The sequence below is a fragment of the Nonomuraea sp. B208 genome (assembly GCF_057536035.1).
The window spans coordinates 1-55,455 of record NZ_BAAJOU010000002.1 but is presented as its reverse complement, the minus strand read 5'-3'; the positions used below and the strand labels follow the sequence as shown (position 1 = coordinate 55,455).

The window sequence follows — 55,455 nt, the reverse complement described above, 5'->3', positions numbered from 1 at the left end:
CGCTGATGACGATGTCGTCGGCCTCGGTGACCTCGGCGAGGGCGCGGTTGTTCTCGTCGTGCATCTCGCTGACGATCGAGTAGTGCTCGCCGAGCGCGCTCTGCATGTCCCGGAGCTGCAGCAGGGTCATGAGCGTGCGCGTGTCCGCGTGATGCGGGTCGAACCGGTCGTCGGACAGGACGATGACGTGCTGGAACAGGCCGACGCCGAGCGACTCCAGCGCGAAGCGGTCGGTGGTGTCGCAGTCCTTGACGTTGACGGTGAGGTTGCGCAGCCCGGTCAGCCCGGCGCCGGCCCTCGGGTCGCCGGCGGCGATCTCCAGGACCGAGCCGGGCGCCACGTAGGCGTCGAGGAGGCGGACGATCCGCTCGGCGCGGCCGTTCCAGTTGAGCAGCAGCGTGCGCTCGGGCGCGGGGGCCGGCCTCCCGGCGGGAGCGGCAATGGCGGACTCGTCCACGGACGGGCCGGCGGCGGCGAGACGTACGTGGGAGTCGTCGGCCGCGATGACGATGACCTGGTCGTCCGCGCCGATCACGGTGTCGCCGGGCGGGTTGAGCACGACGCCGGACGGGCGGCGCAGGCCGATCACGCAGGCGGTCTGGTAGGCGTGCAGCGCCTCCCCGTAGGTGACGCCGACGAGCTTCTTCGGGGTGCGCAGGTAGATCTCGCCGCCGTCGAAGTTCAGCAGGTCCATGCAGACCACGGACAGGCCGGACTGGCGGGAGGACTGCACGATGAGCCGGGCGGCGGTGTCGTCGGAGTCGACGAGGTGCACGTCGGGGCCGCCGGCCAGCCGGGCGGCGGCGAGGTTGCGGCCGGAGGTGAGCGCGGCGACCACCGGCGGGTGCGCGCCCTCGCGCTTGGCCAGCGCGAGCAGGATCTTGATGACGTGCGCGTCCGGGTCCTCGCCCTCGGGCGAGAGCACGACGACGCTCCGCGCGGCGGCGAGGTTCATGAGCGCGAGGTCGTGCGGCTCGGTGGGCTTGCCGGTGCGGCAGACCAGCCGGGTACGCCCGAGGTCGCCGAGGTGCTCGCGAAGGTCCTCCTCCATGTCCAGCTTGTCGCGGTCGGCGAGGATCGCGACGGCCGACCGCTTCTGGCTGGCGTGCGCCTTGACCAGCTCGCCCACGATCGTGAACACCTGGTCCGACCAGCCGAGCACCACCGTGTGGCCGGACTCCACGATCCGCGAGCGCCCCCTGCGCAGGCGGTCCACCTTCTGCTTCAGCCCGTTGGACAGCAGGCCGACGAGCATGCTGACGATGAACAGGCCGCCGAGCGAGCCGGCGAACATCACCGCCAGGTACGCGGCCGAGCCCTTGTCGCTCGCCACCTTGCTCGGGGTGAGCGCGTGCATGAGCGTGATCCATAAGACCTCGCCCACACGGCCCGTGCCGTCCGGTTCGCCCGGCGCCAGCCACAGTGCGAACCCGGTCACCGTCACGATGAGCGCCACCGACACGACGGCCAGCCACCCGATCAGCGAGGCGGTGCCTTTGGACATCGTGTTGTCGAACCAGTACCGCAGGCGCTCACGGACCGTGACCCTGGACATTTCCCCGTTACCTCCGTGTAAGGAGCTGTTTGACACGGGGCAACAAGGTACCTGGCGATCTTTCCCGACGCAGGAGGACCGGTAACGTATCCGCCATGGTGCACCCCCTCGCCCCGGACGACCCGGAATCGCTGGGCGGATACCGCCTGGCCGGGCGGCTCGGCGAGGGCGGGCAGGGCGTGGTCTACCTCGCGCATCCGGCCGGGGGCGGCGACCCGGTCGCGGTCAAGCTGCTGAGCGCGGGCGACCGGGAGACGCGGGCCCGGCTGGCCCGCGAGCTCGACGCGCTGGAGGGCATCGCCTCCTTCTGCACGGCGCGGGTCCTCGACGCCTCCGTTGACGGGCCTCGGCCGTACGTGGTGAGCGAGTACGTGGACGGCCCCTCGCTGGCCGAGCGGGTGCGCGAACGCGGGCCGCTGCGCGGCGGCGAGCTCGAACGGCTGATCGTCGGCACCGCCACCGCCCTGGCCGCCATCCACGCGGCGGGGATCGTGCACCGCGACTTCAAGCCCGGCAACGTCCTGCTGGGGCCGGACGGGCCGCGCGTGGTGGACTTCGGCATCGCGCGGGCGGAGGGCTCGGCGACGCTCACGTCCGGGATCATCGGGACGCCCGCCTACCTCGCGCCCGAACAGATCAACGGCACGCCCGCGTCGGCGGCCTCGGACGTGTTCGCGTGGGCGGCGTCGATGGTGTACGCGGGGACGGGGGTGAGCCCGTTCGGGGCCGACACCGTGCCGGCGGTGCTGCACCGGGTGCTGCACGCCGAGCCCGATCTGTCGGCGTTACCGGAGCGGTTGCGGGAGCTGCTGGCCGCCTGCCTGTCGAAGGACCCGGGACGGCGTCCCACAGCACAACAGCTGATGGTCGCCCTCGTCGCCCCCGGTCCCTCCCACTCCCCGGCCCCTGCCGTCGCTCAGCCCCCGGCTTCTTCCGACGCGCCCGTGGGGGCGTCTCCGCGTCCGCAGGCCGACACGGTGCCGGGCCGTTCCCGGCCCCGGGGGCTGGTCATGGGCGCGGTGGGCGTGGCGGCGGTCCTGGCGGCGTCCGCCGTCGTCGCCGTCGTCCTGCTGAACCGGCCTCCCGACCGCCTCACCGACACCGGCCGTTCCCCGTCGGCCGCCCCGCCCGCCACCACTTCCCCCGCCACCCCGGGCTCCGGCAGCGGCACCAGCGCCCCCTCCCGCCCCGCCGCCGGCCTGAAGATCCCGGCCGCCTTCGCGGGCGACTGGTCCGGCCACACCACCAGCACCAACCCGCTGGACGGCGACGGCGCCGACAACGAGGTACGCATGAAGAAGGGCGAGTCCATCGCCGAATGGCGCGAGGACAACAACGGCGGCAAGTGCAAGGGCATGATCACCCTCACTCAGGTCGAGGACACCCGGCTCACCTTCTCCCTCGGCGCGAACGAGGGCGGCTGCATCGCCGGCACCATCTGGCTCGACCTGCGCTCCGACGGCACGCTCGGCTACACCTGGCGCGACGAGCCGGGCCTCGGCCTCGTCACGCAGACCGGTTCGCTCAGCAAGAACTAACCAGATCGGCAGGCAAAAACCTTCGACATTTGAGCCCGGCTGACTAGATCATGGACGCTATGTCTGTGATTAAGGAGGTGCCGTTCCCCAGCCCGGAGTCTTCGGAGCTTCCGATGAACATCTGGATCGACGACGCCGACTCCGCCATCGACGTGATCGACGCCCTGGCGCTGTCGCCGTTCGCGACGGGCGCCCAGCCGTGGTCCCGGCTGGCGAACCTGGAGCGCGTGCGTTCCGATGCGCCGCTCGCCCCCAAGGGCGGCCGGGTGCTGCGTACGGCGCGGGTCGAGGACGGCACGGAGTCGCGGCTCATCTGCGGCGACGGCTGGACGCTGCGCGTGGTGCGCCACCGCAACCGCACGGCCACGGTCAGCGTCACGGCGATCGACGAGGAGCTGGCCAAGTCGGTGCTGCGCGAGAGCATCGAGGGCGCCGAGGAGGCCGTGCCCGAGGCCGACCATGTCGACATGGGCTTCTGGTGGCGGGGCACGCACGGGGGCACGCGTTCGGAGAAGCCGATCACCGCCCAGCCCTGGCCGGAGATCAGCCAGAACTACTCCGGCAAGGTGCGTCCCGCCCTTGACCGGCTGATGTCGATCACCCCGGCCGACGTCAACGGCCGGCTCATCCTGCTGCACGGCCAGCCCGGCACCGGCAAGACCACGCTGCTGCGCACGCTCGCCAAGCAGTGGCGCGAGTGGTGCCAGGTCGACTGCGTGCTCGACCCGGAGCGCCTGTTCAACGAGCCCGGCTACCTCATGGAGGTGGCGGTCGGCTACGACACCGACGAGGACGCGCAGCGCTGGCGGCTGCTCGTCCTGGAGGACTGCGACGAGCTGATCAGCTCGGGCGCGAAGGCGCAGGCGGGTCAGGGCCTGTCGCGGCTGCTCAACCTGACCGACGGCCTGCTCGGCCAGGGCCGGGACGTGCTGGTGGCCATCACCACCAACGAGGACCTCGCCCGGCTCCACCCGGCCGTCGTCCGTCCGGGCCGGTGCCTGACCCAGCTGGAGGTCGGGCCGCTGAGCAGGGACGAGGCCGTCGCCTGGCTCGGCAGGTCCGACGGCGTGGGCCCGTCGGGGGCGACCCTGGCGGAGCTGTACGCGCTGCGCGCCGGCCGCGAGTTCACCCCCGCCCAGGGCGACGAGTCCACCGGCCTCTACCTCTGAGCTCCGGCACACCGCTCACGTCAGATGGGTGTGGAGCCGCCGCGCCTCGCGTACGAAGTTGTTCGACGCCCGGCGCGCGGCGGCCTCCGCCACGCGCGGCACCGCCCCGCGCGCCCCGGCCCACCGCGCCGCGCGCAGGGCGAACGTGAGCACCTGCGCGTGCCGCGCGGCCGGCCGCTCCTCCGGCCCCGGCAGGAACGTCTCCAGCAACCCGGTCACGACCTCCCACACCTGCCGGTACGCGCCCAGCGCCGCCGCGGCCTCCAGCGTCTCCAGCGCCGGGCCCGGCTTGCACCAGCCCCGGCGCAGCAGCCGGCCGAGCTGGCGCCCGAGCCCGGCCCCGTCCAGCGCGCCCCGCGCCGCCAGCTCCACCACCGGCCCGGCCCGCCGCTCCGGGGCGCCGTCCCGTACCCGGTCCGCGACGACGTGGGCCAGCACGAGCGCGACGCCCTCCCCCGGCGGCCCGCCGGCCGCCGCGAGCGCCAGCGCCTCACCCGGCCCGACGCGCTCGCGAGCGCGCAGGTGGGGCAGGTAGTGCTGCGCGACCACCTCCCGGTCCGACGGCATGACGTACGGCCACCACGACAGGCAGCCGCCGTGCTCCTCGCCCGGATACGGCCCGGGGGCTGTGAACAGCAGGTCGATCAGCGGCAGCCCGGTGGCGGCGGCTTGGACGCGCGGCACGAGAGCCCCCGACCCCTCGTCCGGCCAGTCGATCGTGGTCAACGGCTCGGGGCGGGCGCTGTCCATCCAGTGGGCCGCCGTACGTCCTGCCGCTGAGGTGAGCACGCGGGCCCTGGCCACCACCTGGGGCGGTACGGCACGGGGCAACCGGAGCAGCGCCTGCTGCAGGTCGGCGGGCATGGCCTGAACGCCCGCGCGCTCGTACGACTCCAGCCGGGCGACCAGCTCGGCGGGATCGAGGTGGCCGGTCGGCTCGGTGGGCTCGGCCAGCAGGAACGGCGGCAACGCCCCCTCACGCAGCCCGTCCCGCACCTCGGCCCAGCGGCGCAGCAGGAACAGGTGGGGCGCGGGCAAACGGGACCTCCCGGCGAGTGAGCTCACGCCCCCGTCCAGGGATTCCCCGGAAAGCCCCTGCGAGGGGCCTTCCGGCCGGTCCACGAGCTGGTCCACGGGCGGGGCCGCAGGCCAATCAGCAGGCCCGCCCGTAAGGCGTTCCACGGACGCGCCCGCAAGCCGATCCACGGGCGGGGCCGCAGGCCGGTCGGTTGGCCCCTCCGCTGTGAGGGCGGCGATCGCCTCCGAGTACGCCTCGATTTCGTGCCGAGGGCCGCCGGTTCCGGCCCTCCGGGTGGTGCGTCCGGCCAGGGCCGTTGCGAGGCCGCCGGGGTCTTCGCCGTGGAGCCGTACGACGGCCGCCAGCCACCGTTCCATGGCCTGCCAGTCGTCCCGATGAGGGAGATCCGCGAGGTCGGCGGCGGTTCGGGGCGCGGGCGGCAGTGGCGCGAGGGGCCGGGGGGCGGGTAGCGGGACGGGGACGAAAGCGTCGTGCTCGCGCCGCACCCCCGCGTGCGCGTCGCCGCCGAACGCCGCCGCCAGGGTCTCCGCGAGGTCCCGGGGCAGCACCCTGGCTCCGGCCCGTACGGCTGCGACGCCCTCGGGCCCGAACTGCCCGGCGTGCGTGACCGCGAGCCGCACCGCCCGCCCTTGCACGTCGGCCGACGGGCAGCGGAAGGCGTCCGCCAGCGCGGGCGCGAACGCGTCCAGCCCGGCGTGCCGGTCGCGCGCGTACTCGTCGAGCCAGGCGAGCCCGGCCGTCACCAGCCGGCGTTCCGTGCGGGGCAGCAGCGCCCGCACCGCCTCCCCCACGTCCTCCGGCCCCAGCTCGGCGAGCCGCCGCAGGTGGCGCAGCGCCAGGTCGGCGACCGAGCCCGGCGCGGCGGGAAGCAGGCGCAGGTAGGCGGGGGCGCGCTCGCGCACCTCGTCGTACGTGGGCTCCAATCGCTCGTGCAGGCGGGCGAAGAAGCGCAGGCCGACCACGGGGCCGCCGCGCAGGAACCGGCGTACGCAGCCGTCGAGCAGCAGCTCACGGTCGATGGCCCCCTCGCCGGCCAGTGTCGTGAGCGCGTCGAGCCAGGCGCCGGAACGGTCACCGCTTTCGTCGCGCAGCGCCCTGCCGACGCCCTCCGCCTCGAACAGCCGGGGCAGCAGGTGGCCGAGCAGCGGGTCGCGGCTCAGCCCGTCGGCGGTGGGCGGCCGCGCGGCCCACTCGACCACGAGGGGGTCGTGCTCAGGTGGGGTGACGCCGGTGTGGCGCAGCATGGCCAGCGCGAGGGCGCCCGCGTCACCGGAGCGGCGGTGGCTGCCACGGGTGCGGCCGGGGAGCCTGAGCGCGGCGCGGGTGGCGAAGTCGGCCTGCCAGGCGGGCGGGCGGGCCGACAGGACGCGTACCAGGATGGGGGTGGCGTCGGGGGCCTCGTGGCGGCGGTCCTGGAAGTCGCGGCGGTTGAGCCAGGCGACGGTGGCGGCGGCGCCGGAGATGGTGCCCGCGCCGGCGACGCGCATGGGGTCGATCCATGCTTCGTCGCCGGGTGCGGCGCTGCCCCGTACGACGGGGAGATGCGCCGGCAGTGCGGCGGCCACCGCCTTGCGTCCTGCCGCGTCCAGGCTCAGGACGTGGTCGGCGACAAGCTTCGGATCCCCACTGTCGATCGCCACCACCGCCCCCGCCCACGCCCCTTTCCGGGCAAGGTCCCCAGGAAAAGAGGGGGCCGGGGTGACGGGACTCGGGGCAGGAGCCTCATCAGGCCCCTCCGCCCGGGCAAGGTCCCCGGAGAGAGAAGGGCCCGGAGTGGGATGCCCGGGGGCGGGGCTCGGAGCAGGATCCCCATCCGCCCGAGCGACGTTCCCAGGAGGAGGAGCGGGAGCCTGGGAGCTCCCTCAGGCCCATCCGCCTCCCCACCCACCCGGACGAGGTCCCCAGGGGAAGAGGGGGCCGGGGGCCGGGTGGGTGGGGAGTGGGTGGGGGTCATGGGGTGGCCTCGGACGGGGTCGGCTCGGGCAGGGTGGTGGGCAGGGTGGCGGGGCGGGCGGCGATGCGGGCGGCGAGGACGTGCTTGCAGGGGCCGCGCGACCCCCGGTGGTCCCACCACCAGGTGCAGGTGCACTCGCCCGACTCGATGCGCACCCGGCGCACGCCGCCGTCGGTGGTGACCTCGGCCGCGTCGGCGCCCATGAGGCGCACCGCGCCGGAGGCGACCAGCCGGCGGGCGGCGGTGAGGCGGGGGTTGAGCTGGGCGACCTGGTCGCGGTCGTACGGCAGCTCGCGGTGGAAGTGGGCGGCCTCGTGCAGGTCGTAACCGACGCGCCCGGCGACGCCGAGCTGGGTGAGCGCGGCGCGGACGCGTTCGACCGGCAGGCCGGAGCGGTCGGCGAGCAGGCCGAGCTCGACCGTCGGCTCGAAGTTGAGCAGCATGCCGACCAGGTCGGCGTCGCCGGCGGCCTCGTCGGTGGCGAGGTCGGACAGGACGGCGCCCTCGCCGGAGAAGCCGCGCCACGGCTCGGGCGAGACGGCGAGCGTGTAGCGCATGCCGGGCAGCTCCAGCTCCCAGGCGCCGGCGGTGGAGGAGCCGTCGGCGGGGCCGTACACGCGGAGTTTCTTGGCGAAGCGCAGCAGCGGCAGGAGGGTGGCGACGCGGCCGGTGCCGGACAGGCAGACGCCGCCGCGCGCGGGCCCGGAGGACAGGCGCAGGTCGCGCCCGGACGGGACGGCCCAGACGGTCGAGCGGGCGCCGCGCGGCAGGGAGCGCAGGAAGCGGACCGCCTGCGGCCCCGCCAGCTCGGCGCGCAGGTCGAACCCGGCGGCGATCACCTGCACCTCGGCGAAGCCGCGCAGCCACCGCTCGGGCAGCGGCACCTTCTTCTCGACCACGGCGCCGTCGAGGGTGGTGACGGTCAGCTCGTCGGGTCCGACGCCGAGGTGGAGCGGGTCGCGCCCGCCGACCCTGGCGAGGGATTCGCGCAGCGGGCCGTTGACGTCGACGTTGGTGGTGCCCCGGTCGAGGACGTCGCCGTCGAGCTCCAGCACGTCGAGGCGGGCGTAGACGCCGCCGCAGGCGGAGAACGACTCGAACCTGAGCCGGTCGCCGTCGCAGGTCACCACCGGGTCGCGGGTCCAGCCGGGGCGGGGCTGGTGGTAGCGGGTGAGCGCGACGTCGGCGACGGCCAGCAGCCCGGCGGCGGCCGGGGCGGCGTGGGTGAGCAGGCCGCTGAAGAAGCGGGGGTGCGCCTGCGGGCCGGACAGCGCGGTGCCGCCGGAGGTCGAGAGGCCGAGCCTGCCGTCGGTGAGGGTGGAGTGGCCCGCGTAGGAGTAGGCCTGTACGGCTTGAGTCATGGCCCGCACATTAGAGATCAACACCGACACAATTCCGCCGCCGGGAAGCCGCCGGGGAACGCCCCCGCCCAGGCCGGTACGTAAACCATCCGATGTGCGGCATCCGGGGACGAAACCACAATGTGCCTGGTGCTCACCGTCGATCTCGCCCGCGTCTCCTTCGCCCGCTTCGCCGTGCCCCCGGCAACGGGCGAGCCCGCGGGCGACGTGTGGACCGGCGAGGAACGCGAGATCGGCTTCCCCGCCACCCAGCTCGTCCCCTCCTGGACCGCGCGCACCCCGCCGGGCGCCTGGATCGAGATCGCGCTCCGGGCCAGGGTCCCGTCGGGAGCGCTCACCAAGTGGTACGTGATGGGCCGCTGGTCCGAGCAGGGCGCCCCCCGCACGTCGGTGCCCGGCCAGGGCGACGAGGACGGCGACGTGGCGGTGGACACGTTCGTGGCGCGCCGGCCGGTGACCGCCTACCAGGTGCGGATCGTCCGGCACGGGCCCGCGCGGGTGACCGGGCTGGGCGTGATGGCCTCGGCCGTGCCGCGCCGGCCGGTCACGCCGAGCGCGCCGCTCGCCGCCGAGCCGGTGGAGCTGGCGGTCCCCCGGCACTGGCAGCACGCGCACGCCGGCCACCATCCGCGCTTCGACGGCGGCGGCGCGAACTGGTGCGGCCCGGCGTCGGTGGCCATGGTGCTCGGCTATTGGGGACGCGGCCCCGGCCCGGAGGAGCTGGCGTGGGTGGGGGCGGACGATCCTGCCCCGGCCGTGGACCACGCGGCCTTGGGCGCCTACGACGAGAGCTACCAGGGCACCGGCAACTGGCCGTTCAACGTGGCCTACGCGGGCCGTTACGGGCTGGCCGGGTTCGTGACGCGGCTGCGCTCGGCGGCGGAGCTGGAGCTGTTCGTCAGGGCCGGCATCCCGGTGATCACGTCGCAGTCGTTCAAGGCGCACGAGCTGCCCGGCTCCGGCTACTCCACGAACGGCCACATCCACGTCGTCACCGGCTTCACCGCGGCCGGCGACGTGATCGTGAACGACCCGGCCGTGCCCGACGGCGAGGTGCGGCGGGTGTATCCGCGGGCCGCGTTCGAGAACGTGTGGCTGCGGGGCTCGGGCAGCGGCGGCATCGCGTACGTGCTGCACCCGCCCGAGCAGTCCCTTCCCTACAGTAGTGATGGCAATTGGTGAGTTCATGAGTATTCGACCGATCGACGTGGCCCGTACCGACGGCGGCCCCCAGTGGGTGGAGGCGGTGGCCACGCCCGCCGGCGTCGAGGTGTGGTGGGACGAGCCGCGTCCCCACGAGGGCGGCCGCCGGTGCGTGGTGCGCAGGCTGCCGGACGGCACGCGTACGGACGCGCTGCCGCCCGGCTGGAACGCCCGCAACCGGGTGGTCGAGTACGGCGGCCGCTCCTGGCGCCCGCTGCCCGGCGGCGGCCTGGTCTTCACGAACTGGGCCGACCAGCGCCTCTACCGCCGCGACGGCGGGGCCGAGCCGGTCCCGCTCACCCCGGAGGGCCCCGCCAGGTACGCCGACCTGTACCTGCCGCCGGGCCGCGACGAGGTGTGGGCGGTGCGCGAGGTGGACGACGTCCGCGACCTGGTGGCGGTGCCGCTGGCGGGCGGCGAGGTCCGGGTGGTCGCGAAGGCCCAGCACTTCCTCATGAACCCCCGCCTGTCGCCGGACGGCCGGCACGTCTGCTGGATCGGCTGGGACCACCCGAACATGCCGTGGGACGGCACCGAGCTGTGCGTGGCCCCGCTCGGCGCGGACGGCACGGCGGGCCAGCACCGCGTGGTGGCGGGCGGCCCGAGCGAGTCTGTCGCCCAGGCGGAGTGGCGCGACGGGGCGAGCCTGTACGCGGTGACCGACCCCACCGGCTGGTGGAACATCCACCTCGTGCCCCTCGACGGCTCCCCCTCGGTCAACCTCACGCCGATGGAGTCGGAGTTCGGCGCGGCCACGTGGAAGCCGGGCATGTCGTTCTTCGCCGTCGCGGCGGACGGGCGGCTGGCGGCCCTGTACGGCACGGCCGACCACCGCAGGCTCGGCGTGCTCGACCCGGGGAGCGGCGAGCTGCGCGAGATCGGCGGGGAGGCGACGTACTGGGCCTCGACCGTGTCGGTGGCGGACCGGCGGGTGGCGGGGGTGTCGGCGACGCCGTACACGCCGTTGGAGGTCGTGCTGCTCGACCTGGACGGCGGCGCGCCCGAGGTCGTCTCGGCGCCCAAGCCGCTGCCGGACCGGGCGCTGCTGCCCGCCCCGGAGGCGGTGACGGTCGAGGGCGTGCACGCGCACCTCTACCCGCCGTCCGGGGCGCCCGCGGGGCCGGCCCCGTACGTGATCTTCGTGCACGGCGGCCCCACCGGACACATGCCGATCGTGCTCGACCTGGAGATCGCCTACTTCACCAGCCGCGGCATCGGCGTCGCCGTCGTCAACTACGGCGGCTCGACCGGCTACGGCCGCGCCTACCGGGAGCGGCTGCGCCACCAGTGGGGCGTGGTGGACGTGCAGGACTGCGCGGTGGTGGCGCGCGGCCTGGTCGAGCTGGGCCGCGCCGACGCCGCCAGGCTGGCGATCCGCGGCGGCAGCGCGGGCGGCTGGACGACGGTCGCCGCGCTGGTGCACAGCGACGTGTTCGCGGGCGGCGTCGCCCACTACGCGATCACCGACCCGGAGAGCTGGGCGGCCGAGACGCACGACTTCGAGTCCCGCTACCTGGACGGCCTGGTGGGCCCGCTGCCGGAGACCCGGCAGCGCTACACCGAGCGCTCCCCGCTGCTCAACGCCGCCCGCGCCTCGGGCCCGTGCCTGATGCTGCACGGCCTGGAGGACGCCATCGTGGACGTGAGCCAGGCCGAGCGCTTCACCGCCGAGCTGGACCGGCACGGCAAGGAGTGGGCCCTGCTGACCTTCCCCGGCGAGCAGCACGGCTGGCGCAGAGAGGAGACCATCGTCGCGACGCTGGAGGCCGAGCTGGCCTTCTACGGGCTGATCTTCGGCATGGAGACGCCCGAGGTGCCGCCGCTGACCCTGAAGGGACGAGCGTGAAGAGCGTCGCCGAGATCTGCTCGGATCTGATCAGGTTCGACACCACCAATCCGGGATCGGGGGAACGCCCCGCGGCCGAGTACACCGCCACCCTGCTGGCCGACGCCGGTCTGGAGCCGGTCGTGTTCGAGGCGGCGCCGAAGCGGACCACGGTCGTCGCGAGGATCGCCGGCGACTCGCCGGACGCGCTGCTCGTCCACGGCCACCTGGACGTGGTGCCGGCCGACCCGGCCGAGTGGCGGATGCACCCGTTCTCGGGCGAGATCGTGGACGGCTGCGTGTACGGGCGCGGCGCGGTCGACATGAAGGGCTCGTGCGCGATGACCCTCGCGGCCGTGCTCGGCATGGCGGCGCGCGGCGCGCGGCCCCGGCGGGACCTGGTGCTCGGGTTCCTCGCCGACGAGGAGGCGACCGGCGACCACGGCTCGCGGCACGCGGTCACCGAGCACCGCGAGCTGTTCGACGGGGTGAGCGAGGCGATCAGCGAGTCCGGCGGGTTCAGCGTGGCCTCCGGCGGGCACCGGGTGTACCCGATCGCGGTGGGCGAGCGCGGCACCGCCTGGATGAAGCTGACCGCGCACGGCGTGGCCGGCCACGGCTCGCGCCCGCCGGTGGACAACCCGGTCGCCACGCTGGTGCACGCCCTGTCCCGCGTCGCCTCGCACCGCTGGCCGGTACGGCTGACGCCGTCGGTGGCGGCGCTGCTGAAGGAGCTCGGGGAGGTCACCGGCCGGCCCGTGGACCTGGACCGGCTGGACGAGGAGGCCGCCCGGCTCGGCCCGCTCGGCAGCCTGTTCAAGAGCCAGATCCGCAACTCGGCCAACCCGACCATGCTGGACGCCGGCTACAAGGTGAACGTCGTCCCCTCGACGGCGGAGGCGCACGTGGACGGGCGTTACCTGCCGGGGCTGCGCGAGGAGTTCCTGGAGACGATCGACGAGCTGCTCGGGGCGAAGGTCACCCGCGAGTTCGTCAACCTGGAGGACGCGCCGGACGCGCCGTACCCGTCGGCGTTCTTCGACGAGCTGGCCGGGGCGCTGACGGCGGAGGACCCGCTCGCGCGGCCGGTGCCGTACGTGATGGCGGGCGGGACGGACGCCAAGTCGTTCGCCAGGATCGGCATCAAGGGCTACGGTTTCGCGCCGCTCATGCTCCGGCCCGACCTGGACTACTTCGGTATGTTCCACGGCAAGGACGAGCGGGTGCCGGTGGAGGGGCTGGAGTTCGGCGTCCGCGTCCTCACCCGGCTTCTGACGAACGACTGATCAGGCGTCCGGGGCGGCGGCGAACCGTCGCCCCGGACGAAGAAACAGTGGAACAAAGCATTCCGTTCTGATAGAGTGGAGTCACCACGAAAGGGGACTCACACATGAGCGGCATCACCAGCGGCTGGGACGTTCTGGACGAGGCACACGAGGCGCTGCGCACGGCGGTCGCCGCCGTCCCCGCCGGCGGCTGGGACCTTCCCACGCCCTGCGCGGACTGGAACGTCACCGCCGTCCTGCAGCACGCGGCCGGCGACCAGCTCGGGTTCGCCGCCGCGCTCACCGGCGAGCCCGGCCCGGACTTCGACCCGTTCTCCCCCTCCGGCAAGCCGGAGCAGGACCCGGCGGCGTTCCTGGAGGCGGCGCTGACCCGCGCGGCCGCCGCCTGGGCGGCCGTCGACCACGACGCCGCCGAGGTGCCCACCCCGGTCCCGCCGCACCGGATGACGGCCTGGTCCGGCATGGCCGCGTGCGCGCTCGACGCCGCCGTGCACGCCTGGGACATCGCGGTGGCGGCCGGCGCGCCCTCGCCGCTCACGCCCGGTCTGGCCCGGCCGCTCATGCGGGTGGCCCGCGAGATCGTCGAGCCGCTGCGCGCGTGGGGCGCGTACGCCGCCGCCCTGGCCCCTGAGCAGGGCGACGACGACGTGGCCGCGCTGCTGCGCTACCTCGGCCGCGACCCCGAATGGCGGCCGGCCGCCTAGGAGAACTTCGTCCTCGGCCGCTCCTGGAGCTCGCCGTCCACGTAGATGTCGAGCTTCTCGTTGTAGAACGCGATCAGCCCGGCGATCCGCTCGCTCTCCGGCAGCGGCGTCCGGTAGGACCAGGCCAGGTCCCGCTGCCCGTTGACGGACCAGTATTCGGCCGTCCCCTTGTAGGGGCAGTGGGTCACCGTGTCGGTGTGCTCCAGCAGGTCGAGCCGGACGTCCGTCTTCGGCAGGTAGTAGCGGGCGGGCAGCCCGGTCTCGAAGAGGACGCGGGCGCCACGCGAGTCGGCCACGGTCACGCCGTCCACCTCCACCCGCACGTGGCGGGAGGTGGGCAGGATGTCCACCCGTGTGTACGGGTCGCGCGGGTGGACGTAGACCTCCTCGTCCTCCTCGAACCAGGCGTCCATCGCGTCCCACTCGAACCTGACGTGCCCGCGGATCTCCTCCAGCGGCGAGTCCGGGTAGGTCAGCGCCGCGTCGGGCGCCTCGGCGGCGCCGCTCGTCACGGTGTGCACGACGCCCTCGCCGCGCGACGGCGAGCGCTTCGTGGCGCCGGTCGCCTTCAGCGCCGACTCGTCGACGTCGGCGAGCGGGAAGTAGTAGGTCGGATAGTACGGGACCTCCCACACGAGGAGGGCGGCGGTGGTGTCGGCCACCGCCCGCCCGCCCAGGTAGGCCCTGACACGCTTGGCCGTGCGCTCGACGCGCACCCGGCCGCGAGCTGCGGTATCCATGAACGCGGCAACCCCGCCGCGAGCCCGCCTATTCCGGCGGTCAGAGGGCGGTCACAGCCCGAAGGCGGTCAGGGTGGCCCAGGTCGTCAGCGCGCCGACCGCCGTGCCCGCCGCGACCTGCGGCCACGTGTGGTGCGTCAGCCGCACCCGCGCCCAGCAGATCAGCGCCACCACCGCCGCCCCGGCGAGCAGCGTCGGCGCGGACGGCAGCACGTACGCCAGCACGACGACCGTCCCCGCCGACACGGCGGCATGGAAGGAGATCTTCCACCGAAGCGTGATCGGCACGGTCACGGCCAGCGCGACCAGCATCGCGGTCACGGTGGCCACGAGCAGCAGCGGCGCGCCCAGCAGGACGAGCAGCAGCAGCGCCACGAGCACCGCCGCCGCGGCCGCCATGAGCGGCCCGGCCCGCCGCGCCCGATCGACGATGTGGTGGGAGTCGAGCCGCCCCGACCGCACCCCGGCCGCGATCACCGCCGCCGGGACGCCGCCGCACAGCGCCGAGGCCACCAGGCCCCACGCGGCCCCGCTCCAGCCCTGCGCGATGAGGCCGACGAGCGGCGGCATGAGGATCACCAGCACCTGGGGCGCCAGCAGGTCCGTCACCCGTCGCGCCAGCGAGTCGGCCGTCATGCCTGGAAAGGTTACGCGATCATGGGCCGCGGCCCATGATCGCGCCCGCCCGCCGCGTGTCTGAGCCGGGCGCCCGGCTCAGAAGAGGGTCAGGGGCTCGTCCTCGGCGGGCAGCGGCATCGGCTCGGGCAGCGGCTCCAGCTCGGGCAGGCGGGCGCGTACCTCGTCGTGGAAGCGCCGGGCGAGCTCCAGGGCGTCGGCGTTGTCAGGGGTGTGCACGAACACCGTCGGCGAGCGGCCCTCGCGCAGCCACGCCGTGACCGTGTCCAGCCACGGCCGCCAGCCCTCCACCGTGCGCTCGGTGGCGTCGCGGCCGAGGTAGCGGACGATCGGATGCCCGGTCAGCGCGCGCGTCCTGCGCGGCATCCTGGGCTTCTTGGTCCACGCGTCGCGCTCGGCGTCGCTGGTCGGCGGCGCGGCGAACAGCGCCGTCGTGTCGAACGGCACCCACTCGGCCCCGGCCGCGTCCAGCACCCGCTCCAGCGACCGCTCGGCGCGGGCGTCGGCGAAGAACGCCGGGTGCCGCACCTCGACGGCGCACCGGTAGGAGCGCGGCACCCGGCGCAGGAACGCCGCCAGCGCCCCCAGGTCGCCGGGCCCGAACGAGCCGGGCACCTGCACCCAGAGCGCGTGCGTCCGCGACGCGATCGGCTCCATCGCCTCCAGGAACGCCCGCACCGGCTCGTCGGCGTCCACCAGCCGCCGCTCATGCGTGACCGGTTTGGGAAACTTCACCACGAACCGGAAGTCCGGCGGCGTCTGCCGCGCCCACGACTCCACGGTGTCGCGCGACGGGGTGGCGTAGAAGGTCGTGTTGCCCTCGACCGCGTTGCACCAGGTCGCGTACGCGCCCAGCCGCTCCCCCGCCGGCAGGTGGGGCGGCAGGAACCGCCCCGGCCACTTCGCGTGCGTCCACATCGCGCATCCCACATGAAGCCGCATGCCCTCGACCGTAGCGGAGGAGGGGCACCGCATAGGCTGGCCCTATGGGCATGGTCGGGACGGTCGGGCTGGTGTTGCATCCGGAGCGCGACTCGAAGAAGGCGATCGACACCATCCTGCGCTGGGCGGGGGCCAAGGACGCCACGGTGCTCGGCCTGCCCGAGGAGGTCGGGCGGATCGACTGCAGCGCCGTCGCGGTGGACGCCGACACGCTGGTCGAGCGGTCCGACCTGCTGGTGGGGCTCGGCGGCGACGGGACGATGCTGCGCACCATGCGGCTGCTGGCCGGGCGGCCGACGCCCATCCTGGGGGTCAACCTCGGGCGGCTCGGGTTCCTCGCGGAGATCGACGTCGACGAGCTGGCGGACACCCTGTCGGCCATCGACGGGCACCGCTACACGGTCGAGCCGCGGATGGCGATCAGAAGCCGGGTGGCGGACGCGCACGTGACCGCCTTCAACGACATCGCGCTCGTCCGCATCCCCGGCGAAGGGCTCGCGGGCGTGGCCGTCACCCCGTCGGGCAGCGACTTCGTCCGGTTCTCCGCCGACGCGGTGATCGTGGCGACCAGCACCGGGTCCACCGCCTACAGCTTCTCTGCGGGCGGGCCGATCGTCTCGCCGCGGGTGGAGGCGGTGCTGGTGGTGCCCGCGGCGGCGCACTCGTCGTTCAACCGGGCGCTGGTGCTGCCCGCGGACGAGGAGGTGACGCTGGAGGTGCTGCCCACCAGCGGGCGGCTCGCGGTCGAGGTGGACGGCAGGGTCGTCGGCCACCTGTGCCCCGGCGACTCGATCACGGTCAGCGCGTGGCCGGGGGCCGCCAAGGTGGTGCGGGTCGGCACCACCTTCTACGAGCGGGCCCGGCGCAAGCTGCGGGTGGACGGCAGCGCCGAGGCGTACTGACTTGACCCTTCGCGCCGGTCAGGCGCGGCGGCGGTGGCGGGAGCCGCGGCGTCCGGCGGGCGGCTGGGCGTGGGCGTCGCTCGCGCCGGACGACGGGTAGGCCGGGTGCGGGTCGGGGCGCAGCGCGGACGGGCCGCCGGGACGCTGCGGGGCCGGGGTGAAGAAGCCGCCCTCCGGCACCGGGGACTCACGGCGCTCGGCCTCGCCCGCCGCGACCACGTGCCCGTCGCCGCCCACCCGGCTGAAGAAGTCGTCGTCGTCGGCGTCGTCCCGGCGGCTGAAGAAGTCGTCGGGCTCGTCCTCGGCCGGCCCGGCCTGCTCGGGAGCGGAGCGGGCGCGGCGGGAGGCGGCGAACGCGGCCAGCGCCGTCGTGACGGGCACGGCCGAGATGAGGCCGAGCGTGCCCGCGATGCTGCGGACGATCTCCTGGGCGACCACCGGCGTCGTCAGCACCTCGCCCAGCGGCTGGGAGCCGATGCTGAACAGCAGCAGCAGCGGTAGCGACGCCCCCGCGTACGCCAGGATGATCGTGTTGATCACCGAGGCGATGTGCGCCCGCCCCACCCGGGAGGCGGCCCGGTAGAGGCGTACGAAGCCGTAGGAGGGGTTGGCCTGCGCCAGCTCGGTCACCGTGACCGCCTGGGTGACGGTGACGTCGTCGAGCACGCCGAGCGCGCCGATGATGATCCCGGCCAGCAGCAGGCCCCGCGTGTCGATGGGCAGGCTCATGCCGACGGTGACGGCGACGTCGTCGGTGGCGCCGTTGAGCTGGGCGAAAGCCAGCGCCGCGGATGACAGCCCGGCGGTGAGCGCCAGCGCGGCGAGCGTGCCGAGCACGGCCGTCGTGGTGGACGGCGAGAAGCCGTGCGTGAGGTAGAGCACGGTCAGCATGATCGCGGCCGCGCCGACGACGGCGACCAGGATGGGCGGCTTGCCCTCGATGATGCCGGGGATCACGAACGTCAGCAGCAGCACGAACGTCACCGCCAGCCCCGCCAGCGCGGTCACCCCGCGCCAGCGGCCGAAGGCGATCACCGCGAGCGCGAACGCCAGCCCGAACAGCAGCAGCGGCATGCCCCGGTCGTGGTCGGAGAGCTGGTAGCCGCCGTCGGGGGCGCGCAGCAGGATCACCGCGTCGCCCGCGGCGAAACGCTGCGATCCGGGCCCGCTGGGCAGGCGGAGCTCGACGTCCTTGCCGGTGTCGGGCCCCTCGCCGAGCTTGACGGTGGCCTTGCCGCAGGTGGCGGGGTCGGGCCTGGGGGCGCCTTCGCTCACGGCCGCGCAGGGCGTGAGCGTGACGGCGGTGACGGTGCCGCCGAGTCTCTGGGTGCCGGTCTCCGCCGGGGCCGCGGACTGGCCGCCCTCCGGCCAGAGCCAGATCAGTGCCGCCAGCGTGACGATCGCCAGCGGCACCAGAACCGCCAGACCGGCCATGAGCGTGCGCCGCGACAGGGGCGCGGCCGGGCCGTGAGCGTGATTGGCGCCCATCGCGTGTTGGTCCTCCTCGCCTGACGAATAGTGACAGTACTGCACGGCGGGGGTCAGGGTAGGCGTAAAGCCGTGACATGGTTGGTGGGCACTTCGGGCTGGCAGTACAAGGACTGGCGGGAGGTGCTGTACCCGGAGGGGGTGCCGCAGCGGCTCTGGCTGGAGGCGTACGCCGCCGAGTTCCCCACCGTCGAGAGCAACAACGCCTTCTACCGGCTGCCCCGGCAGGAGACGTTCGCCGCCTGGCGGGAGCGCACGCCGGACGGGTTCGTGATGGCGGTCAAGGCGAGCCGGTTCCTCACGCACATCAAGCGGCTGCGGGATCCCGAGGAGCCGGTGCGGCGGCTGATGGACGCGGCCTCGGGGCTGAAGGAGAAGCTGGGCCCGATCCTGCTGCAGCTCCCGCCGACCCTGCGGGCCGAGCCCGGCCGCCTGGACCAGTGCCTGGCCTGCTTTCCCGGCGGGGTGCGGGTGGCGGTGGAGCCGCGGCACGAGTCCTGGTGGACCGACGAGGTCAAGGGCGTCCTGGAGGCGCGCGGCGCGGCCCTGTGCTGGGCTGACCGGCTGGACCGGCCGGTCAGCCCGCTCTGGCGCACCGCCGACTGGGGGTACGTACGCCTGCACCAGGCCGCCGACGGCTGGGAGTACGGCGAGCCCGTGCTGTCGGCGTGGGCGGCCCGGATGCGCGAGGCGGGCTGGGACGAGGCGTACGTGTACTTCAACAACGACCCGGGAGGCGCCGCGGTGCGCAACGCGCGGCGGTTCACCGCCCTCGCGTAGCGCACCGCCCGCGGAGCCGGTCAGGGGAACGGCCGCGCCTCGGCGGCGAGCCGCTCGACCGGCACGTCCCCCGCCTGGCCGCCGTCCCGCAGCCGCACCGACGCGCCGCCGGCCGCCGCCTCCCGCGGGCCCACCACCAGCTGGTACGGCACCAACCGGTGCGCCCTGATCCTGGCCGCGAGGCTGCCCCGGTCGGCGGGCGCCAGCTCGGCCCGCAGCCCGGCGGCCAGGCAGCGGCGCAGCAGTCCGTCGGCGGCGGGCAGCTCGGCGTCCGACAGCGGCAGCACCACGGCCTGCACCGGCGCGAGCCAGGCGGGGAACGCTCCCGCGTGCACCTCGATCAGGTGCGCGACCAGGCGTTCGAGGCCGCCGACGACGCTGCGGTGCACCATGACGGGCCGCCTCGGTCCGTCGGGGCCCACGTAGGCGAGGTCGAAGCGGGCGGGCTGGTAGAGGTCGACCTGGACGGTGGACAGGGTGCTCTCGCGGCCGGCCGGGTCGGTGATCTGGATGTCGATCTTCGGGCCGTAGAAGGCGCCCTCGCCGGGCTCCTCGTCGTAGTCCTGGCCGCGTTCGTCCAGCACCTCGCGCAGCAGGGACTCCGAGCGGGCCCACATGGCGGGGTCGTCGACGTACTTGCCGCCCTCGCCGCGCAGCGACAGCCGGTAGCGGACCGCGCCGACGCCGAGGCGCGCGTGGGCCTGCCCGATGAGGTCGAGCGCGGCCGAGACCTCGGCGGCGGCCCGCTCGGGCGGGCAGAAGACGTGGCCGTCGTTGAGCTGGATGGCGCGCACCCGGCTGAGGCCGCCGAGCACGCCGGACGGCTCGGAGCGGTACATGCCGCCCAGCTCGGCCAGGCGCAGCGGCAGGTCGCGGTGGCTGCGCTGCCGGGAGCGGTAGACGATCGCGTGGTGCGGGCACAGGCTGGGGCGCAGCACGAACTCCTCGCCGCCGACGCTCATCGGCGGGAACATGTCCTCGGCGTAGTGGGCCCAGTGGCCGGATCGCTCGTAGAGCTCGCGTTTGCCGAGGACGGGCGAGTTGACGTGCTGGTAGCCGTTGCGGCGTTCGAGCTCGTGCACGTAGTCCTCGACGGCCTTGCGCACCGCCGCGCCGGCGGGCAGCCAGTAGGGCAGGCCGGAGCCGATGAGTGGGTCGGTGTCGAAGATGCCGAGCTCGCGGCCGAGTCTGCGATGGTCGTTCATGATCATCCTTTCGCGGGAAAGGGCGAACGACCAGCGGTCCCGGGCGTTCGCCCGGGAAGCGTGGAGTCAGCGCGCCGGGACGGGGTCCGGCGTCGTCGTGGCGATGACGTGAGCGCGCTGCATGGATTCACGGTAGCACCCCGAGCCCGCTGAAAATAATCTTCAGCAGGGCCTCGGAGATTGGCGAATGGTATAAAGGGGCGATGGCCGAGATCACCCTGGACGTCCGCCATCTCCGGGCGTTCGCGGAGGTCGGCTATCAGGTGGCGGGCGGCGGCGACGCGCACGCGGCGATGGCCGCGCTGCGCAGGGTGGTGCCGCTCGACGCGTACGAGTTCGTCGCCTTCGACCCGGCCACCGGGCGTCACCACAGCGTCGTCTCCGACGGCCACCGGCAGATCGACCGCGACGCCGCCGAGGAGTACGCCGGGCTGGAGGCCTACCGCCGCGCCCGCGCGACCCGCTCCCCCGTGCCGATGCCCGATCCCTGCACCGAGCGCTACTTCCGCCGCCACCTCGCCCCCTACGGCTGGCGGGCGGGCCTGACCGCGCCGCTGTTCCTGCCCGAGGGCCGCTACACGGGGCTGCTGCACCTGGCCACGCGCGACGCGTTCCCCGGCCGCATGGGGGCGGTGGTGTCGGCCGTCAGTCCGCTGCTCGCGCACCTCACCGACCTGAGCCGGTGCGTGATCGACCCGGTCGGCCTGCCGCCCGGTTTCCGCGCGGTGGCCTTCGACCGGCTCGGCGTCCGGCGCGAGGTCCCGGGGCGCGAGCCGTCGCCGGCGCTCTGGGACGATCCGGCCGTGGCGGCCTACGCCCGCGCGTTCATCGACTCGCGGGAGCTGAGCCGCCACGGCCTCTGGCTGGACGGCGGCGGGCGCTGGCACGAGCTGCGGCTGCTGCGGGCCGGCGTCGGGTTCCAGGGGTCGCTCCAGGGGGCGGTGGCCGGGGAGCGGCCGTGCGCGTTGCCGTACGAGCTGACCGGCCGCGAGGTGGACGTCCTCACCCGGGTGGCGGCGGGCGACTCCAACCCGCAGATCGCCGCCGCGCTGGTGCTCAGCGTGCGCACGGTGACCACGCACCTGGAGCACATCTTCGCCAAGCTCGGCTGCGACAGCCGCACCAGGCTCACCACGAAGGCGCTCGCCGAAGGGCTGTGCCGCCTCGACGTGTGAGGCCGCCCCAGACTAGGACGCCAGGCGCATCGGGCGCAGCGCGCCGCCGACCTTGGCCAGCTCGGCCAGCATGGCGTCGGCGGCGGCCACGGTCTCCTCGGCGGGGCGGAACGTGCCGTCCTCGGCCAGGAAGCGCGGCAGGAACGGGATGTGCACCGCCTCCGGCACGGGAACCATCTTGAGCAGGCTGATCACCGAGCGCAGGGCCGCGACGGCGCGGGTGCCGCCGGAGACGCCGCCGTAGCTGACGAAGCCGGCCGGCTTGTACTGCCACTCGTGGTGCAGGTAGTCCAGCGCGTTCTTCAGCACGGCGTTGAAGCTGTGGTTGTACTCGGGGGTCACGAACACGTACGCGTCGCCGCGCTCGACCGTGGCGCTCCACTCCTTGGTGTGGGCGTTGACGTACTGGCGCAGCCGGGGGTGGTGCGGCTCGTCCAGGAACGGCAGGTTGACCTCCGCCAGGTCCACCAGCTCCACCTCGAACAGCCCGGAGGCGGCGGCCCGCTCGGCGAACCAGTCGGCGACGGCGCGGCCGGCGCGGCCGGGGCGGGTGCTGGCGACGATGACCTGCAGGACGGGCTTGTTCATGACTCTCCTCGTGCTCTAGCTGCCGGAACGCAGCACTCAACATTATTGAGTAGCTCAACATTCCTTAGCAAATGTAGGATCAAGAGGTGAGCTCGGATTCCGTCTGCACGCGCTTCCACATCGCCCTGGAGCTGATCGGCGCCCGCTGGTCCGGCGCGGTGATCCACATGATCTTCAAGGGCGCGCATCGCTACGGCGACATCAAGGCGGCCATCCCCGGCATCAACGACACGATGCTCGCCCGCCGCCTGCGCGAGCTGGAGTCGGCCGGGCTCGTCGAGCGCCGCGTCCTGCCCACGTCACCCGTACGCGTCGAATACCACCTGACCCAGATGGGCGAGGAGCTGCGCCCGGTGCTGGACGAGCTGGTCACCTGGTCCCACAAGTGGATCCCGCTCCCCGGGGACCGCCCCGGCCGGGCGGCCGGATGAGCCGCTAGACCGCGACCGCCGCGACGCCGGCCAGCAGCAGCTCGAACCAGACCGTGGTCGAGCCGTTCTCGCGGGTGAAGCCCCAGCGGTGGCTGAGCGCCTCGATGAGCGGCAGGCCCCGCCCGCTGGTCGACTGCGCCCCCGTACGGCACACGCACGGCGGCCCGTCCGACCCGGCGTCCTCGACGCGCACCCGCACCGCGGACGGCGAGCTGGTCACGCTCACCGTGAACGAGCCGCCGGCGCCGGAGCGGGTGTGCAGGACCGCGTTCGTGGCCAACTCGCTGGTGAGCAGCACCACGTCGTCGTGGAGCGGATGGTCGCGGCCCAGCGCGTCGGTGACGACCCCCCGCGCCCGCGCCACCTGAGAGGGCGCCCCCGGCAACCGGACCACGAGGTCGCCCCCGTCGACGAACTCGTCGGCGAACTCGTCGACAACCCCGCCGACAGACCCGTCAACGCGGTGAAAGTCCGGCATCAGCGACCTCCCCCATGATCGTGCCCGTACCCGGGCGGCGTTATGAGACGCGCCGCGCCCACCTTCCGGAGCCTCGCCAAAAGGTAGGAATGCACTTTCCCATGGTCACCTGCACGGCCCTCCTGAGCGACCGAGTACGCTGCGATCGACGAATCGTCTAGGCCCAGGGGCGGAGCCGTCGAGGCCGGCAGGGCAGCGGAGGAGGTCGCGTGAGCAGCCTGGAGGCCCTCTGGGTGCAGCCGTACGACCGGCCGGGGGCGGCGGTCGTGACCGGGGTCTTCGACATCCTGCACGTGGGCCACGTGCGCTATCTCGGCGCCGTGGCGGCCCGCGGGCTGCCGCTCGTCGTCGGCGTCGAGGACGACCCCCGCGTACGCGCGTGGAAGGGGCCGACCCGCCCGCTCAACCCCGCCGCCGAGCGGGCCGAGGTGCTGGCCGCGCTCCGGTTCGTCGCGGGCGTCTTCATCGTGACCGGCCCGCCCGAGGCGCACGGCCCGGAGGACTACATCGACCTGCTCGCCCCCATGAGCCCCCGCGCCCTGGCGCACACCGCGGGCGACCCGCACGCCGGGGCCCGCGCCGCGGCGGCGGCGATCCTCGGCGCCGACTGCTGGGAGATGGAGGCCATCCCCGGCCGCTCGACCACCCGCATCGTCAACGCCGCGGGCAAGGGCTGAGCGCCGCGGGCAAGGTCTGACAAGCGCGTCACGGACGTCAATAGCGCAGCACGTCCCGCAGGCGGGCAGGAACGCCCGTCATGATGCCGTCCACGCCGAGGGAGAGCAGGCGGCGCTGCACCCGCGGCCGGTCCGTCGGGCCGGCGTAGACCCGCAGGCCGCGCGCCTTGATCTGGCGCACCTGCCCTGCGCTGAGCTGGGCGGCGTGCGGCAGGACGAGCGCGTCGGCGAAGTCCTCCACCTCGGACAGCTCCGCGCCGCTCCCGCCGAGCAGAAGGATGGGGACGTCGGGCACCGCGCGGTGCAGCGTACGCAACGCCCGCCGGTCGAATGACTGGAGCGCGAGGCGCCGGCCCTCCCACAGGTCCCTGGTCTCCAGCAGCTCGGCGGCCACCCGGCTGTCGATGCCGGGGCTGCGGGGCGAGTGCTTGATCTCCAGGAGCAGCCCGGCCCTGCCCTTGCCCAGCATCTCCAGGGCCTGCCGGAGCGTGGGCACGCGCTCGTTGCGGAAGCGCGGCGAGAACCACGACCCGGCGTCCAGGCGGCGGATCTCGGCGAGGGTGAAGTCGGAGACCCGCCACGGGCTGCGGTCGGGGAAGACCTCCTCGACGTTCGTGGTGCGGTCCAGCGTCTCGTCGTGAATGAGGACGAGCTGCTGGTCCTTGGTTTGCTGGACGTCGAACTCGCACCGGTCCGCGCCCGAGGCGCTGGCCCTGACGCAGGCGGCGATGGTGTTCTCGGGCGCGACGCCGGAGCCCGCGCGGTGCGCGATGTTCTCGGCCCGCGCGAAGTGCGGCCGCGACGGCTTCGGCGGTCTCGCGGGCGAGGCCACCGAGGCCCATGCCGTGCCGCCGAGGAGCGCCGTGCCGGTGAGAAGTGCGGCGGCGATGCCGAATGAGCGGTACATCTCCCTCCTTCACCCACTACAGAGAGTTATGTCTGACTTGCAGACTGTGCCCGCTAAGAGGTTGATCACTCCACTTCTGAGCAGGTCAGTGTGCGCGACCCGCACCGCGGGAGATCATCCGGGGCGGCCCGCGGCGCTAGCCTGGACCCGACGCGGCGGGCGAACGGAGGGATCCCAGGTGGTGCGGCCGAAGCGGGTGTCCTGGCTGGCGGGGGCCGCGGCGCGGCGGACAGCGGAGATCGCCGCCGTGATCGGGGTCGTCGTCATGGCCGTGGCCGTGGCCCTCGTGCCGGCGTCCTTCGTGCCGCTGATCGGCTGGGACGCCGCCGGGCTCGCCTTCCTCGCGAGCACCTGGTGGCGGATCGGCCGGCTCGACGGCCCCGCGACCGCCTCCGCGATCGGGAGCGAGGACCCCTCACGGGCGGGGGCGGACCTCGCGGTCCTGGTCGCCGCGGTGGCCAGCCTGGTGGCCGTGGCCTACCTGGTCGTCCAGGCCGACACGCCGGAGGAGCTGGTGCTGCACGTGGGGGTCGGCGTGGTCAGCGTGGTGGTCTCGTGGGCGGTGGTCCACACGATCTTCACGTTGCGCTACACGCGGATGTACTACTCCCCCGGCCCCTACGGCGGGGTGGACTTCCACGACCACGATACGGACCCCCGGCCCCGCTTCACCGACTTCGCCTACCTCGCCTTCACCGTGGGGATGACGTTCCAGGTCTCCGACACCGAGCTGAACAACGCGGGGTTCCGCGCGGCGGTGCTGCGCCAGGCGCTGCTGTCCTACCTGTTCGGGGCCGTCATCCTGGCCCTCACCATCAACCTGGTCGCGGGCGTGGGCCGGTGAGCCCGTCAGGCGAGCGCCGGCTGGAGGTCGGCGACCGCCCCGCCGGCGACCGGGTCGTCGTGGTGACCGTGCGCGGGCCGCTCGACATGGACACCTGCCCCGTCCTGCAGGACGCGCTGGCCCGGGCGCTGACCGTGCGCGACCCGCCGCTGCTGGCGATCGACCTGAGCGGCCTGACCTCGGCGGACTCGTACGGGCTGACCGTCCTGCTGGCCACCGAGCGGCACGTGCGCACGACCGGAGGCGGCCTCGTCGTCTTCGGCGTCGGCCCGCTCCCCCGCCGCATCTTCCGCGACCGCGGCCTCGACAGGTTCCTGGACATCCAGCCGACGCTGGCCGAGGCCGTACGGCGGCTGGAGGACGGCTCCTTTGAATAGGCCCCTCACCAGGGGTATGAGGGCATGAGGCACCGAGGTCCGCGCATCTCAGGAAGGCGGTGCACGATGGTCCGAACACCGGGGACGCGGATGCGTCCCGACATGGCGGAAACGCGGCAGCACTACGAGGAGGCGGCCTGCCGGGGCCTCTTCCAGGCGCTCGACGGGCTCACCTTTCTCGCCGGGCTCTTTCTGGCGATCTCGCCCTGGGTGGCGGGCTTCGCCCAGGCCGGCCGGCTCACCGTCAACAACCTGGTGACCGGTCTGGCGGTGGCGGCCCTCGCCGTGGGCTTCGCCACGGCCTACGGCCGCACCCACGGGCTGGCCTGGGTGACGCCGATCATCGGCGTCTGGACGATCATCGCGCCCTGGGTCGTCTACGGCGGCGCGGTCCCGGGTGGAGCCGTGCTGAACAACGTCGTCGTCGGCATCTGGATCGCGCTCACGGGCCTGGCGGCGGCCGGGATGGCGGCGGGCGGCCGTATGCGTGGCCGAAGTCACGCGCACGTGAACGGGACCCGGCCCACCGGGTAAGAGCCGCGCGATGGGGCTTTCCGGCCATGACTTCGGCCGGAAAGGTTCAGGTACGTCCTGATCTGGTCTACGCTCAGCGTGGCGAGGGGAGTACTTCGCAAGCGCCGATCCGGTCAGTACGGACGTACCTGAGCGTCCCCGGACGGCGGCCCGCTACCCCCGGGTGAAGGAGACCTCGAACGGTTGAGTCACGTTCGAGGAGGTTCCATGTCCCCGGGGACACTTTCGGCTGCGTCCGGCACGTCCGGCTCCATCGCGTCCTTCACGCTGTGGGCGGTCACCGTCGCCGCGCTGCTCGTCCTGTTGGTCGTCGACATCGTCCTGACCAGGCGCCCGCACGAGGTGCGCATGCGCGAGGCGATCGGCTGGTCGGTCTTCTACCTGGTGCTGCCGGTGCTGTTCGGCTTCTACCTGTGGGCCGAGTTCGACGGCGGCGTGGCGGTCGAGTTCTTCACCGGCTACGTGGTGGAGAAGTCGCTGTCGGTGGACAACCTGTTCGTGTTCATGCTGCTGCTGGCGGCCTTCGCGGTGCCCGCCGAGCTGGCGCAGCGGGTGCTGCTGTACGGCATCATCGGGGCTCTGGTGCTCCGGGCGATCTTCATCGCGCTGGGGGCGGCGGCCCTGGAGAGCGGAACGTGGGCGTTCCTGCTGTTCGGCGCGGTGCTCATCCTGACCGCCGGCAAGGTGCTCAGGGAGGCGCGCAAGGGCGAGGCGCACGCCGTGGACATCGACTCCATGCGCAGCGTCCGGCTGCTGCGCCGGCTCGTCCCGGTCTCGCCCCGCTACCACGGCTTCCGGCTCCTGGTGCGGGAGAACGGCCGGACCGCGATCACCCCGCTGGCGCTGGCGACCGTCGCGGTGTTCGCCACCGACATCGTCTTCGCCGTCGACTCCGTGCCCGCCGTCTACGGCGTCACCGACGACCCGTTCCTGGTCTTCGCCACCAACGCCTTCGCCCTGCTCGGCCTGCGGGCGCTGTACTTCGTGCTGCGCGGCGCGCTGGCCCGGCTGCGCCACCTCAACTACGGCCTGGCCATCATCCTCGCCTTCATCGGGGTCAAGCTGGTGCTGCACTGGGCGCACGGGATCTGGGCGTGGGTGCCGGAGATCCCGACGCCGGCCTCGCTCGGCGTCATCGTCACGGTCCTGTTCACCGTCACGGTCACCAGCCTGCGCGCCGAACGCGTCCCCCCTCCTCTTCAGCAGGAGGACGAGGCTTGACCGTCCCTCCCTCCCGTGATGGCCTGGAATTCGTTCCGGATCATGACGGGAGGGGAGCGGGCCGATGAGCGAGCACGACGTCCGGGCCGAGATCGACACCACGGTCCCGCACTCGGCGCGGGTGTGGAACTTCCTGCTCGGCGGCAGCGACAACTTCGACGTGGACCGTGAGGCCGGGCGCACCCTGCTGCGGCTGTTCCCCGACTTCGCGGCGGTCGCCCGCACGCAGCGCGCGTTCCTCATCCGGGCCGTCCGCCACCTGGTGCTGGAGGCCGGGATCCGGCAGTTCCTGGACGTCGGCAGCGGGCTGCCCACGGCGGACAACACGCACGAGGTCGCGCAGGCCCTCGCGCCCGGGTCGCGGGTCGTGTACGTCGACCACGACCCCATCGTGCTGGCGCACGCCCGCGCCCTGCTGGTCGGCGCTCCGGAGGGCGCCACGGACTACGTGCACGCGGACGTCCGCGACACCGGCCTCATCCTGGAGCAGGCGGCGCGGACCCTCGACCTGTCCCAGCCGGTGGCGCTCATGATGCTGAGCGTCGCCGGGCAGCTCACCGACGACGACGCGCCGGAGGACGTCGTCGCCCGGCTGCTGGAGCCGCTCGCCCCCGGCAGCCACCTGGTGCTGAGCGACGGCGTCGACACGAACCCGGCGCTGGTCGAGGCCGTCGCCGCCTACAACGGCAGCGCGGCCAACACCTATCAGCTCCGCGCCCCTGAGCGCATCGCCGGCTTCTTCGCCGGGCTGGAGCCGGTGGACCCCGGCGTGGTGCCGACACCCGCGTGGCGTCCCGACGCGGGCGCCGGCGAGCCGCCGGAGGGGACCGGCGTGGTCAGCGCGGTGTGCGGCGTGGCCCGCAAACCCGCCCCGACCTGACCCGGGGCGGCGTCCGGGCTCAGGCCGTGACCTCCCGGCCCGCGCCGGCCTCCTGGATCCCGTCGGAGGTGTCCTCCTCGGGCAGGAAGCCGCCGGACTGGTGGCTCCAGAGGCGGGCGTAGGGGCCCTGCGCCCGCAGCAGCTCGCTGTGGGAGCCCTCCTCCACGATGGTCCCCCGGTTGAGCACGACGAGCCGGTCCATCCGCACCACCGTGCTCAGCCGGTGGGCGACCACGATCGCCGTACGGTCCTGCATGAGCCGCCACAGGGCCTCCTGGACGAGGATCTCGCTCTCGGAGTCGAGGGCGCTGGTGGCCTCGTCCAGCAGCAGGATCGGGGCGTCGCGGAGGATGGCGCGGGCGAGCGCGACGCGCTGGCGCTGCCCGCCGGACAGCTTCACGCCCCGCTCGCCGACCAGGGTGTCGAAGCCCTCCGGCAGCGCCTCGACGAACTCCGTGACGTGCGCCGCCCGCGCCGCCCGCAGGATCTCGGCCTCGGTCGCGCCCGGCCGGGCGAAGGCGATGTTGTCGCGGACCGTGCGGTGGAACATCGCCGGTTCCTGCGGGACGTAGGCGATCAGGCTCCGCAGGTCGGCCTGGCGCAGCCGGGAGATGTCCTGGCCGCCGACGAGGATGCGGCCGCCGTCGACGTCCATGAGCCGCAGCAGCAGCCGGGTGAGCGTGGTCTTGCCGCCGCCCGACTGGCCGACCAGGCCGATCTTGGTGCCGCTGGGGATGTCGAGGTCCAGATCCGCGAAGAGGGGATCGCCGTCGGCGTAGCCGAAGCGCACGCGTTCGAAGCGCACGCTCGCGTCGGCCGGGCGCAGCGGCTGCGGCTCGGGCGGGTCCACCACGGTCGGCGGGTCCAGCAGCAGCTCCGTGAACTGCGCGGCCTCCGTGAGCACGCTCTCGACCCGCCGGTAGATCTGGTTGAACTCGAACATGATGCTGATCGTGTTGGTGTAGTACGTGAACGTCACCACGATCGCCTCCACGCCCAGCCCGCCGCGCAGCGCCACGGCGAGCAGCAGGCCGACGGCGCTGGTCAGCACCGACAGGGGCGCGACGACGGTGTCGACCCGCAGGTTGCCGTAGTCCCACGAGCGCAGGGACGCCCGGCCCTGCTCGGCGACCCTGGCCCGGTGCTCGGCGGCCTCGCGGTCCTCGGCGGCGAAGGCACGGACGGTGTCCATGTTCGCCAGCACGTCGGCGACGTGCCCCGACACCAGCACCTTGGCCGCCTCCCGCCGGTCGACCAGAGCCTGCCGGCGGCGGATGAGCGGGGCGACGAGGAATCCGGTGACCAGGATGAGGCCCACCAGCACCAGGACCAGCAGCGGGTGGTACTGCCACAGCACCACCGAGGCGAAGCCCAGGGGCACCACCTTGGCCATGATCGAGAAGGCGAGCGTGTCGGCGAACTCCTCGAACCTGGAGGAGAACCCGAGCACCCGCTTGGTCAGCGAGCCGGCGAAGTTGTTGTGGAAGAACGCGGCGTCCTTGGCCAGCAGCTCGTCCATGCCGACGACGCCGAGCCGCTCGATGCCGCGCGCGTCGGTACGGTTGAGGAAGTGCAGGCCCACCCGCCACAGGGCCTCGCCCGCCAAGAGCATCCCCGCGAAGCCGAGGACGTACGGCAGCAGCGACCCGACGGACCCGTCGCCGCCGCCCGCCAGGTGCCCCACCAGGCCGGCCACCGCCAGCGGCGCCAGGTAGAACAGGCAGATGTTGCCGACGGCGGGGAGCGTCAGCGCGGGCAGCGCGACCGGCCACTGCCGGCGCAGTTCGTTCCAGTAGTAGCGCAGTGCGAGCAGGACCGCCGATTTTCGTGCGGACGACCGCTCTCCGGAGCCCACGAGTGATCCGAGCACAGCCATCCGCCCTCCCGAATGCCGACGCCGCCCTGTCATGCTGCCGCAGCGCTCACGGCGGGAGCCAACGATTTTCTGTTAAGAAAAGCCGGCGCGGGTGTCGAGAAGCCGGCAGCGGCTCCGACTGCCCGGTGAAGGAGTCACCGTCAACACTCTGAGGAGACACACCATGGAAGCCATCAGGACCGGCACGCTCGCCACGCCCGGCGCGACCCTGCACCACGAGGTGCGGGGCTCCGGCCCGATCCTGCTGCTGATCTGCGGCGGCGTGTACGACGCCGCCGGCTTCGCGGCCCTCGCCACGACGCTGGCCGACCGCTACACGGTGGTCACCTACGACCGGCGCGGCAACTCGCGCAGCCCCCTGGACGGCCCGCCGGAGCCGCAGCGCGTCGAGGTGCACGCCGACGACGCCGCTCGGCTGCTGACGGCGGTCGGCGTCACGCCGGAGGAGCCGGCCCTGGTCTTCGGCAACAGCTCCGGCGCGGTGATCGGCCTGGAGCTGGCGGCCCGCCGTCCCGAGCTGGTGCGGACGCTGGTCGCCCACGAGCCGCCCCTGTTCGAGCTGCTGCCCGAGCGCGACCGCTGGCGGGTCCTGTTCCAGGACGTCGAGGAGGCCTTCCACAAGGAGGGCCCGGGCGCCGCGCACCAGATCTTCGCCGCCGGCCTGGACGGCGGCGGGGAACACCAGGAACAGCAGGACGCGGACGGCGGCGAGGCCCCCGAGGGGCAGCCGGACCCGGAGATCATGGCCATGATGGGCCGCATGGAGCAGAACGCCGCGTTCTTCATCGGCTACGAGGCTCCGTCCTTCTCCCGCCACTCCCCCGACCTCGCCGCCGTCCGCGCGGCCGGGGTGCGGGTGGTGCCGGCGCTCGGCGCGGCGACGGCGGAGGACGAGCCGTACGCGCGCGCCACGCGGCTGGTCGCCGAGCGGCTGGGCACGCGGATCGCCCCGTTCCCCGGCGACCACGGCGGCTTCGGCACGGACCCGGCCGCGTTCGGCGCGGCGCTGCGGAAGGCGCTCGCCACCGGCTGAGCCCCGCGCGGATTTCGGCCAGCGTTCGCAGGGATCAGGACACGGACGGCCGGTGCCGTTGCCGCGCGGCCGGACCCCGGCGAAGAGTGGGGTCCGGCCGGCGCGGTGCCGGCGTACGGAAGGAGGAGAGCCCATGCGGGTGCTGGCGAACATCACCGTGGCCGCACCGGCCACGGAGGACGAGGTCCCGCCGCGCGGCGCGCCGGTTCCCACGGGAGCGGAACCGGCGCTGGGCGCGCTGCTGCGGGCCTGGCGGGAGCGGGCCCTGGTGACGCAGGAGGAGCTGGCGGCGCGGGCGGGGCTGAACGTGCGCACGGTGCGCCGGCTGGAGGCGGGCGCGCTGAGCAGGCCGCGCGCCACGTCGCTGCGGCTGCTCGCCCAGGCGCTGGGCCTGGAGGGGACGGAGCTGGCCGCTCTGACGCGGGCCGCGACGGGGACGGCGATCGAGCTGACCGTCACGCTGCGGTACGTGGAGGAGCCCGGCGAGTGACGACGGTGCCGGGCGACGGCCGCCGCCTTCGCCGAAGGCGTTGATGAAGACATCTTTCACAGATATCTTCTTGAACCTCCGCCTTACCGGCTGTCACTCCAGCACCGCAAGGCGGCGGAACGCCTGACAGCGTCCCCCCCTCGTTCCCGTTCAGAAAGGTGAGCATGCCGACCACCGGCGCGCCGACCTGGCCGAAGACCTTCAGATCCACGATCGCCGCCCTGCTGCTCGCCGTCCCCGCGGCGATGCTCCCCCAGCACGCCGCCATGGCGCGGCAGCAGGACGCGGCGACGCTCGCGGTGACGCATCAGAGCCCGTTCAACTGCGGCAAGACGTTCTACGCCAACAACTGGACGCCCAAACACAACCCGTCGGGCTCCATCGACTGGCAGACCTACGGCGGCGACGCCATCAACGGCGAGACCGTCCGCGCCACCGCCGCGGGCACCGCCACCTTCCGCAACGAGGGCAGCAAGAGCTACGGCCAATGGGTCGAGATCCGCCACAGCGACGGCTCCCGCACCCGCTACGCCCACCTGTCGACCATGGTGCGGGCGGCCGGCAGCTCGATGAGCGTCGGCCAGGGCACCGTGATCGGCACCGTCGGCTCGACAGGCGGCTCCTCGGCCCCGCACCTGCACTACGAGCAGCGCACCTCCTCGGGCGCGATGAACACCAGCCCGACCGTGAACGGCGTGACCGTCTCCCTGGGCCAGAAGAAGGCCGTCAAGAGCACCAACTCCTGCGGCGGAGGCGGCGACACCGGTGCCACCGGTGGCGGCGGCAACCGCTACACCCCTGCGGCCGTCTGCGGCAGCGGCTACGCGGTCATCGACTCGGCGGCGCTCACCGGGGGCCGCACCTACCTGCTCTACAACAAGGGCAACGGCTCCAACTGCGTCGTGACGCTCAAGACGACGAAGCTCGGCTCGGCCTCGCCCGTCTCGGCGTTCCTGGAGCCGAAGGGCGCGAGCAGGGCCACCGATTCGGGCAACTTCTCCTACTACGCCGGGCCGGTCAAGCGGAGCGCCCCCGGCAAGTGCGTCAAGTGGGGCGGCTCGATCGGCTCCAGCTCCTACACCAGCTCGTTCGAGCACTGCGGCTGACGCCCTGTTCCTTCCGTCGCCCCGGCCGGCCTCGTGTCCGGCCGGGGCGGCGTCGTTTCCGTACCCCTGACCTACGGCCGGCCCGGCGTCAGGGGCCGCCCTCCCCCGCCGCGTCGTCGGCCAGCGCGGCGAGCTCGCCCAGCGTCACCGGGGCGGCGATCGGGCGGGTGGACATCGGCCGCAGGTCGTCGGCGGTGCTCTCGCGGCCGCTCAGGCACGCCGCGATGCCCGCCGTGGCGAAGCCGCACACCCGGCCCTGGCACCAGCCCATGCCGGGCCTGGCCAGCATCTTCAGCGTACGGGGGTCCGCCGCGCCCAGCTCGGCGTGCGCGGCGCGCAGCTCGCCGTACGAGACCTCCTCGCACCGGCAGACCAGCGTCGAGTCCCGCAGCCAGCCGGTCCACGCGGGCGGCACCGGGTAGGTGCGGTGCATGGCGGCGGCGAAGCGGCGTCCCCGGACGATCGCGGTCCGCAGCCGGACCATCAGCGCCGGGTCGGCCGGCCGGCCCAGCGAGCGGGCCAGGGCGAGCGCGCTCAGGCGGCCCTCCTGCCCGGCCAGGGCCGCGCCGCCGACGCCGGTCGCCTCGCCGGCCACGTACAGGCCGGGGACGCTGCTGCGCTGCAGGGCGTCCACGGACACCACGAGCGAGCCGTCCACGTCCTTGCGGGTGGCGGCGCCGAGCATGAGCGGCAGCTCGACCGACGGGGTGAAGCCCCAGCCGAGCGCGACGAGGTCGGCGCGGATCTCCTCGGCCGGTCCGTACGGGCGGCCGTCGCGGTCCACGCGGGCGACCCGGACCGCCTCCACGCGGTCCTCGCCGAGGATCTCGGTGACCGCCGTCCTGGTCCGGTACGGGATGCGGTGCCGGGCCATCAGCGCCGCGTACTGCAGCGCCTCCAGGCCCTTGCCGGGAGCCGAGGCCGCACCCGCCGGGTCGCGCAGCCAGCCGAGGGTGGCGTTGGCCTCGACGACGGCCGCCACCTCGGTGCCGGCGCGGGCGAGGCCGGTCGCGACCGGCAGCAGGAACGGGCCGGTGCCGGCGACGACGGCGCGCCGGCCGGGCGCCGTGCGGTGGCCCTTGAGCAGGGCCTGCGCGCCGCCCGCGGTCATCACGCCAGGCAGGTCCCAGCCGGGGACGGGGAGCTGGCGGTCGTAGCCGCCTGGGCAGAGGATCAGCGCGGGGGCGGTGACCGTGGCTCCGATCTCGCCCGGCGCGCCGGCCGCCGGGGTGGTGCGGAGGATGAAGGCGCCGTCGGCGGCGCGGGTGATCAGCCAGACCTGGAGGCCGGGGAGGTGGCGGATCAGGCCGGCGGCGGACAGGGCGCGCAGGCGGGCGCGCAGGGCGGTGAACGTCCGCAGGTCGTGGTGGCCTGCGCGGTCGGCGGGGCGGGCGTGGCGCTCGTCGTAGTGCCGCCAGTACTGGCCGCCGGGCTGGGCGGCGGCGTCGACGAGCGCGACCCGCAGCCCGGCCTCGGCCGCCTGCACCGCCGCGGCCAGCCCCGCCGGCCCGGCCCCGACCACGGCCACGTCATGCTGACGGCGCATGCCCACCTCCCGCCTCGCCGCCCCCGAGGACACGGTCCTCAGGGGCGGCGTCCTTGCGGGCGGGGCCGCCGAGAGCGGGGGCCTCGGGGGCGGCGTCCTTGCGAGCGGGGCCGCCGACTGCGGGAGCCTCGGGGGCGGAACCCTCAGGGGCGGGGTCCTCAGGGGCGGGGTCCTCAGGGGCGGGGTCCTCAGGGGCGGGGTCCTCAGGGGCGGGGTCCTCAGGGGCGGGGTCCTCAGGGGCGGGGGTATCGGCGGTGGCGGGGGTGTCGGCGGTGGCGGGGGTGTCGGCGGTGGCGGGGGTGTCGGCGGTGGCGGGGGTGTCGGCGGTGGCGGGGGTGTCGGCGGTGGCGGGGGTGTCGGTGAGGTGGAGGCCGTCGGCGGCCGGGGTGAGGCAGGCGCGGCGGTCGGGGATGCCGTTCACCGTGATGAGGCAGTCGAAGCAGACGCCGATGCCGCAGAACAGGCCGCGCGGCCGGCCGCCCTTGCGGGTGCTGCGCCAGTCGCGGATTCCCGCCGCGACCAGGGCCGCGCCGACGCTTTGGCCCGGCTCGGCGGGCACGACGGCCCCGCGGAAGGTCATGTGGTACGTCAAGAGAGCACCTCCTCGGGCTCCGGGAACCGTTCGGGCGCGAACGGCTTGAGTTCCAGGTCGGGCCGCTCACCGGTGAGGGCCTGCGCGATCAGCTTGCCGGTGCCCGCCGACAGCCCGATGCCCGCCCCCTCGTGGCCGCAGGCGTGCCACAGGCCGGGCGCCCGCGGGTCGGGCCCGATGACCGGCAGATGGTCCGGACAGTAGGGGCGGAACCCGAGGTAGGTCCGCATGACGCGGACGTCGCGCAACATGGGGAACAACGCGATCGCCTTGCTCGCCAGCGCGCCGATCGCCGCTGTGGACACCGTACGGTCGAAGCCGACCCGCTCGCGCGAGGCGCCGATGAGGATCGTGCCGCTGCCGGTGCCCTCGACGACGGGTGAGGTCTGGAGCGCGGCGTCGGAGCTGGCGACGTCGCCGACGTACTCGGCGGCGTACACCTTGTGCCGGATCGTACGCGCCGGCATGGGCTGCGTGACCAGCACGAACCCGCGCCGCGGCAGCACCGGCACGTGGACCCCGGCGAGCGCGGCCACGTCGCCCGCCCAGGTGCCGGCGGCGTTGAGCACCGCGCCCGCCGGGAGGTCGCCGGCCGTGGTGCGCACGCCCGTCACCCGGTCGCCGTCGCGCAGGAACCCGGTCACCTCGGCCCCGGTGCGCACCCGCGCGCCGAGCCCGCGGGCCAGGCGCAGCAGGTGGGCGACCACGAGCATCGGCTGCACCTGGGCGTCCTGCGGGTAGAACGCGCCGCCGCGCAGCTCGGGCGACAGATGCGGCTCGTACCCACGCAGCTCGTCCCCGGGCACGTCGCGCACCTCGACGCCGTGGCGGCGCTGGTGGACGGCGAGCTCGCGCAGCGCCGCGACGCTCGACTCGGACCGGGCGACGACCAGGCCGCCCTTGGACTCGAACTCCCACAGCCGGGCGTGCTCGGCCAGGTCCTCGCGCCACACGCGCTGCGCGTACAGGGCGAGGTCGAGCTCGGGCCCGGCCTCCTTGTCGGAGACGAGCAGGTTGCCCTCGCCGGCGCTGGAGGTGCCGCCGGCGATGGCGCCGCGCTCGGCGACGACCACCCGCAGCCCGGCCAGCGACGCGAAGTAGGCGGCGGCGGCGCCGACCACGCCCGCGCCGATCACCACGAGATCGGTCACGCCTGCGCCATCCACTTCTCGATGCCGGCCGCGTCCAGGGGCAGCGCCTCCGACAGCACTCGCGCGCCGCCGGGGGTGACCAGCAGGTCGTCCTCCAGGCGGACGCCGATGCCGCGCAGCTCGGGCGGCACGGTGAGGTCGTGGGCGTGGAAGTACAGTCCCGGTTCCACGGTGAGCACCATGCCGGGCGCGAGCACGGCCCCGTGGTAGGTCTCCTCGCGGGCGCGGGCGCAGTCGTGCACGTCCAGGCCGAGGTGGTGGCCGATGCCGCACACCAGGTAGCGGCGGTGGTGCTGGCCGCCGTCGGACAGGGCCTCGTCCACGGAGACCGGCAGCAGCCCCCAGTCGGCCAGGCCGTGCGCGATGACCTCCATCGCGGCGTGGTGGAAGCCGGTGAACGGGCGGCCCGGCCGGACGGCGGCCAGCCCGGCCCGGTGTGCCCGTTCGACCAGGTCGTGGACCTGCCGCTGGGCGGGGCTGAAGCGGCCGGAGGCGGGGAAGGTGCGGGTGACGTCGGCGGTGTAGTGGCTGGCCACCTCGACGCCCAGGTCGAGCAGGAGCAGCTCGTCCGGCAGGACGGGGCCGTCGCAGCGTTCCCAGTGCAGGGTGGCCCCGTGCGGGCCGCTGCCGACGATGGAGGCGTAGCCGGGGCCGTTGCCGTAGGCGCGGGCGTACCGGTCGAAGGTCCCCTGGAGCCACCGCTCGCCGGGGCCCGCGAGGGCGGCGGGGATCTCGCGGACGACGGCGGCGAAGCCCTCGACCGTCCGGTCCACGGCCTGGCGGAGCTGTTCGGCCTCCCAGTCGTCCTTGTGCATGCGCAGCTCGGCGAGCACGCGCCGGGCCTCGGCGTCCTCGCCCGGCTCCAGGTCCAGCTCGGCGAGCGGCCGGACCGGCACGCCGAGCGCCCGCGACCAGTCGTCCAGGCCGGGGGCGGCGCCGACCCACAGCTCGCCGTGGCGGGCGTCGCTCCAGAAGCGGGGGTCGCCGGGGTAGGCGGGGGGCGGCGCGTAGAGGGTGGCCTCGCCGTCGCGCAGCACGACGACGGCGTCCTCGATCGCGCAGCCGGTCGTCCAGACGAAGTCGCTGTCGGCGCGGAAGCCGTAGGTGGTGTCGTTGCTGCGGACGGGGGCCCGCCCGGCGGCGAGCACGACGGTACGGCCGGGCAGCGCCTCGGCGAGCCTCGCCCGGTGCGCGGCGGCGGCCTCGGCCGCGCCGGGGACGACGGGCGGGGTGCGGTCGGGGACGTCCCAGCCGGTGTTCATGTACGCGGTGAACGCCGGGATCTCGCTGAGCCTCGGCGGCCTGCCCTCACGCATCGGCGATCTCTCCTCCCATGTCGCGGACCAGTTCCCTGAGCCGGCCGAGGACCCGGGGGTCGCCGACGCCGTCGTGCTCGTACTCGTTGGTGACCCAGCACCGGGCGTTGCCGATCCGGGCGGCGGTGTCGAGCTGGAGGTGGGCGTCGACGTACATGTCGTCGTAGTAGACGGCGGCGGCGAGCGGGACCTCGCTCGCGGCCAGCCGGTCGTGGTCGTAGAGCGGCGGCCACTCGGGGCGGGCGGCGAGCAGCTCGACCGCGCCGCGGAAGGGCCGCAGCTCGGCGATCTCCTCGAACATCCAGGGGTAGATCATCTCGCCGGTGAACAGCAGCGGCCTGGCGTCCTCGGCGAAGCGCGGATGCCGGGCGCGCTCGGCCTCGGCGGCCCATCCGGTGGGGCCGGGGCCGTGGCCGTAGATGCTCTCCTGGAGCGCGGCGAACAGCGGGTTGTCGCTGAAGGAGGTGCGGGCCAGCACCTGGTGCAGGAACGTGGCCGACAGCTCGTCCCCGCTGAACGCCTCGTCGAGCAGGTAGTGCATGCGCTCGTAGCCGGGTTTCATGCCGAAGTCGAGGCCGAGCGACTGCAGCCGCCGCACGGTCAGCGGGTCGCCGTCGGGCAGCCGTACGTCGCCGGCGGCGAGCCGGTCGGCGACGCGGGCGGCCGTTTCGACGTGCTGGGGGTAGCGGCGGTAGAACTCCTCGTTCTTGGCCTGGACGCGGGGATAGGTGCGCCGGTAGACCTCGGCCGCGGACGGGTCCAGGCCGGGCAGGCCGCCGGTGACGTAGCAGGCGCTCAGCCCTTCCGGCGCGTTCGACAGGTACGTCAGGGTGAGGAACCCGCCGTACGACTGGCCGAGCGTGCTCCAGCGCCGGCCGCCGAAGAACGTCCGGCGTACGTGCTCGTGGTCGGCCACGATGGCGTCGGCGCGGAAGCAGGCGAGGTAATGCGCCCCTTCCTCGGCGGTGGCGAAGGCGCTCATCCGGCGGCCGTCGACCCGGGTGCTGCGGCCGGTGCCGCGCTGGTCCATGAGGATCACCCGGTGGGTGCGCAGCGCCTGGCCGAGCCAGCCGTCCGCGGCGAGCGGGCGCGGCCCCTTACCGCCGGGGCCGCCCTGCAGGTAGACCAGGCACGGCAGGTCCTCGCGGGCCCGGTCGGGGTCCACCAGCTCGCGGAAGAAGATCTCGATCTCGCCCCGCGACGGGTCGGACCAGTCGAGCGGCACGGCGGTCGCGTGCTCGCGTACGAGGACGCCCGGCATCAGGTAGGTAATGTGTGGCATTGCACTGAACATTAAAGCCAGGCGCGGCGGCTGCCAAGGGCCGCCACCCCGCGAATCAGCGGAAGTAGTGCCCCTCGTCGAGGTCGGCGAGCAGCCCCTGCCGTACGGGCCGCCAGCCGAGCAGCTCGCGGGTCAGCTCGCTGGAGGCGGGGCCGTCCGTGGCGGCGAAGTCGCCCAGCCAGCCGAAGTGCGCGCCCGCCTTCTCGGCGGGGATCGAGGCCACCGGCAGTCCCAGGTGGCGGCCGAGCACCTCGGCGATCGCGCGGAACGGCACCCCTTCCTCGGCGGCCGCGTGCAGCACCGACCCCGCGGGGGCCCGCTCCAGCGCCGCCACGAAGAGCGTCGCGACGTCGAGGCGGTGCGCGGCCGGCCACCGGTTGGACCCGTCGCCCACGTAGCCGGCCACGCCCTTGTCGCGGGCGACGCCGACCAGCGCCGCCACGAAGCCGTAGTCCCCTTCGCCGTGCACGGTCGGGGGCAGCCGCAGGACGCTCGACCGCACGCCCCGCTCCGCGAGCGCGACGGTCAGCCGCGCGGTCTCCCGCCGGCCGGCGGGGCCCGCGGGCAGGTGGTCCGTGGGCGGGTCGTTCCGCTCGGTGGCCAGCCGGCCGGGCAGCAGCCCCAGCAGGCCGGAGGCGAGGACGAACGGCCGGCCGGAGCCCGCCAGCGCCTCCCCCATGACCTCGACGGCGCGCCGGTCGGCGACGGCGGCGGCCTCGAAGCCGCCGCTGAAGGCGAGGTCGTGCTTGAAGGCGAGGTGGATCACGCCGTCGGCGGCGGCGGAGGCGTCCCGCAGGACGTCGAGGTCGTCGAGGGCGCCCCGGCGGACCTCGGCGCCGGCCGCGGCGAGGGCGTCCGCCGACGCGTCGGACCGGGCGAGCCCGATGACCTGGTGTCCCGCGCCGATGAGCTCGGGGACGAGGGCGGATCCGATCCAGCCGGACGCGCCGGTGACGAAGACACGCATGAGAAAGACCTCCGAAAGAGCCGGCGGGCAGGCTGACGCCGCCGCCGACTGATGTCAGTTGCTGTCATCACGAGCATAGCCCGCGATGTCAGTAACTGTCATCAACTATGATCGGGGGCATGGGGCGATGGGAGCCGAACGCGCGCGGCCGGCTTGAGGAGGCCGCGCTGGAGCTGTACGGCGAGCGCGGATACGAGCAGACGACGGTCGCGGAGATCGCCAGACGCGCCGGGCTCACCGAGCGCACGTTCTTCCGGCACTTCGCCGACAAGCGCGAGGTGCTGTTCGGCGGCGGGACGCTGCTGGAGGAGCGCCTGACGGCGGCCGTCGCCGCCGCGCCTGAATCGGCCGGGCCGCTGGAGGCGGTCGCGGCGGCCCTCGACGCCGTCGGGCCACTGTTCCAGGAGCGCCACGAGCGCTCCCGCAGGCGTCAGGCGATCATCCTCGCCCACGCCGAGCTGCGGGAGCGCGAGCTGATCAAGCTGGCCACGCTCGCCAGGACGCTCGCCGGCGCGCTGCGCGAGCGCGGGGTCGGCGAGCCGGCCGCGAGCCTCGCCGCCGAGGCGGGCATCGCGGTCTTCAAGATCGCCTTCGAACGCTGGGTGGGCGAACCCGGCGAGGCGGACCTGCGGCAGGTGATGCGGGAGGCGTTCACCGAGCTGAGGGCCGTGACGGCGGGCGCGCCGGGCCCGTGAACGCGAGCGCCACCCGCCCGGAGCTTCCGGACGGGTGGCGGGGGGAGAGCCGCGCTAGAAGGTGACCGGGACGCCGCCGAAGCTCACGACGAGCCGGCCGTCCGAGGCGAACGACCAGCTCAGCGTGCCGCTGTAGGACGAGCAGCGCGAGCCGTTGGAGCCGCTCCAGAACTGGTTGGAGCTGTCGGAGTTACCGACGATCTTGTCGTTGCTCCCGCTGCCGCTGCGGCAGGAGGTGTTGCCGCGGAACACCGAGGTGCCGCCGTCGAAGGAGAAGTTGCGCTCGGTGTTGTCGATGCTCACGTTGTCGGAGATCGTCATGGTGCCGAGGTTGCGGTTGTAGGTGAAGCCGTGCTTGCCGTTGCGGTAGGCGATGTTGCGACGGATGACGTGGTTGACGGAGATGTCCTCGCCGCCGAGCTTGAACCCGTTGCGGTCGCCGTTGCCGGCCTGGCCGCCGTTGCTCAGGGTGCCGTTGTTGTAGGCCAGGGAGTCCTCGATGGTCACGACGCCGATGGGGCCGGTGTCGGTCTTGGTGTAGAGGTCCCAGCCGTCGTCGATGTTGTTGCGGGACACCGCGTAGCGGAAGACGTTGCCGGAGCCGACCGTCAGCTTGGCGGCGAAGCCGTCGGCGTCCTCGCCGTCGGAGTCGGCGTTGTCGTGCGACAGGACGCTGAGCATGAGGTTGTTGGCCGGCCACTGGCTCTGCGGCGTGTCGGAGGCGATCCGCGAGAGCTGCAGGCCGGTGTCGCGGTTGTAGCGGGTCGTGGTGCGCTCGATGATGTTGTTGCTGCCGCCGACGAAGATGCCGTTGTCGCCGGCCCGCTCGACCACGATGCCGTAGACGTGCCAGTACGACCCGTTCACCGCGAGCCCCCGGTTGGCCGGGTCCTCGCTCTGGGCCGAGAAGTTCAGCACCGGGGTCTCGCCTGGATAGGCCGACAGCTTCTTGCGGGCGCTGGAGGTGCCGTTGTTGCCCGCGGCGATGGTGACGGTCTGCGCGTAGGAGTAGGTGCCGCCGCGCAGGTAGATGGTGCCGCCGGCGGCGATGCGGCCGATCGCCGAGGTGAGGGTCGTCGGGTCGGACTGCGTGCCGGTGGCGCTGTCACGGCCGCTCGGCGAGACGTACAGGGTGCCGCTCGCCGGCGGGGGCGTGGTGGTCGGGGTGGTGGTGGGGGTGGACGTGGGGGTGGACGTGGGCGTCGGGCCGCCGCCCGCGGGGCTCAGCGTCCACTGCTTGGTGGAGACGGAGTCGCAGGAGTTCTGCTGGAGCAGGGCCCCGGAGGAGGTGGCGTTGTCCTTGACGTTGAGGCACTTGCCGCCGTTGGCGTTGACGACGCGGTAGTTGGCGCCGGAGGCGGTGAGCTGCCAGGTCTGGGAGGTGGCGCCGGTGCAGCTCTCCTGCTGGACGGGCTTGCCCGCGCTGGTGGAGGCGTCGCGGACGCCGACGCACTTGCCGCTGTGCCGGGCGGTGAGCCGGTAGGCCGAACCGCTGGCGGTGAGGGTGAAGACCTGTCCGTCCGCGCCGGTGCAGGAGGTCTGGCTGAGCTGGACGCCGTCTCCCGTGGCGGCGCCCGGGACGGTGGCGCACAGGCCGCTGCCCGCGTTGACGAGGGTGTAGGCGCCGTCGGCCGGCGCGGCCGAGGCGGGGGTGCCGAGCACGGCCACCAGGCCGCCCGCGGCGAGGACGCCGGCGGCCAGCACGACGGCCGCCCTCCGTCCGGAGAAATGGTTGTTGCGCACGTCCGGCTCCGTTCGGTCGGTTCGAGGCATGGCGCTGCACAGCTCTCAAGGGGGGAGTGCCAACCGGTTGCAGTCACAGTGACGTTACATGGCGGAAACGTCAATACATCCAGGTAAAACTGCAAACGGCGCTGGGCGTTCTGGCTGGCTGCGCGAAGATTTCTGCAACAACCGATTGCAAGAATCCTGCAATCAGGGCCCTTTTCGACAGGCGGACGCGGGCATGGGAAAGCCGGACGGGCAACCGCCCGCCCGGCCCGGTCGTGCGGAGGGCCGTCAGTCCTCCCAGCGCTGGGCGTTGCCGTCGTGGAGGGCGCCGGGCGGCTCGGGGACGACGCAGAACCGCAGGCCGGCCGGATCCTCCATGATCCACCAGCGGCCGTCCAGGTGCCTGACGCGTTTGGCGCCCAGCCGCTCCAGCCGGGCCGTCTCGGCCTCGACGTCGTCGGTGTGGAAGTCGAGGTGCACCCGGGCCGGCCCCTCGTCCAGCCGCTGGAGCAGCAGCCCGAAGTCGCCGCTGCCCAGCATGGCGCCGTGGAACTCGGGGAAGGAGGGGAAGTTCTCCAGCGTGGCCCCGGTCGCGGCCTGCCAGAAGGCGAGCTCGTCGGCGTGGTGGCGCTCCTCGACGTCGATCACGATGCGGCAGAGCTTGCTGTAGTGCGGCACGTCGTCCTCTTTCTGATCAGATTGCGCGATCAACCGGACCGTACGGGAGACGCCGAAGGGAGGCAAAGCGGCTCACGCGCCGCGGCCGGCCCCCGCCGCCTCGGCGTAGACGGCCAGGGTGGCCTCGGCCGTGCGATCCCAGCTGAACCGGGCCCGTACGTGCGCCGCCCCCCGCTCCCCCAGCCGCCCGGCGGCCTCCGGGTCGCCGAGGCACGACAGGAGGGCGCCCGCCAGGTCGTCCGGCGAGTCGCGGACGCAGCGGAGCGCCCCGTCGCCGACGACGTCCGGCGAGAACCCCGGCCCGACCACGACGGGCCGGCCGAGCGCCATCGCCTCGACCGCGACCAGCCCGAACGGCTCGTACGTCGAGGGGAACACGCACACGTCGGCGGCGAGGAAGCAGCCGAACACCTCCTCCTGCGGCAGGAAGCGGTGACTCGCGGTGACCCGCCCGGCGACGCCGGTCCGCTCGATGAGCCGGGCCACCACGGCGTCGTCCCCGCTGTGCGGCGGCTGCCCGCCGACGAGCAGGACGCGCACGTCGTCGTATTTCTCGGCGACGCGCGGCACGGCCCGGACGAGCGTGCCGACGCCCTTGTGCGGCGACGGCCGCCCGACGAACACGATCAGCCGCCCCTTCCCGCCGGGCAGGTGCCGCGCCCGCACCTCGGCCCGCAGCCGCTCGCGCTCCCGCGCGGGCAGCGCGGCCAGCCGCAGCAGGCCGGGCTCCTCGAAGCCGTGCGGCACGACCCGCAGCCGCGCCGCGGGCCAGCCCTTGGCCAGCAGCTCGGCGCGTACGCCGGCGCTCGGCACCACGACCAGGCGGGCCAGCCTGGCCGTCGCGGTCTCCAGGGCGTCGAGGACGGCGGTGAACAGGGAGCGGCGGGCGCCGGGGGCGTCGTTCAGCTCGCGGGTGTGGACGTGGAACACCACGGGCAGGCGGCCGAGCAGCGCGCACAGGATGCCCGCCGGGCAGCCCATCCAGTCGTGCACGGCGACCACGGGCCCGTCCGGGCCGCGCCGCGCCCACGGCGGCTCGGCGCGCAGGACGCGGGCGGCGACGCGCAGGTTGTAGCCGAGGATCCCGGCGAACCTGGCCGCCCTGCGCAGCGGCGCGGGCAGCCGGGAGCTCCCTGCGGGGCCCCAGCCCATGACCGGCACCCGGCGGAGCAGCACCTCGTCCAGGCGTTCCGCGCGCGGCGCGCGCCCGCGCCGCCCGGCCGCGCCGTGGACGACGACGGGCGTGCCGCGTCCGCGCAGCGCCGCGATCAGCCGCTCGGCGTAGCGGCCGAGCCCGCCGACGATGTCGGGCGGCACCTCGGCGCAGACGACGTGGACGCGGCCGGGACGGTCGCTCATCGTGCGCCTCGCAGGTCGGCATGGGGGTGTCCGCTGACCGGCGTACGGGGCCGGTCGATCGAGCGGAGCGTAGCCGAGCGCGCCGGGCCGCGCCAAGCCCGTCGTTCTATAGCCGAGAGCGCGGGCTTCCGCCATGACCCTCCGGCCACTTCTCCGCCACCTGTAGTGCCCCCTCATGTACCACACGGGCGGATTCGAAGAGTGACGACACTGTTACAGGATGTGACGGAGCCGGGCGGCGACCGCCGTCCCGGTCCCCCGACACGAGGAGACACCATGAGGACGTCCCACGTCACCCGCATCGCCGCCGCCTCCGCAGCCACGCTCGCCGCGCTGGCCGTCCTGGCCGCCCCGGCCGCCGCGGCCCGCGCGGGCGACATCTGCCTCTACACCGGTCGCAACTTCAGCGGGGCGAGCTGGTGCTGGAACCCGGGCAACGGCTACGTGGACGTGCCCCCCGCCCTGCACGACAACGTCGGCTCATTTCGGGCGGGGGCGGACGGCTGCTTCATCAACTGGATCACGGTCCCCACCAGGAAGGAGACCCGCGTCGTCCGTAACGGCGACTACCGCACCGTCTACGACAACGACTTCGGCGCAAAGATCGACGCCGTGGCGCCGCAGTGCTGACCTGGCCGCAGTGCTGACCTGATCGCCTGATCGCTTTCCGTAGCGCATGGGCGGGGCCAGGCTGGGTACTGGCCCCGCCACCATGGCGGCGGGACCGGGCGAAGGGCGGGTGGCAGTGAGCCTGACGGTGGCGTTGAGGCATCGGTTCGGGCGGCGCGGCCGGCGGCTGCGGGCCGCGGCGCGGCGGCGGTTCGGGTGGGAGCGGCTGCGGCCGGGCCAGCAGGAGGCGATGGAGCACCTGCTCGCCGGCCGGGACGTGCTGCTCGTCATGCCGACGGGGGCCGGCAAGTCGGCCGTCTACCAGATCCCCGCGCAGCTCCTCGACGGGCCGACGGTCGTCGTCTCGCCGCTCATCGCGCTCCAGCGCGACCAGGTGGCGGGCCTGCTCAAGGCGGACGCGGGCGGCGCGGTGGCGGTCAACTCGACCACCTCCGTGGACAGCGGGCTGGAGCAGGTGACGGCGGGCGCGGCGGAGTTCGTGTTCCTGTCGCCGGAGCAGCTCGCCAAGGCGGAGGTGGTGGAGCGGCTGGCGCAGGCCCGGCCGTCGCTGATCGCGATCGACGAGGCGCACTGCGTCGCGGCCTGGGGCCACGACTTCCGGCCCGACTACCAGCGGCTCGGCCGGGTCATCGCCCGGCTGGGGCACCCGCCGGTGGTGGCGATGACGGCCACGGCCGCGCCGAACGTCCGCGAGGAGATCGTCCGCGCGCTCGGCCTGACCGACCCCGTGGAGATCGTCCGGGGCTTCGACCGGCCGAACATCGCGCTGGAGGTCCGCCGGTTCGTGCGCGAGGAGGACAAGAGCAAGGCGCTGGTCGAGCACGCCGCCGGGCAGGACGGCCTCGGCCTGGTCTACGTCGCCACCCGCAAGGACACCGAGCGGTACGCCGCCGCGCTGGCCGAGCGGGGGCGGCGGGCGGAGGCGTACCACGGCGGGATGAAGGCCGCGGAGCGGACCCGCGTCCAGGAGCTGTTCGCCTCCGGGGACCTGGACGTGGTGGTCGCGACGTCGGCGTTCGGGATGGGCATCGACCGGCCGGACGTCCGCTACGTGCTGCACGCCGCGCCGCCCGAGTCCCCCGACGCCTACTACCAGGAGATCGGCCGCGCGGGGCGGGACGGCGCGCCCGCCTCAGCGGTGCTGTTCTACCGGCCCGAGGATCTCGGCCTGCGCCGCTTCTTCACCGGCGGCCGGGCCGACGCGGAGACGCTGCTCCGGGTGGCGACCCTCGCCCGCGAGCACGCGGGGGCGGTGCCCGCGCGGGAGCTGGCCGGGCTGCTGGAGCTGAGCGCGTCCCAGCTCACCCGGCTGGTCAACCTGCTGGAGCGGGCGGGGGCGCTCGCCGTGACCGACGCCGGCGACCTCCGGTACGCCGATCCCGGGCTGCCGCCCGAGGAGGCCGCCGAGCGGGCGGCGGCGCTCGACGAGGCCCGGCACCACCTGGACCGGTCGCGGGTCGACATGATGCGCGGTTACGCGGAGACCCTGGGGTGCCGCCGCCGCTTCCTGCTGGCGTACTTCGGGGAGCCGTACGCGGCCGGGGCGTGCGGCTCGTGCGACACCTGCCGCGACGGCGGGGACCCGGAGCCGGCGCCCCCGGCGGACGAGGGGCCGTTCCCGGTGGGCGCGAAGGTGACGCACAAGACGTGGGGCGGGGGGACGGTGATGGGCCGCGAGCCCGACCGGATCACCGTGCTGTTCGACTCGGTCGGCTACAAGACGCTGGCGCTGAGCGCGGTCGATCACGTCCTGACGCCCGGCGGCGACGACCCCGCCTAGGGGTCGCGCCTGCTCAGCAGCTTCGGCAGGGCGGCCAGCGTCGCGCCGCCGGCCCCGCCCGCGCCGAGCAGGGCGCCCGGCCACTCGGCGCCGGTGGCCAGGACGAGGGCGCAGGTGATCGCGGCGATCACGACGGTCACGGTGAGCGTGAGCAACTGGCGCGTGGTGAACATGGTCCTCTTCTCTGCGAACGGTCAGGGGCGCTCGTCGGCCCAGAAGTCGATGAGCTCCTCGGGGGTGAGGTCCCCGGGGCGGCCGGCGGGAGGGGTCCGGCCCGTCGCCAGCACCCAGGCCGTCAGCAGCGTGACCAGCAGGCGCTCGTCCGCGAGGCAGGGAGCGTCGGCACGGTACGCGATGCTCGACGGGCGGGCCGTGAGCAGCGGCATGGGCAGGGGCAGGGGCATGGGCGTCGACATGGGCAGGGGCCTCCCGGCGGGCGGCGGTTCATCGCGCCTCACCCTGCCGGTGCGGGAAAGCGTCCGGCCACCGGTCCAAACATGCCCGGACGGGGCCGTACGAGCCCGAAAATGAGCCGGTCGGCCCGCCGATATCCGCACTCATCCGGATTTATCCGGAATCATCCGGACGGAATAACAAAGAAACGTGCGGAACCGCCTCTGAGACCTTTGAGGCGCTGATTGACCGGCGTGACTGTGGTGCCGAACGAGATGGAATTCGTCAATCATCGTGGGTTGCGAGGATTTTTCTGGAACTATTGCCGCACTCACCGACTCCGACCTCACCAGGGACGATGACTGACACCTTCCGGGCGGGACCGCATTCCGCCTTCATCGCTGCGCTCATAGAGTTGCGGGAAGCGGCCGGGCAGCCGAGCTATGCACAGATGCACCGATGGTCCCGTGTGCTGGACACGCCCAAGAAGCTCCCCGTGAGCACGCTCAACGACATACTCAACGGCAAGCGGGAGCGCCTGCCCGACTGGGAACTGGTCGCCTCCTTCGTGGCGGTCTGCCGGCGCCACGCCGAGAGCACCGGCCTGCCGCCCGGCTCTCTCGGCACTCTGGAGCAGTGGCAGGTCCGCTGGCGCGCCGCCCGCAGCGAGCCGGCCCGGCCGCGCGTCTCCGGCTCGTACGACCCCTACACGACGGCCCCCGACGAGGCGGAGCGGCGCACCACCAGGACCGTCGCGCGTCTGGTCCGGCTGGCGGGCGACGGCGACCCCGACGCGGCGTGCCGGCTGGCCATCATCGACCTGCTGACCGGCAAGGTCGCGGAGGCGCGTTACTGGGTCCACGCGGCGGCCCGGCGCGGCCATCCGGACGCCCGCGCCCTCGCCGCCCATCCGCGGCCGGTCGAGCTCGCGGCCGGGCTGTCCTTCGCCTACGGGGAGGCGTGCGAGCAGGCGGGCCCGGCCAAGCTCGACATCGCCCGGTTCTACTACCGGCTCGCCGCCGGGCAGGACCATCCGGCCGCCGCCGAGCGCCTGCGCGTGCTGCGCGCCGTCCCGTTCGGCAAGCCGCTCCCCGCTCGGGCGGACGGCGACTGAGGCTCAGTCGCTCACGGGCACGGGGATGCGCGCCTCGACCCTGAACGAGGCCCGGTCGGCGCGGTAGACGTCGCGGGCGAACTCGATGCACCGGCCCTCGGCGGTGTAGGTGCGGCGGGTCAGCAGGACGCCGTTGGAGGCGCTGCGCACCTTGAGCCGGGCGCAGGAGGCGTCGTCGATGACGATCGACTCGATGACGGCGGAGGCGTCCGTGGGGACGATTCCGTACTCGCTGCGCAGGACGTGCCAGAGCGAGCCGGTGAGCGGCTGCCCCAGCAGGCCCGGAGTGAGGGCGCTGGGGAAATAGGTGGTCTCCAGGGCGATCGGCTCGTCGTCGGCGAAGCGCAGCCGGTGCAGGGCGTGCACGGTCTCCTCGCCCGCCAGGTCGAGCGCCGCCCGCGCGGAGGGGGTGGGCGGGCGTTCCTCGGCCCAGATGAGCTGGGCGGACGGCCGCCGCCCGGCCAGGATGATCTCGTCGGAGAAGCTGCCGATGTGGAAGGGCACGCGGGGCTCGGCGACGAACGTGCCGCGCGGCGGCCTGCGGTAGACGTACCCCTCCTTCTCCAGGAGCGCGAGTGCCTGCCTGGCCGTCATCCTGCTGACGCCGTAGGTCTCGCTGAGCTCCCGCTCCGACGGCATGAGGGTGTGCGGGCCGAGCTTCTCGCCGGTGATCCGGTCACGGAGCTCCGCGGCGATCGTCACGTAACGCGGAGATGTTGCGGTCTTGTGAACTCTCGTCCCCATGGTTGACACCTTAGCCCGCCTGGACGGTACCTTGCGGTCTACACCAGATGGTATATACCAAGGAGGAGGTTGCGATGAGTGAACCAAAAACCGACAGCGACGAGCTGGCCCGCTTCGGCTATGAGCAGTCCTTCGAACGGCGGACCGGTAAGTTCGCGTCGTTCGCCGTGGCCTTCGCGTTCGTCTCGATCGCGACCGGCATCTTCACCACCTACGGGTCGGTCCTGAACTCCTCGGGACCGCTCGGCATCTGGACCTGGCCGATCGCGGTGATCGGCCAGCTCGCGGTGGCCCTCGTGATCGGCTCGCTGGCCTCCCGCATCCCGGTGACCGGCTACGCCTACCAGTGGACCTCCCGCCTGGCCAACCCCGTGCTCGGCTGGATCATCGGCTGGATCTCGTTCATGTTCCTCGCGGTCGTGGTCGTGGCCGTGGACTACACGGTGGCCTCGACGGTGCTGCCCGTCCTGCTGGACTACACGGCGAACGGCTTCGTCACCTGGGGCGTCACCGCGCTGATCCTGCTCGGGCAGGCCGCGCTCATCGGCGGCTCCACCCGGTGGGCGGAGAAGGTCAACAACGCGGCCGTCTCGGCCGAGCTCGTCGGCATGGTGCTGCTGACCGTGCTGCTGCTCGTGGTGGCCGCGATCCGCAACGACATGGACTTCAGCAACCTGTGGAGCCACGGCGCCATCCCGGCCGAGGGCTACTGGAGCTTCGGCGGCCTCACCTCGGCGGGCCCGTGGATGCTGGGCTTCCTGCTGGGCGCGTTCACCATCGTCGGCTTCGAGTCGGCGGCCAACCTCGCCGAGGAGACCAACGACCCCGAGCGGGTGGTCCCGCGGGCCATGTGGCAGGCGGTCCTCGCCTCGGGCGTGCTGGGCTTCCTGTTCCTGATCGCGGTGACGCTCGCGGCCGGTGACCCGGTGGCGCTGGCCGCGTCGGGCACGCCGATCGCCGACGTCATCAAGAACACCCTCGGCCCGGTCGTGGCCACGCTCCTGCTGCTGCTCGTCGTGCTGGCGATCTTCGCCTGCGGCCTGGTCATCATGATGACCGGCACCCGCCTGACCTGGGCGATGTCCCGGGACGAGCGTTTCCCCGGCTGGCGGCAGTGGAAGCAGGTCTCACCGCGCTTCGGCACCCCGCTGCGTGCGACGGTGTTCTACGTGGTGCTCGCCGAGGTGATCCTGGGCCTGTTCTCGGCCTTCTCCGAGGACGCGCTGTTCACCCTGTTCGGCGCGGCCACGCTGCTGCCGGCCGTCATCTACGCCGCGACCGTCGCGCTCTACCTCACCAAGCGGCGGGCGCTGCCCGAGGGCGGCAAGTTCGACCTCGGCACGTGGGAGAAGCCCGTGCTGGCGGTGTCCGTGGTGTGGCTGGTGTTCGAGCTGTCGCTCTTCCGCGACGCCTCCTTCCGCGACGCCTGGCTCTACGTCCTGGTGATGGTCGTGATCGGCGCCGCCTACCTGGTGACGCTGCTGGCCACCCGGGGGCGCCGAGCGCTGGACATGCCCGACATGCACTCGATCGACGCCGCGTTCGCGCAGAAGGAGCAGAGCTGACGATGCACATCCTCGCCATCGACCAGGGCACGTCCGGGACCAAGGCCATCGTCGTGGACGCGGCTGGAACGGTCCTGGCGATCGCCGAGGAGGGCCTGCGGCCCCGCTACCTCGACGGCGGCGGCGTCGAGCAGGACCCCCGGGCCCTGCTCGACTCCGTCCTGACCGCCGGGCGGCGGGCCGCGGCCGAGGCCGGGGTGCCGCTGGACGCGGTCGCCCTGGCCAACCAGGGCGAGACCGTGCTCGCCTGGGACCCCCGCACCGGCGAGCCGCTGACCCCCGCCATCGTCTGGCAGGACCGGCGGGCCGAGCCGCTGTGCGCGGCGCGGGCCGAGCACGCCGGGCGCGTCGCCGAGCTGACCGGCCTCGTGCTCGACCCGTACTTCTCCGCGCCGAAGATGCGCTGGGTCCGCGACGAGCTCACCACCGAGGGCGTCGTGACGACCACGGACACGTGGCTGGTGCACCGGCTGTGCGGGGCGTTCGTCACCGACGCCTCCACCGCCTCCCGCTCGCTGCTGCTCGGCCTGGACGACGCCCGCTGGAACGACGAGCTGGTCGAGCTGTTCGGGCTCGGCGGCGAGCGGCTGCCGGAGATCGTCGCCAGCGATGCCGTGGTGGGCACCACCAGCGCGTTCGGCCCCGAGCTGCCGGTGACCGGGCTGATCGTGGACCAGCAGGCGGCGCTGCTGGCCGAGGCGTGCCTGGAGGCGGGCACCGCCAAGTGCACGTACGGCACCGGCGCGTTCCTGCTCGCCCAGCTCGGCACCACGCCCGCGCGCTCGGCGTCCGGCCTCGCCACCTCGATCGCCTGGCGGCTGCGCGGCGAGACCCGCTACTGCGTGGACGGCCAGGTCTACACCGCGGCCTCGGCCGTGCGCTGGCTCGCCGACCTCGGGCTCATCAGCGGCGCGGGCGAGCTCGACGCCGTCGCGGCGCCGTCCGGCGACGGGGTGCTGTGCGTGCCCGCGCTCGCCGGGCTGGCCGCGCCCTGGTGGGACGCCGGCGCCACCGCCTCCTTCACCGGCATGACGCTCAGCACCGGGCGCGGCCACCTCGTACGCGCCCTGCTGGAGGGCGTCGCCGCGCAGGTCGCCGCGCTGAGCGAGCTGGCCGGGGCGGATCTCGGCGCGCCGCTGACCCGGCTGCGCGCCGACGGCGGCCTGACCCGCTCCCGCGTCCTCATGCAGGCGCAGGCCGACCTCGCGCAGATCCCCGTCGAGGTCTACCCGTCGCCGCACGCCACCCCGCTCGGGGCCGCCGCCTGCGCCCTGATGGCCCTCGACCCCGCGCTGGACCCGGCCACCGCCACGGGCGGCTGGCGGCCGTCGGCCGTCTACGAGCCCGCCTGGCCCGCCGAGCGGGCGGCCGGCTACCTGGAGCGATGGCAGGCCGCCGCCCGCGCCACCCTGTCCGCGAACTCTGAGGAGCAGTGATGATCACGTACGACGTCGCCGTGATCGGCGGCGGCATCGTCGGCTCGGCCATCGCCCGCCTGCTGGGCGGCGCCGACCTGTCGGTGGCGCTGCTGGAGGCACGCGGGGACGTGGGCGACGGCACCAGCAAGGCCAACACCGCGATCCTGCACACCGGCTTCGACGCCAAGCCGGGCACCCTGGAGTCGCGCCTGGTCGCCCGCGGCTACCACCTGCTCGGCGAGTACGCCGCCGCCACCGGCATCCCGGTCGAGCGCACCGGCGCGCTGCTGGTCGCCTGGAGCCAGGAACAACTCGACGCCCTGCCGGGGCTGCGCGACAAGGCCGCCCGCAACGGCTACACCGCCTGCGAGATCGTGGACGCGGCCGAGGTCTACCGCCGGGTCCCCGCGCTCGGTCCTGGCGCGCTCGGCGGCCTGACCGTGCCGGGCGAGTCCGTCATCTGCACCTGGACCACGAACCTGGCCCTCGCCACCGACGCCGTCAACCGCGGTGTGCGGCTGCTGCGCCACCACCGGGTCACCGCGGTCCACCAGGACGCGGAGGTCACCCGGCTGACCACCACCGCGGGCGAGGTCACCGCCCGGTGGGTGGTCAACGCCGCCGGGCTCGGCGCCGACCGGCTCGACGCGCTCTTCGGCCACGACCGCTTCACCGTGACGCCGCGCCGCGGCGAGCTGCTGGTCTTCGACAAGCTCGCCCGGCCGCTCGCGCCCTGCATCGTGCTGCCCGTCCCGTCGTCGGCGGGCAAGGGCGTGCTGGTCAGCCCGACGATCTACGGCAACGTCATGGTCGGCCCGACCGCCGAGGACCTGGCCGACCGCACCGCCACCGGCACCTCGGAGTCGGGCCTCGCGTTCCTGCGGGAGAAGGCGGCCGCGCTCATGCCGGGGCTGACGAAGGAGGAGGTCACGGCCACGTACGCGGGCCTGCGGGCTTCCATCGGCCAGGACGACTACCTGATCGACCTCGACGCCGGGCAGCGCTACCTCCTGGTCGGCGGGATCCGCTCCACCGGGCTGACCGCCGGGATGGCGATCGCCGAGCACGTCGCGGGGCTGCTGGGCGAGCATCTGGACCTGGCCCAGCGGGCCGGGCTGCCCGCGCCGCCGCGCATGCCGAACCTGGGCGAGGCGTTCACCCGCCCGTACCAGGACGCCGCCGCGATCGCGGCCGACCCCGAGTACGGCCGGGTGGTGTGCTTCTGCGAGCGGGTCACGCGCGGCGAGCTGCGTGACGCCCTCGCCTCGCCGGTGCCGCCCGCCGACCTGGAGGGGCTGCGGCGGCGTACGAGGGCCATGAACGGGCGCTGCCAGGGGTTCTACTGCGGCGCCCGGGTACGCGAGATCTTCGAGGGGGCGACGGAATGACCGAGCGCGTGCGGGTGGCCGTGATCGGCGGCGGCCCGGCCGGGCTGACCGCGGCGGCCGCCCTCGCCCCGTCCGTGGCCGGCGACGTCCTGGTGCTGGAGCGGGAGGCGGAGACCGGCGGCATCCCCCGGCACAGCGACCACCCCGGCTACGGCATGCGCGACCTGCGCAGGTTCATGTCCGGCCCCGAGTACGCGCGCCGGCTCACCCGCTCGGCCCGCGAGGCCGGGGCCCGGCTGGAGACCGAGGCGATGGTGACCGGCTGGGCCGGTCCGCGCACCCTGGAGGTGACCTCGCCACGCGGCCGGCGGCTGGTCGAGGCGGACGCGGTGGTCCTCGCGACCGGGGCACGGGAGCGGCCCCGGCCGGCCAGGTTCATCGCGGGCGACCGCCCCGACGGCGTCTACACCACCGGCCAGCTGCAGAACCTGGTGCACCTGCACCACCGCGAGGTCGGGCGGCGGGCCGTGATCGTCGGCGCGGAGCTGGTGAGCTGGTCGGCGGTGCTGACCCTGCACGAGGCGGGCTGCCGTACGGTGCTCATGACCAGCGAGTACGACAAGCCGGAGGCCTACACCGCGTTCCGCGTGCCGGGCCGGCTGGCCTTCGGCGTGCTGGTGCGCGCCCGCACCCGCGTGGTCGCCATCCACGGCAAGGGCCGGGTGACCTCGGTCGACATCGAGAACCTGGACACCGGGCGGCGCCACCGCGTCCCCTGCGACACGGTGATCACCACCGGCGACTGGATTCCGGACCACGAGCTGGCCCGCGCCGCCGGGCTCGACCTGGACGAGGGCACGCGGGGGCCGCGCGTGGACACCTCGTTGGCCACGAGCGTGCCGGGCGTGTTCGCGGCGGGGAACCTGCTGCACCCGGTGGACACCGCCGACGTGGCCGCGCTCGACGGCCGGCACGTCGCCGCGGCCGTGCTCGGCCACCTGGCCGGCGAGCCCGCGCCGGGCGGCGGGGTGCCGCTGGTCGCCGACGCGCCGCTGCGGTGGGTCGCGCCGCAGCTCGTCCGGCCCGGCGGCCCGCCGCCCTCGCGCGGCAAGCTGCTGCTGTGGTCGGACGCCTTCCGCACGCTCCCCCGCGTCACCGCCACGCAGGACGGGCGGGTGCTCGGCCGTGCCCGCCTGCCGTGGCCGGCCGCGCCGGGGCGGGTCTTCCGCGTCCCGTTCTCCCTGGTGGCGGGGGCCGACCCGGCGGGCGGGCCGGTACGTCTCTCGCTGGCCTGACTCTCAGAACGTGCACGACGTGCATGGATGCACGTCGTGCACGTTTGCCCTAGGGTGGCGGGCGAGACCTTGCCGCCCAGGAGAGGATGTGCTCATGACGACCGAGTCCCCCACCGCGATGCGGCGCCTGCTGCCCGCGGACATGGTGGAGCGGGGCGCCTGCCCGTTCGACCCGCCGGCCGGGCTGCGGGAGCTGCGCGGGAAGAGCGCGGTCCAGCCGCTGACGCTGGCCAACGGCGCGCCGGTCTGGCTGGTCACCGGTCTGGAGGAGGCACGGGCCGTGCTCGGCGACACCCGCTTCAGCTCCGACCGGGTCCGCCACCCCGACGCCACGCGCCCCGGGCCCGCCGCGCCCCAGGTCGCGAGCCGCACCGACGGGATGTTCGTCTTCATGGACCCGCCGGAGCACACCCGGCTGCGGCGGCTGCTGACCGGCCAGTTCACCGTGCGGCGGATGCGGGCGCTGGAGTCGCGCATCCGCGAGATCGCCGTCGAGCACCTGGAGGCCATGCGGGCCGCGGGCACCGAGGCCGATCTCGTGCCCGCGTACGCGCTGCCGATCCCCTCCCTCGTGATCTGCGAGATGCTCGGCGTCGACTACGCCGACCGCGACCAGTTCCAGACCAACACCGCCATCGCCCTCAACTCCGACACCCCCGACGACGAGCGGGCCCGCGCCGGGCTGGAGCTGTACGGGTTCATCCAGAAACTGGTCGACGCCAAGAAGAGCGAGCCGGGCGACGACATGCTGTCCGGGCTCATCCACGACGCCGACCCGCCGCTGACCGACGCCCAGCTCGTCGACATGGCCCTGGTGCTGCTCGGCGCCGGCCACGAGACGACCGCCAACATGCTGGCCCTCGGCACGTTCGCGCTGCTGGAGAACCCCGGGCAGCTCGCCGCGCTGCGCGACGACCCCGACCTGCT

General features: G+C 74.0%; 51 protein-coding genes and 1 pseudogene (1 of these 52 only partly in view). 28 read left to right on the top strand and 24 right to left on the bottom strand.

All coding sequences use genetic code 11. The annotated features are described in order from the left end of the window. A protein-coding gene (locus AC27IY_RS00700; RefSeq protein ID WP_487176754.1) for a CASTOR/POLLUX-related putative ion channel crosses the window boundary here: on the bottom strand, positions 1–1,555 show its 5' portion. Its footprint begins 314 nt before the window's first position; only the first 1,555 of its 1,869 coding nucleotides appear in the window; it begins with the start codon at positions 1,553–1,555; its stop codon lies beyond the left edge, outside the window. Between the two features lie 95 nt (positions 1,556–1,650). Here AC27IY_RS00700 and AC27IY_RS00695 point away from each other — a divergent pair, with 95 nt between their 5' ends. Further along, the gene (locus tag AC27IY_RS00695) at positions 1,651–3,093 is read left to right on the top strand and encodes a serine/threonine-protein kinase (RefSeq protein WP_487176753.1); all 1,443 of its coding nucleotides are present in this window, start codon (positions 1,651–1,653) and stop codon (positions 3,091–3,093) included. A 59-nt stretch (positions 3,094–3,152) separates the two neighbouring features. After that, a complete protein-coding gene (locus tag AC27IY_RS00690) occupies positions 3,153–4,262 on the top strand; it encodes a DUF5925 domain-containing protein (protein WP_091075230.1) in 1,110 nt (369 codons plus the stop codon). Positions 4,263–4,277: 15 nt separating this feature from the next. Here the strand turns inward: AC27IY_RS00690 and AC27IY_RS00685 are convergent, their stop codons facing one another. Together AC27IY_RS00685 and AC27IY_RS00680 are read right to left on the bottom strand one after the other, a co-directional pair. Beyond that, on the bottom strand, positions 4,278–6,941 hold the full coding sequence (locus AC27IY_RS00685) for a hypothetical protein (RefSeq protein ID WP_487176752.1): 2,664 nt from the start codon (positions 6,939–6,941) through the stop codon (positions 4,278–4,280). A 310-nt stretch (positions 6,942–7,251) separates the two neighbouring features. Beyond that, on the bottom strand, positions 7,252–8,616 hold the full coding sequence (locus AC27IY_RS00680) for an SWIM zinc finger family protein (protein ID WP_487176751.1): 1,365 nt from the start codon (positions 8,614–8,616) through the stop codon (positions 7,252–7,254). Between the two features lie 120 nt (positions 8,617–8,736). On the opposite strand from AC27IY_RS00680, the gene AC27IY_RS00675 reads away from it, so the two are divergent. The 4 genes from AC27IY_RS00675 to AC27IY_RS00660 all read left to right on the top strand — a co-directional run bounded on the left by AC27IY_RS00675 (position 8,737) and on the right by AC27IY_RS00660 (position 13,634). Beyond that, complete coding sequence (locus tag AC27IY_RS00675; protein WP_487176750.1) at positions 8,737–9,798, top strand: C39 family peptidase; 1,062 nt, start codon at positions 8,737–8,739, stop codon at positions 9,796–9,798. Between the two features lie 4 nt (positions 9,799–9,802). Further along, positions 9,803–11,665, top strand: a complete 1,863-nt coding sequence (locus AC27IY_RS00670; protein WP_487176749.1) for a S9 family peptidase — start codon at positions 9,803–9,805, stop codon at positions 11,663–11,665. Beyond that, a complete protein-coding gene (locus tag AC27IY_RS00665; protein ID WP_487176748.1) occupies positions 11,662–12,930 on the top strand; it encodes a M20/M25/M40 family metallo-hydrolase in 1,269 nt (422 codons plus the stop codon). The genes AC27IY_RS00670 and AC27IY_RS00665 overlap by 4 nt, the downstream gene beginning before the upstream one ends. Positions 12,931–13,034: 104 nt before the next feature. Beyond that, positions 13,035–13,634: a TIGR03086 family metal-binding protein gene (locus tag AC27IY_RS00660; protein ID WP_487176747.1), complete on the top strand. Its 600-nt coding sequence runs from the start codon at positions 13,035–13,037 to the stop codon at positions 13,632–13,634. Here the strand turns inward: AC27IY_RS00660 and AC27IY_RS00655 are convergent. From AC27IY_RS00655 to AC27IY_RS00645, 3 genes are all read right to left on the bottom strand, one after another. Next, complete coding sequence (locus AC27IY_RS00655; protein WP_423447768.1) at positions 13,631–14,374, bottom strand: DUF427 domain-containing protein; 744 nt, start codon at positions 14,372–14,374, stop codon at positions 13,631–13,633. The two genes, AC27IY_RS00660 and AC27IY_RS00655, sit on opposite strands and share 4 nt — an antisense overlap. 51 nt (positions 14,375–14,425) lie before the next feature. Then, on the bottom strand, positions 14,426–15,010 hold the full coding sequence (locus AC27IY_RS00650; RefSeq protein ID WP_423471979.1) for a hypothetical protein: 585 nt from the start codon (positions 15,008–15,010) through the stop codon (positions 14,426–14,428). A gap of 78 nt (positions 15,011–15,088) precedes the next feature. Then, positions 15,089–15,952 (bottom strand): DUF72 domain-containing protein, encoded by an 864-nt coding sequence (locus AC27IY_RS00645; RefSeq protein WP_487176746.1) that lies wholly within the window; start codon positions 15,950–15,952, stop codon positions 15,089–15,091. 44 nt (positions 15,953–15,996) lie between these two features. Between AC27IY_RS00645 and AC27IY_RS00640 the strand changes: the two genes are divergently transcribed. After that, positions 15,997–16,854, top strand: coding sequence for an NAD(+)/NADH kinase (locus tag AC27IY_RS00640; RefSeq protein ID WP_344205729.1), 858 nt, complete (start codon positions 15,997–15,999; stop codon positions 16,852–16,854). Between the two features lie 18 nt (positions 16,855–16,872). Here the strand turns inward: AC27IY_RS00640 and AC27IY_RS00635 are convergent, their stop codons facing one another. After that, positions 16,873–18,342 (bottom strand): YibE/F family protein, encoded by a 1,470-nt coding sequence (locus tag AC27IY_RS00635; RefSeq protein ID WP_487176745.1) that lies wholly within the window; start codon positions 18,340–18,342, stop codon positions 16,873–16,875. 72 nt (positions 18,343–18,414) lie between these two features. On the opposite strand from AC27IY_RS00635, the gene AC27IY_RS00630 reads away from it, so the two are divergent. Next, positions 18,415–19,122: a DUF72 domain-containing protein gene (locus AC27IY_RS00630; RefSeq protein WP_487176744.1), complete on the top strand. Its 708-nt coding sequence runs from the start codon at positions 18,415–18,417 to the stop codon at positions 19,120–19,122. A gap of 20 nt (positions 19,123–19,142) precedes the next feature. On the opposite strand, the pseudogene thrS reads toward AC27IY_RS00630, so the two are convergent. Continuing rightward, positions 19,143–20,342: pseudogene (gene thrS, locus AC27IY_RS00625) on the bottom strand (threonine--tRNA ligase); the annotation flags it as partial. A 188-nt stretch (positions 20,343–20,530) separates the two neighbouring features. Between thrS and AC27IY_RS00620 the strand changes: the two are divergent. Then, positions 20,531–21,502: a helix-turn-helix transcriptional regulator gene (locus tag AC27IY_RS00620; RefSeq protein ID WP_449957546.1), complete on the top strand. Its 972-nt coding sequence runs from the start codon at positions 20,531–20,533 to the stop codon at positions 21,500–21,502. Between the two features lie 12 nt (positions 21,503–21,514). Here AC27IY_RS00620 and AC27IY_RS00615 read toward each other — a convergent pair whose 3' ends face one another. Then, complete coding sequence (locus AC27IY_RS00615) at positions 21,515–22,090, bottom strand: NADPH-dependent FMN reductase (protein WP_423471984.1); 576 nt, start codon at positions 22,088–22,090, stop codon at positions 21,515–21,517. An 86-nt stretch (positions 22,091–22,176) separates the two neighbouring features. Between AC27IY_RS00615 and AC27IY_RS00610 the strand changes: the two genes are divergently transcribed. Continuing rightward, positions 22,177–22,521, top strand: coding sequence for a winged helix-turn-helix transcriptional regulator (locus AC27IY_RS00610; RefSeq protein WP_423447780.1), 345 nt, complete (start codon positions 22,177–22,179; stop codon positions 22,519–22,521). Between the two features lie 4 nt (positions 22,522–22,525). On the opposite strand, the gene AC27IY_RS00605 is transcribed toward AC27IY_RS00610, so the two are convergent. Next, positions 22,526–22,999 (bottom strand): ATP-binding protein, encoded by a 474-nt coding sequence (locus AC27IY_RS00605; RefSeq protein WP_344205720.1) that lies wholly within the window; start codon positions 22,997–22,999, stop codon positions 22,526–22,528. A gap of 209 nt (positions 23,000–23,208) precedes the next feature. Here AC27IY_RS00605 and AC27IY_RS00600 point away from each other — a divergent pair, with 209 nt between their 5' ends. Next, a complete protein-coding gene (locus tag AC27IY_RS00600) occupies positions 23,209–23,676 on the top strand; it encodes an adenylyltransferase/cytidyltransferase family protein (RefSeq protein ID WP_344205719.1) in 468 nt (155 codons plus the stop codon). A gap of 37 nt (positions 23,677–23,713) precedes the next feature. Here the strand turns inward: AC27IY_RS00600 and AC27IY_RS00595 are convergent, their stop codons facing one another. Continuing rightward, on the bottom strand, positions 23,714–24,583 hold the full coding sequence (locus AC27IY_RS00595; RefSeq protein WP_371252709.1) for a glycerophosphodiester phosphodiesterase: 870 nt from the start codon (positions 24,581–24,583) through the stop codon (positions 23,714–23,716). A 178-nt stretch (positions 24,584–24,761) separates the two neighbouring features. On the opposite strand from AC27IY_RS00595, the gene AC27IY_RS00590 reads away from it, so the two are divergent. The 5 genes from AC27IY_RS00590 (at position 24,762) to AC27IY_RS00570 (ending at position 28,439) form a co-directional block, all read left to right on the top strand. Continuing rightward, on the top strand, positions 24,762–25,427 hold the full coding sequence (locus AC27IY_RS00590; RefSeq protein WP_487176743.1) for a DUF1345 domain-containing protein: 666 nt from the start codon (positions 24,762–24,764) through the stop codon (positions 25,425–25,427). Beyond that, positions 25,424–25,804, top strand: coding sequence for an STAS domain-containing protein (locus AC27IY_RS00585; RefSeq protein ID WP_423447788.1), 381 nt, complete (start codon positions 25,424–25,426; stop codon positions 25,802–25,804). The genes AC27IY_RS00590 and AC27IY_RS00585 overlap by 4 nt, the downstream gene beginning before the upstream one ends. Before the next feature lie 102 nt (positions 25,805–25,906). Continuing rightward, positions 25,907–26,338 (top strand): SPW repeat protein, encoded by a 432-nt coding sequence (locus AC27IY_RS00580; RefSeq protein ID WP_487176742.1) that lies wholly within the window; start codon positions 25,907–25,909, stop codon positions 26,336–26,338. A gap of 207 nt (positions 26,339–26,545) precedes the next feature. After that, entirely contained in the window at positions 26,546–27,559 is a 1,014-nt protein-coding gene (locus AC27IY_RS00575; RefSeq protein ID WP_344205712.1) for a TerC/Alx family metal homeostasis membrane protein, read from the top strand. A gap of 64 nt (positions 27,560–27,623) precedes the next feature. Next, positions 27,624–28,439, top strand: a complete 816-nt coding sequence (locus AC27IY_RS00570; RefSeq protein WP_487176741.1) for an SAM-dependent methyltransferase — start codon at positions 27,624–27,626, stop codon at positions 28,437–28,439. 19 nt (positions 28,440–28,458) lie between these two features. On the opposite strand, the gene AC27IY_RS00565 is transcribed toward AC27IY_RS00570, so the two are convergent. Next, the gene (locus tag AC27IY_RS00565) at positions 28,459–30,315 is read right to left on the bottom strand and encodes an ABC transporter ATP-binding protein (protein ID WP_487176740.1); all 1,857 of its coding nucleotides are present in this window, start codon (positions 30,313–30,315) and stop codon (positions 28,459–28,461) included. Positions 30,316–30,478: 163 nt separating this feature from the next. Here AC27IY_RS00565 and AC27IY_RS00560 point away from each other — a divergent pair, with 163 nt between their 5' ends. The 3 genes from AC27IY_RS00560 to AC27IY_RS00550 all read left to right on the top strand — a co-directional run bounded on the left by AC27IY_RS00560 (position 30,479) and on the right by AC27IY_RS00550 (position 32,944). Next, positions 30,479–31,348 carry an alpha/beta hydrolase gene (locus AC27IY_RS00560; protein ID WP_487176739.1) on the top strand — a complete coding sequence of 290 codons (870 nt, stop codon included), beginning with the start codon at positions 30,479–30,481 and terminating at the stop codon, positions 31,346–31,348. Positions 31,349–31,481: 133 nt separating this feature from the next. After that, positions 31,482–31,838, top strand: a complete 357-nt coding sequence (locus AC27IY_RS00555; protein ID WP_487176738.1) for a helix-turn-helix domain-containing protein — start codon at positions 31,482–31,484, stop codon at positions 31,836–31,838. A gap of 164 nt (positions 31,839–32,002) precedes the next feature. Next, the gene (locus AC27IY_RS00550; protein WP_487176737.1) at positions 32,003–32,944 is read left to right on the top strand and encodes a M23 family metallopeptidase; all 942 of its coding nucleotides are present in this window, start codon (positions 32,003–32,005) and stop codon (positions 32,942–32,944) included. A gap of 88 nt (positions 32,945–33,032) precedes the next feature. On the opposite strand, the gene AC27IY_RS00545 is transcribed toward AC27IY_RS00550, so the two are convergent. From AC27IY_RS00545 to AC27IY_RS00520, 6 genes are read right to left on the bottom strand one after another with little or no spacing between them, the layout of a single operon-like run. Then, complete coding sequence (locus tag AC27IY_RS00545; protein WP_487176736.1) at positions 33,033–34,490, bottom strand: FAD/NAD(P)-dependent oxidoreductase; 1,458 nt, start codon at positions 34,488–34,490, stop codon at positions 33,033–33,035. Continuing rightward, a complete protein-coding gene (locus AC27IY_RS00540) occupies positions 34,474–35,082 on the bottom strand; it encodes a (2Fe-2S)-binding protein (RefSeq protein ID WP_487176735.1) in 609 nt (202 codons plus the stop codon). Before AC27IY_RS00540 ends, AC27IY_RS00545 begins: the two co-directional genes overlap by 17 nt. Next, on the bottom strand, positions 35,079–36,233 hold the full coding sequence (locus AC27IY_RS00535; RefSeq protein ID WP_487176734.1) for an NAD(P)/FAD-dependent oxidoreductase: 1,155 nt from the start codon (positions 36,231–36,233) through the stop codon (positions 35,079–35,081). The genes AC27IY_RS00540 and AC27IY_RS00535 overlap by 4 nt, the downstream gene beginning before the upstream one ends. Continuing rightward, a complete protein-coding gene (locus AC27IY_RS00530) occupies positions 36,230–37,549 on the bottom strand; it encodes an aminopeptidase P family protein (protein WP_487176733.1) in 1,320 nt (439 codons plus the stop codon). The genes AC27IY_RS00535 and AC27IY_RS00530 overlap by 4 nt, the downstream gene beginning before the upstream one ends. Next, positions 37,542–38,831, bottom strand: coding sequence for an alpha/beta fold hydrolase (locus AC27IY_RS00525; protein WP_487176732.1), 1,290 nt, complete (start codon positions 38,829–38,831; stop codon positions 37,542–37,544). Before AC27IY_RS00525 ends, AC27IY_RS00530 begins: the two co-directional genes overlap by 8 nt. Positions 38,832–38,886: 55 nt before the next feature. After that, a complete protein-coding gene (locus AC27IY_RS00520) occupies positions 38,887–39,798 on the bottom strand; it encodes an SDR family oxidoreductase (RefSeq protein ID WP_487176730.1) in 912 nt (303 codons plus the stop codon). Between the two features lie 119 nt (positions 39,799–39,917). Here AC27IY_RS00520 and AC27IY_RS00515 point away from each other — a divergent pair, with 119 nt between their 5' ends. Then, positions 39,918–40,493 carry a TetR/AcrR family transcriptional regulator gene (locus tag AC27IY_RS00515; RefSeq protein WP_487176729.1) on the top strand — a complete coding sequence of 192 codons (576 nt, stop codon included), beginning with the start codon at positions 39,918–39,920 and terminating at the stop codon, positions 40,491–40,493. A 54-nt stretch (positions 40,494–40,547) separates the two neighbouring features. Here AC27IY_RS00515 and AC27IY_RS00510 read toward each other — a convergent pair whose 3' ends face one another. The 3 genes from AC27IY_RS00510 to AC27IY_RS00500 form a co-directional block, all read right to left on the bottom strand. After that, positions 40,548–42,236, bottom strand: a complete 1,689-nt coding sequence (locus AC27IY_RS00510; RefSeq protein ID WP_423447819.1) for an RICIN domain-containing protein — start codon at positions 42,234–42,236, stop codon at positions 40,548–40,550. Positions 42,237–42,512: 276 nt separating this feature from the next. After that, positions 42,513–42,902: a VOC family protein gene (locus AC27IY_RS00505; RefSeq protein ID WP_344205689.1), complete on the bottom strand. Its 390-nt coding sequence runs from the start codon at positions 42,900–42,902 to the stop codon at positions 42,513–42,515. A 72-nt stretch (positions 42,903–42,974) separates the two neighbouring features. Then, complete coding sequence (locus tag AC27IY_RS00500) at positions 42,975–44,261, bottom strand: glycosyltransferase family 4 protein (RefSeq protein WP_487176728.1); 1,287 nt, start codon at positions 44,259–44,261, stop codon at positions 42,975–42,977. A gap of 276 nt (positions 44,262–44,537) precedes the next feature. Here AC27IY_RS00500 and AC27IY_RS00495 point away from each other — a divergent pair, with 276 nt between their 5' ends. Together AC27IY_RS00495 and AC27IY_RS00490 are read left to right on the top strand one after the other, a co-directional pair. Then, on the top strand, positions 44,538–44,891 hold the full coding sequence (locus tag AC27IY_RS00495; RefSeq protein WP_344205686.1) for a peptidase inhibitor family I36 protein: 354 nt from the start codon (positions 44,538–44,540) through the stop codon (positions 44,889–44,891). 127 nt (positions 44,892–45,018) lie between these two features. Further along, a complete protein-coding gene (locus tag AC27IY_RS00490) occupies positions 45,019–46,671 on the top strand; it encodes a RecQ family ATP-dependent DNA helicase (protein ID WP_487176727.1) in 1,653 nt (550 codons plus the stop codon). On the opposite strand, the gene AC27IY_RS00485 is transcribed toward AC27IY_RS00490, so the two are convergent. Both AC27IY_RS00485 and AC27IY_RS00480 read right to left on the bottom strand, forming a co-directional pair. After that, on the bottom strand, positions 46,668–46,844 hold the full coding sequence (locus tag AC27IY_RS00485) for a hypothetical protein (RefSeq protein ID WP_020547771.1): 177 nt from the start codon (positions 46,842–46,844) through the stop codon (positions 46,668–46,670). The genes AC27IY_RS00490 and AC27IY_RS00485 overlap by 4 nt on opposite strands. A 21-nt stretch (positions 46,845–46,865) precedes the next feature. Continuing rightward, complete coding sequence (locus AC27IY_RS00480; protein ID WP_487176726.1) at positions 46,866–47,087, bottom strand: hypothetical protein; 222 nt, start codon at positions 47,085–47,087, stop codon at positions 46,866–46,868. A 473-nt stretch (positions 47,088–47,560) separates the two neighbouring features. On the opposite strand from AC27IY_RS00480, the gene AC27IY_RS00475 reads away from it, so the two are divergent. Then, a complete protein-coding gene (locus tag AC27IY_RS00475; protein ID WP_423472014.1) occupies positions 47,561–48,178 on the top strand; it encodes an SEL1-like repeat protein in 618 nt (205 codons plus the stop codon). Positions 48,179–48,181: 3 nt separating this feature from the next. Here AC27IY_RS00475 and AC27IY_RS00470 read toward each other — a convergent pair whose 3' ends face one another. Beyond that, positions 48,182–48,880 carry a GntR family transcriptional regulator gene (locus AC27IY_RS00470; RefSeq protein WP_423447833.1) on the bottom strand — a complete coding sequence of 233 codons (699 nt, stop codon included), beginning with the start codon at positions 48,878–48,880 and terminating at the stop codon, positions 48,182–48,184. Positions 48,881–48,996: 116 nt separating this feature from the next. Here AC27IY_RS00470 and AC27IY_RS00465 point away from each other — a divergent pair, with 116 nt between their 5' ends. From AC27IY_RS00465 to AC27IY_RS00445, 5 genes are all read left to right on the top strand, one after another. After that, positions 48,997–50,487, top strand: coding sequence for an amino acid permease (locus AC27IY_RS00465; RefSeq protein WP_487176725.1), 1,491 nt, complete (start codon positions 48,997–48,999; stop codon positions 50,485–50,487). Positions 50,488–50,489: 2 nt separating this feature from the next. Beyond that, positions 50,490–51,923, top strand: coding sequence for an FGGY family carbohydrate kinase (locus AC27IY_RS00460; RefSeq protein ID WP_487176724.1), 1,434 nt, complete (start codon positions 50,490–50,492; stop codon positions 51,921–51,923). Beyond that, positions 51,923–53,293: an NAD(P)/FAD-dependent oxidoreductase gene (locus AC27IY_RS00455; RefSeq protein WP_487176723.1), complete on the top strand. Its 1,371-nt coding sequence runs from the start codon at positions 51,923–51,925 to the stop codon at positions 53,291–53,293. The genes AC27IY_RS00460 and AC27IY_RS00455 overlap by 1 nt, the downstream gene beginning before the upstream one ends. After that, positions 53,290–54,528 carry an NAD(P)/FAD-dependent oxidoreductase gene (locus AC27IY_RS00450; RefSeq protein ID WP_344205674.1) on the top strand — a complete coding sequence of 413 codons (1,239 nt, stop codon included), beginning with the start codon at positions 53,290–53,292 and terminating at the stop codon, positions 54,526–54,528. Before AC27IY_RS00455 ends, AC27IY_RS00450 begins: the two co-directional genes overlap by 4 nt. A gap of 94 nt (positions 54,529–54,622) precedes the next feature. Then, on the top strand, positions 54,623–55,455 hold an 833-nt coding region (locus tag AC27IY_RS00445), incomplete at its 3' end, for a cytochrome P450 family protein (protein WP_487176722.1).

Excerpts from the sequence above, each read along its gene's own strand:
- AC27IY_RS00455 (WP_487176723.1), top strand. The coding sequence starts at position 51,923 with ATGATCACGTACGACGTCGCCGTGATCGGCGGCGGCATCGTCGGCTCG.
- AC27IY_RS00670 (WP_487176749.1), top strand. The coding sequence starts at position 9,803 with ATGAGTATTCGACCGATCGACGTGGCCCGTACCGACGGCGGCCCCCAG.
- AC27IY_RS00575 (WP_344205712.1), top strand. The coding sequence starts at position 26,546 with ATGTCCCCGGGGACACTTTCGGCTGCGTCCGGCACGTCCGGCTCCATC.
- AC27IY_RS00530 (WP_487176733.1), bottom strand. The coding sequence starts at position 37,549 with ATGCGTGAGGGCAGGCCGCCGAGGCTCAGCGAGATCCCGGCGTTCACC.
- AC27IY_RS00605 (WP_344205720.1), bottom strand. The coding sequence starts at position 22,999 with ATGCCGGACTTTCACCGCGTTGACGGGTCTGTCGGCGGGGTTGTCGAC.
- AC27IY_RS00485 (WP_020547771.1), bottom strand. The coding sequence starts at position 46,844 with ATGTTCACCACGCGCCAGTTGCTCACGCTCACCGTGACCGTCGTGATC.
- AC27IY_RS00525 (WP_487176732.1), bottom strand. The coding sequence starts at position 38,831 with ATGCCACACATTACCTACCTGATGCCGGGCGTCCTCGTACGCGAGCAC.
- AC27IY_RS00570 (WP_487176741.1), top strand. The coding sequence starts at position 27,624 with ATGAGCGAGCACGACGTCCGGGCCGAGATCGACACCACGGTCCCGCAC.
- AC27IY_RS00495 (WP_344205686.1), top strand. The coding sequence starts at position 44,538 with ATGAGGACGTCCCACGTCACCCGCATCGCCGCCGCCTCCGCAGCCACG.
- AC27IY_RS00650 (WP_423471979.1), bottom strand. The coding sequence starts at position 15,010 with ATGACGGCCGACTCGCTGGCGCGACGGGTGACGGACCTGCTGGCGCCC.
- AC27IY_RS00660 (WP_487176747.1), top strand. The coding sequence starts at position 13,035 with ATGAGCGGCATCACCAGCGGCTGGGACGTTCTGGACGAGGCACACGAG.
- AC27IY_RS00560 (WP_487176739.1), top strand. The coding sequence starts at position 30,479 with ATGGAAGCCATCAGGACCGGCACGCTCGCCACGCCCGGCGCGACCCTG.
- AC27IY_RS00695 (WP_487176753.1), top strand. The coding sequence starts at position 1,651 with ATGGTGCACCCCCTCGCCCCGGACGACCCGGAATCGCTGGGCGGATAC.
- AC27IY_RS00635 (WP_487176745.1), bottom strand. The coding sequence starts at position 18,342 with ATGGGCGCCAATCACGCTCACGGCCCGGCCGCGCCCCTGTCGCGGCGC.
- AC27IY_RS00450 (WP_344205674.1), top strand. The coding sequence starts at position 53,290 with ATGACCGAGCGCGTGCGGGTGGCCGTGATCGGCGGCGGCCCGGCCGGG.
- AC27IY_RS00500 (WP_487176728.1), bottom strand. The coding sequence starts at position 44,261 with ATGAGCGACCGTCCCGGCCGCGTCCACGTCGTCTGCGCCGAGGTGCCG.
- AC27IY_RS00550 (WP_487176737.1), top strand. The coding sequence starts at position 32,003 with ATGCCGACCACCGGCGCGCCGACCTGGCCGAAGACCTTCAGATCCACG.
- AC27IY_RS00545 (WP_487176736.1), bottom strand. The coding sequence starts at position 34,490 with ATGCGCCGTCAGCATGACGTGGCCGTGGTCGGGGCCGGGCCGGCGGGG.
- AC27IY_RS00465 (WP_487176725.1), top strand. The coding sequence starts at position 48,997 with ATGAGTGAACCAAAAACCGACAGCGACGAGCTGGCCCGCTTCGGCTAT.
- AC27IY_RS00645 (WP_487176746.1), bottom strand. The coding sequence starts at position 15,952 with ATGCGGCTTCATGTGGGATGCGCGATGTGGACGCACGCGAAGTGGCCG.
- AC27IY_RS00620 (WP_449957546.1), top strand. The coding sequence starts at position 20,531 with ATGGCCGAGATCACCCTGGACGTCCGCCATCTCCGGGCGTTCGCGGAG.
- AC27IY_RS00655 (WP_423447768.1), bottom strand. The coding sequence starts at position 14,374 with ATGGATACCGCAGCTCGCGGCCGGGTGCGCGTCGAGCGCACGGCCAAG.
- AC27IY_RS00515 (WP_487176729.1), top strand. The coding sequence starts at position 39,918 with ATGGGGCGATGGGAGCCGAACGCGCGCGGCCGGCTTGAGGAGGCCGCG.
- AC27IY_RS00565 (WP_487176740.1), bottom strand. The coding sequence starts at position 30,315 with ATGGCTGTGCTCGGATCACTCGTGGGCTCCGGAGAGCGGTCGTCCGCA.
- AC27IY_RS00595 (WP_371252709.1), bottom strand. The coding sequence starts at position 24,583 with ATGTACCGCTCATTCGGCATCGCCGCCGCACTTCTCACCGGCACGGCG.
- AC27IY_RS00615 (WP_423471984.1), bottom strand. The coding sequence starts at position 22,090 with ATGAACAAGCCCGTCCTGCAGGTCATCGTCGCCAGCACCCGCCCCGGC.
- AC27IY_RS00640 (WP_344205729.1), top strand. The coding sequence starts at position 15,997 with ATGGGCATGGTCGGGACGGTCGGGCTGGTGTTGCATCCGGAGCGCGAC.
- AC27IY_RS00555 (WP_487176738.1), top strand. The coding sequence starts at position 31,482 with ATGCGGGTGCTGGCGAACATCACCGTGGCCGCACCGGCCACGGAGGAC.
- AC27IY_RS00580 (WP_487176742.1), top strand. The coding sequence starts at position 25,907 with ATGGCGGAAACGCGGCAGCACTACGAGGAGGCGGCCTGCCGGGGCCTC.
- AC27IY_RS00520 (WP_487176730.1), bottom strand. The coding sequence starts at position 39,798 with ATGCGTGTCTTCGTCACCGGCGCGTCCGGCTGGATCGGATCCGCCCTC.
- AC27IY_RS00675 (WP_487176750.1), top strand. The coding sequence starts at position 8,737 with ATGTGCCTGGTGCTCACCGTCGATCTCGCCCGCGTCTCCTTCGCCCGC.
- AC27IY_RS00460 (WP_487176724.1), top strand. The coding sequence starts at position 50,490 with ATGCACATCCTCGCCATCGACCAGGGCACGTCCGGGACCAAGGCCATC.
- AC27IY_RS00690 (WP_091075230.1), top strand. The coding sequence starts at position 3,153 with ATGTCTGTGATTAAGGAGGTGCCGTTCCCCAGCCCGGAGTCTTCGGAG.
- AC27IY_RS00480 (WP_487176726.1), bottom strand. The coding sequence starts at position 47,087 with ATGTCGACGCCCATGCCCCTGCCCCTGCCCATGCCGCTGCTCACGGCC.
- AC27IY_RS00680 (WP_487176751.1), bottom strand. The coding sequence starts at position 8,616 with ATGACTCAAGCCGTACAGGCCTACTCCTACGCGGGCCACTCCACCCTC.